Source organism: Sapientia aquatica, assembly GCF_004358105.1.
Taxonomy (GTDB): Bacteria; Pseudomonadota; Gammaproteobacteria; order Burkholderiales; family Burkholderiaceae_D; genus Solimicrobium; species Solimicrobium aquaticum.
Genome location: NZ_SMYL01000010.1, coordinates 57,672 through 115,342, shown reverse-complemented (window position 1 = coordinate 115,342; position 57,671 = coordinate 57,672). Strand labels below are relative to the sequence as shown.

Below are 57,671 nucleotides of genomic sequence, written 5' to 3'. Positions count from 1 at the left end.
TCAAATTAAGTGGTACTGGCGTCGCGTCGGCAGTTCAGCACAACTTCAATAGCGCTGTTGGTGGAATGGCGGAAATCGAATACCTCATCAGCCCAGAAGTCGGCATCAAATTCCGTGGGATTAAAGAAAAATTTAAACCTAACGGTTACGACGTTACCTTCAACGGCAATCAAGCGGCCATTTTGGTTTCGCTGTATTACTTCTAAGACCTTGGGCGACGATACAACGTCGTCCTAGTCATCGTTATTTTTCGTCACGATCAACGCCGCGTGCTGTTAAGAACTGCTGTCAAGCGTACCCAATTGGCACATACCTTGGAGCTGGATAGCCGCGGCAGTTAGCAATCGGGCGGGCAAAACAGCTCTCCCTTTTAATTAGCGCAAATACATCACAACGCGCTCAGAGCAAAATTCGACATCACTGTGTTCTGACAACAGCGCTCCATCGCCTACAAAAAATCAGCTAAGATATTTCGCACTATCGGTCCAACCCAGAGCAATCGTCCCGAGCCAACTATGTGCGTCAACTATTTGCCACCTAATCATCAGCAACTTGCCACTCAATTCGGCGCACCCTTGCCAGAATCGGCGCAATGGAAAACGGAGACATGGCAAGACTACGTGGCGCCGATTATTGTGGGTGACGACAACACACGCCAAGCGCTGCTGGGTGCGTACAGCATGATTCCTAAGTCGCACATTGCGTCGGGTGTTAAGCGTTACAGCACCATGAATGCGCGGGCTGAAACGATTGCCACGCTGCGGAGTTTTGCCCAGCCTTGGCGCGATGGACAACTTTGTCTGGTTCCCATGACGGCCTACTTTGAACCCAACTACGAAAGCGGCAAAGCAGAGCGCTGGCAGATCGGCTTAGCGAGCGCAGCGCCCTTTGCGGTGGCGGGTCTATATCGCACTTGGGTTGAGGGCGACGGAAGCACTTCGTTTTCATTCACCCAAGTCACCATCAACGCCGATCAGCATCCCTTGATGAAGCGCTTCCATAAGCCGGAAGATGAAAAACGTGCGCTGGTCATCTTGCCCGCCGAATCCTACGACGACTGGCTCAACTGTCGCGATCCGATACAAGCGCGCACCTTTTTGACTAATTTTCCGGCTGATCTGATGTGCGCAAAACCAGCGCCGAAGAAGCTCAGCACATCCAGCATTCCCATCGAACCGGTAAATCGAGAACTATTTTAATGAGCGCGATTAATTGCTATTGTCGAGTTTTTAAATTACTGTCGCGTAGTTCATGCCGCCTTAAATCGTTCCCCTATTTCATCCACGAAAGCACACAATGCGCCACTTTATTCAGCTTGGAATAGTAGGTTTTGCTTGGGTAGTAGGATGCTCCCACGTTTATTCCAGCGACATATTAGCGACTAATTCTGCTGCACCATACGAATCGGTAGCGGACGCAAAAACCGACAGCATCCGAGAAATTTCACAAGTTATCGAGGATTTCCGCAGTGCGATTATCAGCAAGGATAAAGACAAATTTGTGCGCCTATTTTATGGCACAGAAATTCCTTGGATCGGTGTTTCCGGCGATGCGACTTACCAAGCCCAGCACGCCAAAAACCCAAGCGCCACCAAAGCGGGCGGTACTAACGCATTCAGCTATTCCAAATGGATCGATGGAATGATCAACGCTTCCAATCTGAGTTTTGAGGGAAAATTTTGGAACATCACCATTGATACCGACAGCGACGTTGCCACCGTCACGTTCGACTATAGTTTTCACATCAACGGGCATAAAGAAAACTGGGGCAAAGAAGCGTGGCAACTCGTTAATACTGGAAAAGGGTGGAAGATTAATTCGGTGATTTACTCAGTCAACTGGGAGCTTGAGGTGGTGAAGTAATTGTCTACTGAGCCGATTACTGCCAAGTTTGCCGCACTAGGGGCTATGGATTGTGCACCTTTGAGAAGACTAACGGAGCTCCATTTTGGATGGGTGCGGTGTAGCGACTAATTTTGTTTTGTCCGGCAAATTGCGCATGCGACCTATTTTGAAAATAGTGGTTGGTGCTGCAGCTAGCCCAGTTTATCGAAAACTGTTGTTTATAATCAATACTCCGAAGAAAAGTGGGGCAAAACAGTGCTCAACAACAATAGTTTTGGCCGCAATGGAGTAATCTTATTTTTATTTTCTGTGACGTTCAAAAGACAGTTTCACAATCATCTCTGAATCCAAATCCGGGAACAGACTCATTAAGTAGTTTGTAATATTGCTTTTGGGAAATAGTATCTTTGCATTACAATGGCGCTTTATCTGAAATAATTTGCTTTTGTAAAATAGTTTCTAGCAAGGCAGCGCGTATAAATTTTTATATTTTGCCAATGAAACCATTATTTAGACCTGAGATTACCCATGATGATTGACGAACTTGTCTTCGCAAGCGACGACACCACCTCGAATTCAGTTCCAAAGCAGCAATGGAACATTTTGATTATTGACGACGATATGGATGTTCATACCAATACATCCTTCGCACTCAAAAACGTCCGCATTCACGACCGCAGCTTAAATTTAATCCACGCTTTTTCCAGTATTGACGGCATCGCCTTCCTCAACGACCGAACCGATATTCACCTGATTTTGCTTGATATGGTGATGGAAACCCACGATGCCGGCTTAAAAGTAGCGCGCTGGCTGGACGAAAACTCTGACCGCGCATTAAAACCAATCGTCATCCTACGCACAGGCCATCCCGGGCTATTGACCACCAACGACATTTTGGCCAGCACCCATTTTGACGGCATGATCGAAAAGTCACGCGTGACCTATCGTGATCTGATCGATTTACTCAGCCGAATGTTGCCGGAGAAATCGTCATAAGGTCGAGTTCTCAACTCACCCATACTAATTTTTCGCAATTAATTAGCACAAAATTCTAAAAGTCAGCGATGCAACACGCCAAAAATTGCATCGCGCTGTGGCTAGACGCAGCGACTGTTCCTAGTCAAATTCCTCCCTCCCCTCCCCTTGCTGCACCGCACGTGGTTTAACAAATCAATTGAAAATCGTCAAAATCCATCTAAGCTGGATTGACGAGATTTGGCTTGGTAGTTGAGCGTTTCATGACAAAACGCAATTCACTGCTCGGCCAACTGATTAGGGCAAAATTACCTAGCAAGTTTATGACGATCGATTCCACTTCCAGCGCTAACGCCGCCACCACCAATCCCAGCAGTGAACAACGATTAATCGCTGAGTTGCAGGAAAAATTAGCCAAATTCGAAAGAGAACAACAGCTCTTCCGCAACGCATTGAATAGTCTGCCGCAAGCACAAGTGCTGCTCAATTCGGCGGGCCAAGTGGTATTAGCCAATCGCGCAGCTTGCGCGCTACTCAAAGTCGCACCTGAAACAGTCATCAAAAGCCCCATCGCGAATTTTTTTGCAGAAGAACACGGCTTGTTTCAGCACCAATTAACCGAAGTACTGGCCAACGCCACGCCGCGCACATTCACCGCCAAAGCGCGCATCAACCAGCAAACTGTGTTGTTATTACTTGAGTGCCAACGCGTCGATACGGACGGTCAATTTCCGCACATTCAAGCCAGAATCACTGACATTACCGATCGTCACACCGCCATCATTAATCGTATCGATAGTCATTTTTTTAGCGATATTGTGGCCAATAATTTGCCCAGTATGTTGGCCTATTGGAGCGCCGATTTACGCTGCATTTACGCCAACAATCAGTACTCGACCTGGTTTAATCGCAGTCCAGAAGAAATGCGTAATCTGCATATAAAAGAGTTGCTGGGCGACGAGCTATTCCTAAAAAATTCGGATTACATCAACGCCGTTTTGCGCGGCACCGATCAGCAATTTGAGCGTACCTTAATCAAAGCGGACGGCAGCACCGGACACACCTTGGCGCAATACATCGCGCACAAAGTCGATGATGTGGTGGTGGGCTTTGTGGCGCTGGTGACCGACATTAGTTTGATCAAGCGCGCCCAATTGGCCTTAATAAGCAGCGAAGCCAAAAACCGCGCTATTTTGAAAGCGGTTCCCGATATTATTTTGACGCTCAATTGCGAAATGCTGATTTTAGAAGCGCACATTGGGGCGAACGATTTTTTTGGCCTCACCAAAACCGATATTGTCGGGCATAACGCACGCAATATTCTTCCGCCGGACATCGCGCAACTCTATTTCAACGCGCTCGATTCGGTGGTCAAAACAAATTCTGTACAAGTATTCCAATACAGCGTTCCGTATGCAGGCTTTGGTGATCGGCATTATGAAGCTAGAGCAGCGCTCTGCACCTACGATTCGGTCATCATTATGCTGCGCGATATTACCGAGTCCGAGCGCGAACGGCGCAGCCGCGAGCTCAAAATCTCGCAACGCTTGCAATCGAACGAAAATGATTTACGCGATATTCAGATCAGTTTAAAAATGGTCAGCGACGTGACCAAACTCGGCACGTGGATACGCGATATCAAAACCAATCAGATCTGGGGATCAACCCAATTTAGAAAGCTATTCGGTTTCAGTACCGATCAACCGATCCAAATGGAAACCATCATCGAGCGCGTGCATCCGGCTGATCGGCTGCAGGTCTTTGAGATGGCTAATTCCTACCAAATCGATCGGCAAGAGCGTTTTAAATCCGAGTTCCGCGTGCTAGGCCCCAATCTCAATCGTTGGATCGCTGTGGTGTGGCAGGTTGAAGTAGATGAGCAGCAGCAGCCGTTCATGAGCCGCGGCATCGCCATCGATATTTCAGAACGCAAAGAGATCGAACTAGAGCTACAACAAAAGCAAATGGAAGTCATGCAGTTATCGCGCGTGGCAGCAATGGGCGAATTATCCGCCGCGATTGCGCACGAAATTAATCAACCATTGACCGCGATTTTGAGCAACGCCCAAGCCGCACTGCGCTATTTGGCCCGACCTAATTGTGATGTGGCCAAAGTCAGCGAAATCTTGGACGACGTAGTCTCTGAGGATAAACGTGCGGGCGAGATCATCCGCCGCTTGCGCCGTTTATTTGAAAAGCAGCCAGGCGACCTGCAGCGCGTCGATATCAATCAAGTGGTATACCAGGTCGTGCGCCTAGTTCGTAACGACGTCATCAATCAAGGCGCGACACTGCTGTTTGAGCTACAAGAAAATATCCCGCCGGTGCTGGCTGACCCGCTGCAAATTGAGCAGGTCTTAATCAACCTAATCCACAACGCCTGCGACGCGATCGCGGCAATCGAGCTGCAGAGCCGAATTATCGAAATCAAGACTTATGTAAATCAGCACGACCAAATCGAAGTCAGCGTCAGCGACCACGGCGCGGGCGTGCCCGATGCGCTACAACAAAAAGTCTTCGACGCTTTTTACAGCACCAAAGACCACGGATTAGGCTTAGGGCTATCGATTTGTAAAAGTATTATTGAAGCCAACCACGGCCAACTTTGGTACCAAACTAAACCCGATGTTGACCGACAAGGGGCTAGTTTCCGCTTTGCGCTACCAGCAATTACGGTACCGTTATGACCGAGCGAGCAACGGTTTTTTTGGTCGATGATCAAGCTAGCGTGACTAAAGCGATGACGCGCTTATTTAATTATTAGCAGACTAACTGCAAACGCAAAAAAATGCGTGAGTTAGAACACGATTATCGAATCCAGAATAAGCCGCTGGGTGGCTTATAGTGATGTCAGTAGGTGAGCACGTGTAGATTTTGAATCGCAGAAAAATTAACCGCTTCGGTGCCAGCGCGGCATTTCGCTCATCGCACATGATGCCAACCGCAACAAAAAAGGCTGATGCAATATCAGCCTTTTTTTCCCCAACTTAGTTTGCTCGATTACGCAGCAACGAGCTTTGCGGAACTTTGTTCCGCTGGTGTTAATCGAGTGAGGTGATCAACCTGCGCATAATACTCCCGCATCGCCTTCTCTTTAACATGTCCAAAGCCGCGCACCTGCTCTGGTAAGTTAGCCAGCTTGAGCGCCACATCGTAGTTTTGCGCATCCAAATTAGCGACTAATTGCGCGATCATTTGTTGGTAATCGGCAGCCAATTTACGTTCAGCTTTGCGTTCATCGGTGTAGCCAAATAAATCCAACGCCGTTCCGCGTATGGATTTAAATTTAGCCAGCACTTTAAACGCTTGCCACACCCACGAACCGTACTGCGCTTTAACCAAATGACCGGCGTTGTCTTTCTTAGAAAACAGCGGCGGGGCTAAATTAAATTTGACGCTGAAGTCGCCTTCAAACTGGGCTTTTAGTTTGTCCGCGAACTCGCCGTTGGTGTACAAACGCGCCACTTCGTATTCGTCTTTATAGGCCATTAATTTATAGGCGTATTTGGCTACGGCGGTAGCGAGTTTGTTGCCCTTGCCTAGCTTTTCTTCGGCTTGTTTGACTTGATTGACCAAGGCTTCATAACGTGCGGCGTAGGCGCTGTTTTGGTAATCGGTCAGCAGAGCAACGCGGCGTTGGATTAATTTATCCAAGCTCTCGGGCATTTGCAGCACGATAGGTTTGCTTGGCATGGCAACTTTTTCTACTGCCGCTAGATCGACCGCAGCGCGGCGACCCCACAAGAAACTCTTTTTATTCGATTCCACTGCGACACCGTTGAGTTCAATCGCACGCAATAGAGCCGCTTCGGACAACGGAATCGCACCTTTTTGGTAGGCGAAACCGAGCATGAATAAGTTGGTAGCAATCGAGTCGCCCATCAACGCGGTAGCCAATTTGGTTGCGTCGATAAAATCGACATTGCCATCGACCGATTCTTTAATCAGCGCTTGCACTGATTGCTGCGGGAACTGCCAATCAGGTTGCTGTGCAAAAGTGCCGATTGGTGTTTGGTCAATGTTGACCACGGCGCGCGTGCGACCAGGACGCATTTTGGAAATCGCATCAAACGCGCCGGTGGTCAAAATATCGCAACCTAACACCAAATCCGCTTCACCGGTCGCAATACGTTGTGCCCGCAGTTTGCCAGGATGCGAAGTAATGCGAATGTGCGAAGTTACCGAGCCATTTTTTTGCGACATACCGGTCATGTCCAACACCGACACGCCTTTGCTTTCCAAATGTGCGGCCATACCGATTAAGGCGCCAATCGTAATGACGCCGGTGCCGCCGATACCGTTTAACAAAATGTTATAAGCCGATTCGCAGGCAGGCAAAACTGGTTCGGGCAAAGCGGGGAAATCGTCTTGCTTGGCGGTCCCGGCTTTGGATTTTTTCAGCTTGCCGCCTTCAACGGTGACAAAACTTGGGCAAAAGCCTTTGACGCAAGAATAATCTTTGTTGCAGGTGGATTGATCGATCACCCGTTTGCGACCCAACTCGGTTTCTAGTGGCAGAATCGACACGCAATTCGATTGCACGCCGCAATCGCCGCAACCTTCGCACACCGCATCGTTGATGAACATGCGCTGATCTGGATCGGCGAATTGGCCTTTTTTGCGGCGACGACGTTTTTCTGCGGCGCAGGTTTGATCGTAAATAATGACCGACGCGCCGACGAATTCGCGCAACTCGCGTTGTACCGCATCCATGTCTTTGCGGTCGTGCAGCGTGACGATTTCTGGCAAGCCTTCGCGTTCGTCGTAACGGCTTAAATCTTCGGTCACTAGCGCAATGCGCTTAACGCCTTCGGCCGCCATTTGCTGCGCCATCATCTGCACACTAATCGTGCCATCGACTGGTTGTCCACCGGTCATGGCTACCGCGTCGTTGTACAAAATCTTATAAGTAATGTTGACCTTGGCCGCCACCGCAGCGCGGATCGCTAAATAGCCGGAATGAAAATAAGTACCATCCCCCAAGTTGGCAAACACGTGCGGCAATTTAGAAAACGGCGCTTGCCCAATCCACGGCGCACCTTCGCCGCCCATGTGGGTGGTGGTTTTATTGTGCTCAGGATAAATCGCGGTCGCCATCACGTGGCAGCCGATGCCGGCTAAGGCCAAGCTGCCCTCCGGCACTTTGGTGGACGTGTTATGCGGACAGCCAGAACAATAAAACGCTGGGCGGGCCGGCGTGTCCACGGTTTTTTTCAAAACGACGTCTTTAGCTTCCAAAAATGCCAAGCGCGCTTTGATCAAATCGCTGGTATGGAAGCGCGCAATCCGCGCTGAAATCACACGCGCAATTTGCGCGACCGAAAAATCGGCCTTAGAGGTCAACAACCAATCGCCGCGTGGATGCACCCACTCGCCTTTTTCGTCGAACTTACCGATCACGCGCGGACGCACATCATCGCGCCAGTTGTAGAGTTGTTCTTTGAGCTGGTATTCAACGATTTGACGTTTTTCTTCCACCACCAAAATCTCATCCAAGCCACGCGCGAATTCGCGCACGCCGTCTGGCTCCAGCGGCCAAGGCATGGAAACTTTGTATAAGCGAATGCCAATCTCGGCGGCGAATTTTTCATCAATACCGAGTTCTTCCATTGCTTCCAACACGTCCAGATACGATTTACCCGAAGCGATGATGCCGAGCTTGGCATGTGGGCTGTCAATGGTGGTGTGATTGAGTTTATTGGCGCGCGCATAAGCTAGCGCAGCATAGATTTTGTAGTCTTGCATCAGCGCTTCTTGCTTACGCGCTTCGATGCCTAAAGTCTCCGTCGTTAACCGCGCATTTAAGCCACCTGCTGGCATGACGAAATCTTCTGGGATAGTGATCTTGAGGCGGAAGGGATCAGCATCAATCGAGGCGCTCGATTCGACCGTATCGGCCAAGGCTTTAAAGCCCACCACGCAACCCGAGAAGCGCGACATGGCCCAAGCGTGCAAACCTAAATCCAAATATTCCTGCACATTGCACGGATACAGCATCGGGATCATCGCGGCGGAAAACATATGGTCAGACTGATGCGGCAAGGTCGATGAATACGCTCCGTGATCGTCACCAGCGACCAAAATCACGCCGCCGTTTTTGGACGTACCCGCATGATTCATGTGCTTAAACACGTCGCCGCAACGATCCACGCCTGGGCCTTTACCGTACCACAGCGCAAACACGCCATCGTAGTTAGACGGGCCAATCAAATCGACTTGCTGGGTGCCCCATACCGCGGTCGCGGCTAAATCCTCGTTGACGCCGGGGACGAACTTTACATGTTGCGATTCGAGGTATTTTTTGGTCTTCCACAGCGTTTGATCGAGGCCGCCCAGCGGAGAACCGCGATAGCCAGAAATAAATCCAGCGGTGTTTAAACCGGCCGCTAAATCGCGTTGGCGTTGCATCAAAGGCAGGCGCACCAGAGCTTGGACGCCGGACAAATAAATCATGCCATTGGTGGCGGTGTATTTGTCGTCTAGGGAAACAGGTGCGAGCGCGGAACCAGCAGATTCCACAAGGACTGAAGTTGACATAAGTTTTCCAAATTGATTGTTTAGAGTGACAAATAAGACGCTGAAAAGTCGGGTAAGACAATTGCTAACTATTTGACGAAAGCCGAGGTATCGGCAGGTGCGACATTTTACAACAACCCCATCGATCTGCTACCAAAAAAACGTGGACATCTGCTGTGGGATTGAAGTGTAGGTAGAAATCAGTTTAGGCGGAAATAGGTGATTTGGATATGGGTATCATTTAAAGTGATGCCCTAAAAGTTTCTAGGTTTTTTGGACTGCTGGACTAGACTACTTAGCATGGCTGGTGCGGGTGATTTTCTGCTTTTAATTATTTTTTAGCTATTTTTTGTCGCGTAAATTGTCTTTTAAGATATTAAATGTTCCAGAACTGTACGGATGGCAGGTTAGAATGTGCAACCGTTTTTGGTCGCATTGCGAGGCTGTCCACCATGGCGAATTTATTTAAACAGATCGAAACTAATTCGCCAACCGCGCCAGAGTGCTGGGTGCAGCAGTTTCCCAACATGCAGAGGTGGTTTAGTCCGGCACAACCGCCTTCGCACCAATGGCAACCCAAATAAATCGTTTTAATGCAAATCACCTGATCGTTGTCCCCAATCGGCAAACCTTATGCATGTAAGCAGAATAAGAAAAATGTTTTTTGACTTAGCAGATTCCTTATATTTAGCGCGGCTGGGCAAGCTAGCATTACTCATGTTCGCTTTGCTGGCTTATCCGTCGATAAACTGCCACGCTGAGGCGATATCGGTGGACTACCGTTGCGCGCCGACACAAGAAGCCCTAGGTACCATTCCACCCAAGGAGGGCTGGAAAGTAGCAAACGACAACACTGTGGATCTTAAGCCCGGAGGCACAACTTGCTGGGCGCGGATTAAAGCGTTGGCAGGACAAGTTCCAGCGACCGGGCAGGCGCTGTCGTTTTTTACCAATCGCGTGCGCGTTGACCTAATTGATGCGCAAGGAATCGTGTTGGGTTCGGTAGATCGATATGGTCAACAAGTCAACGCCATCGAGACCATCAAGCGCGCCTTGTTTACCCGAGCAATCCCAACGGGCGATGCGCTGTATGCCAAACTCACCATGGATCGCTACGATGACTACCAACGGTCAGTGCCGATTGAAATTGTCGATCTCACGATGACCTTGGCGCAGGATCAACGGCATGAAGACTTTCAGTACGCAAGCTTCGCAGCATTACTGCTTATTGCTTTCATCGCCATCATGTTTGCGCTTGCACTGCGCAGTCTTAATTACGCTTTGTTTTCGCTTTATGCCCTGAGCTTTGCCGCTGGCAACGCTTTTTATCTGCTGCTACCCCAGCACTTTCTTCATTCTCCTTGGTTGGCGTGGATTTGGTTTAGTGCGATGTATTCACTATCGAACGGGTTAAATTTAATCGTACTCATGCGCTTGGGCCGCTTTTCTACCCACTCGTTGCAAATCGGTCGGGTTTTGCAATTTTGCGTGGTTGGTTTTTTCCTGTTGTTTCCGCTCTGGTATTTCGACGCGCAGCCAGCCGATCACACCAATAGTTTGCTCAATTTAATTTCTATCCCGTTGATCTACATAGCGTGCTGGCGCGGCTGGCGCAAAGGCAATTCGAATTGCTTGATTTTATTAATCAGCAATATCCCGAGCACGCTGCTATGGATTCCCGACTTTGCCTACGATCTCACTGGCGTTGGAATTCCTTGGACGATTTCAAGTAATAACGACTGGTTCAGCCTTGCTTCGGATTTGCTGCTGCCGTTGATGTTTTTAGGAATTTTGGCCGGACGTTCTTTGACTTTACGCCAAGAAAAGCATTACCTCAAAATGCACGATGTCGTCACCGGTTTGCCTAATCGTGAATCCTTGCAGCAGATAAAAATCAACCAGCACTCCATCGGCTTCGATCTGGTTGTGCTGGCGGTCAACGTCAAACGCTTTCGCGAGATCAACGAAGCACTTGGTATTAAGATTGGCGACCAATTATTGGCTGAAGTTGGACGACGCTTATCGTCGGTCGGCGCCGAGCACATCGCCCGCTTGCATACAGATCAATTTTGTTTGCTGACGACCGATAGTCAATTAGCCAACGTACTGGAGAAGTTACACCAAGTATTTAGTTATCCCGCGCAGGTAAATGGTCAAATCGTTGACTTGGCGCTGGCTATCGGGGCCGCGCGGGAGCGTGAATTGTCGGACACATCGTCCGAAAATTTATCCGTGACCAACTTACTTCGTAACGCCGAAATTGCCTTAGACGTGGCCCGCACCTATCGACTGGATTGGGTTGAATACGACAAAGTGTTGGAAGTCGGCAGACAAGGTGATTTGGGATTGATGTCGGGGATTAGCCAAGCGATTAGCAACAATGAGTTCCGACTCTATCTGCAACCCAAAATCCGTATGGCTGATGGAGGAATGGTGAGTGCCGAAGCACTGATTCGATGGGAACACCCGACCCGCGGCTTGATCGCGCCGGAACACTTTATTCCCTTCGCCGAAAAAACCGGTTGCATTCGCATGATTACTAAATGGGTACTGAGCGAAGCAATGGACATCGTGGCACTGCTCCGCGCCAACGGCACACCAATTCAGTTGGGTGTCAATTTGTCGGCCTTTGATTTGGACGACACTGCGCTACTCAAGTTACTCGAGCAATTATTGATCGAACATCGCGCCAATCCCGCTGATATCCGTTTCGAGATCACCGAACACAGCGCGATGAACAACCCCATCGCCGCGTTGGAAGTGATGCACGGTTTATGCAATTTAGGTTTTTCGATTTCGATTGATGATTTTGGCACTGGCTATTCGTCGCTGGCCTATCTGCAAAAAATGCCCGTCTCGGAACTCAAAATCGATCGCTCATTTGTGAAAAAATTCAGCAGCGAAGATACCGGATTTGTCTTACTCAAATCGATTATCAGTTTGGGCCATCAGCTCGGTCTATCCATCGTTGCAGAAGGCGTGGAAAATGCCGATGAGTGGGACATGCTGGTCGATTTAGACTGCGACTTCGTGCAGGGATTTTATATTTCTGAGGCGATGGAGCTGGATCAATTTGAAGCGTGGTGGAAGAACCAAAGCACTTCCAGCCACCAATCACGCAACGGCTAAGCTAGCCTCTTATTTACTGGCTTTACTGGCGTGCAGCACGTTTTGTGCAATAAAATTCCGATACCAAACCCCGCTGGATTTCAAGGTGCGCTGCTGGCTGGCGTAATCGACGTACACCAAACCAAAACGCTTGGCATAGCCTGAGTTCCACTCAAAATTATCCATCAAGCTCCAATAAAAATAACCTTGCACATTCACGCCTTGGCGCATCGCGCTGGCTAATGCATCCAGATGCATTTCAATGAAATCAGTTCTAACTTGATCGTGTACTTTGCCGTGCTCCAATTGATCGGCCACAGCCATGCCGTTTTCGGTAATGTAGATCGGTGGGAGCTTATATTCCTTGTGCAGGCCGACTAATAAATCGGTCAAGCCTTCGGGGTAAATTTCCCAACCCATGTCGTTAAAACCGAGTTTGCCTTCGGGTTTAATTTTTGGTTCATCGCTGCTGCAGAACACGCGGGTGTAATAATTGACGCCCAAAAAATCAATCGGCTGCTGGATGTTTTTTAAGTCATCGGGATAAACGCTGAAGGCCGCCAAATCCATATTATCTAGCGCTAATTGCGGGTAATGCCCTTTGAAAATTGGATCCATAAACCACTGCACTGAACGCGCATATTCCAATTCCGCCATGTGAATATCGGCCGCCGATTGGGTCGCCGGTGTTGCAGTCCATTGGTTTAACACGATGCCTAATTTAGCCGGTGAATTCACGGCGCGCATGGCTTGGATAGCTAAGCCGTGCGACAACAATAAATGATGCGAGACTTGGATGGCAGCTTTTAGATCGGCCATGCCCGGCGCAAACTGGCCGTTACCATGACCCAAATTGGCGGTGCACCAAGGTTCATTGTGAGTCGCAATCGTTGCCGCACGGTGTCCAAAACGACGCGCTACTTCGGCGGCATATTCGGCAAAATGCACAGTCGTTTCGCGGTTAAGCCAACCACCTTTGTCTTGCAATGCTTGCGGCAAATCCCAGTGATACAAGGTAATGTGCGCGGCGATGTTTTTTTCGTAGAGCTTATCGAGTAAGCGCGAATAAAACGCAAAGCCGGCTTCATTCCAAGCGCCCTCACCCAGCGGCTGCACGCGCGGCCATGCGATAGAAAAACGGTAGGAATCGACATTTAACGACGCAATCAAATCAACGTCTTCAGCATAACGATGGTAGTGATCGCACGCCACGTCGCCGGTGCTGCCATCAATGATTTTGCCCTTGGTGTGGGTGAACGTATCCCAAATCGATGCGCCCCGACCGTCTTCATTGGCGGCGCCTTCAATTTGATACGCGCTAGTGGCGACACCCCAGGTAAAAGAGGACGGGAAGAACTGCGTTAATTCTGAATTTTGCATAATTTTAAATACGTTTAAAAACACTACGAATTAGCCGTGCTGAGTCAACCTGCTAACGTGAAATCGATTTCAAATTGGAGCGCAATGACGTGCTCCAAAACTAACTTAGGCCAACGCTTCCGATGCTAAGGATGACGATGCAATCTGATCTTCTTTTTGATGAAATGGCGCAAACCACGTCACCAAAAATGAAGGAATCGTCGCAATCATGACAAAGCCAAAATAATTTACATAGCCCAGTAACTGCTGCAAATGCCCGCTGATGACACCGGTCAACATCATGCACAAACCCATCAAGCCAGTGCCAAATGCATAGTGCGTGGTGGTGTATTTACCAGGCGCTAATTGCTGCATCAAATAAATCATGAAGCCGACCGAACCAAAACCAAAAAAGAATTTTTCTATCGCCACACCACAACTGATGACGACCAAACTACTTGGCTGATAAATGCTCATCAACAGAAACGTCACATTCGGAATATTGACCGCGCAACACAGAATAAATAAGGAAGGCTGCAAACCGCGGCGCGCGACGAATATCCCACCCAATAAGGAACCAACTAACACCGCGATCAGGCCGTAAGTGCCGTAAATAATTCCCAACAATTCGTTCGACAAACCCAAGCCGCCTTGCTTGATTGGATCGACCATAAAAAACGGACCGATTTTCTCGAGAAAGCCTATGCTGAGCCGAAACAAAAACGCGAATGCCACCATCGTCCAGACATCACGTTTTTGAAAAAAAGTGACGAACGAATCCTGCAAAATATGCCAAGCGCCTTGGATCGATTTCGGCGCATTACTCGCATGCTGACCATCCGGCATCACGCGCATGTGCCACACGCCCAAGGCCAAGGTGGCACTCCCTACGATGAAAAAAATCACGCGCCAGGCATCAATCCAGTCCGCGCCAAACACTTTGGCATCGTGATGAAAATAATTGGAATGCAGCCAACCGCTGAGGTACACCAAACCACCAGAAGCGACGATAGGACCAATATTCCAGCTTAAACTTTGAATTCCGCAATACAGCGATTGGGTTTTGTTATCCAGCGACGTGACGTACACGCCATCGGACGCAATATCCTGCGTCGCGCCCACAAACGACAACACCCAAAAGGCCAACATCAATAAGAAAATTCCATTCGGCAGCGCCATCATCAACGCTGCTGCGATGAACCCGCAACCCAAAATCATTTGCGTGCAAATCACAAAAAACTTCTTGGTGCGGTACATCTCCACCAACGAGGCAAACAACGGCTTAATCGTGTAGGCCAAAATCAGATAGCTAGCGTATTCCGCCGCCCGTCCGTTATCCATGCCAAGATTTTTGAACATGATGGCCGATACGCTGGTGAGCGTGACATAGGTCAATGCCATCGTGAAATAGCCACTCGGAACCCACAGCAGCGGTTTGCTAGGTGTTGATGCGTGCATAGTTTTTTGTCTCGTTTTGTAATTTTTATTCAGCGCAATCGGTTCCGTTGACATCACTCGACTCGTGCGCGAATTGCTTATTTCAGCTTGTTTTCGTCGGTTTTATCGCTAAAAAACTTAAAACCGCAATCCATTAGCGATTCTTTATCGTTTGCATACGCCGACAAACGTCCTTCTTGAAAACGTTTTCATATTAAACCGTTGGGGAAATAGAAGTCAATCAAAATTCTAAAATTGCCTTCTATTTCAAAAGTTTAGGAAATTGGGGACTTACACACCGAGGGAACTCATCCGACCGAATCAAACGCTCTAGCAGCGCCGCGTCAAGCAAGTCGCCTTGTCGTCTCGCGCACCACCAACTCAACTGGCGGGACGTGCGCTTCGATTTCTTTGCCTTGGATGATCGCTAATAATGCATTGGTTGCCAGCAAACCAATATCGTACAAAGGTTGATGCACGGTGGTGAGCGGCGGCGCGGTATAGGAGGAACTCGGCAAATCGTCAAAGCCAACCAGCGAAATATCTTCCGGCACGCGTATGCCTTTGCGGTATAAACCAAGCCGCACGCCATACGCGCTCAAATCATTGGCCGCAAAAATTGCGGTGAACTTCTGGCGGGTTTCAAACAATTGATTAACCGCGAGTAAGCCGCTGGCCTCGTGAAAGTCGCCCTCAACGATCAAGCCGCGCTCAAGCTTGATATTGGCTTCTTTGATCGCGCGTTGATAGCCTTTTAAACGATCTGCCGCGTCATTGTTGTTGTCGGGGCCAGCCACGTAGGCGATGCGGCGATGACCTAATTCGATCAAGTGATTGACCGCCAGATAGGCGCCATATTCATTGTCGATTTTGAAGCCGATAGAACTCTCGGTACGAACTGCGCGACCAGTGGCCACAATTGGGCATCGTTGCGAAAACTTAATCACCGTTTCGTCCGAAATACGACCCGATAACAGAATAATTCCATCCACTTTACGCGCCAAAAGAAGTTGCACGCGCTCCGCTTCCTCGTCGGCATTCCAATGTCCACTGACGATGACCGAGGTATAACCGGTGTCTTTTAAACCATCGTCCACCCCGCGCAGGGTTTCATCGAAAAACGGGCTGGAAATATCCTGCACCACAATGCCGATGGTCATTGAGTTGCCGCTTTTGAGATTCTTGGCCATCTGATTCGGCGTGAAATTCATCGCCTCAATCGCCGCCAACACCGCCTTACGCTTGACTTCCGACACTCTGGCAGTGCCATTCAAAATCCGCGACACCGTACTAGGCGACACACCGGCAACCCGCGCCACGTCGAGCAAGGTAGAGGGAGTATTTGAGAAAGAATCGTCGGCCAACGTCGCTCCGGGGAAAAATTAAGTGAATGCGCTTTATGAAAAGCTTTTCATCAAGGATTAAAAGTGCTGCCAATATAGCGATATTGCTGGGGGGATGCAAGATTTAGCGGCTAGGCACCCATGTTAGCCATATCGAAGATGGTCGAAGCTATTTCATAACAAAAACACCATCTCGTCCCAACTGCAACCCACTTAACTCATAACAGGACTCGCTTCCGGCTCTACTCTTCGCGCAAATTCTATTGCCGGAATTCAACAACATGCTATTATTTTTGCAAATGATTAGCGTCCTAAAAGTCAGTACAAACTCGTGTGCGCCGTCCATACCAACATGACTTACGGTGGATGCCGATTAAACATCAGACGCCGTTTGTTCCGTTTTGAAATGGCGCCCCATAGGCGGTAAGCACTGGCTTACTTTGGCACCACGCACAGCGGCAATTAATTCTCTCGATAAATCTGGAGCTACCACATGGCTGACGCACCATCCAACACATTTACGCTACAAGGCTCCTGCCACTGCGGCGCAGTGCGTCTGACCTTGCCATCCATGCCGGAAACCGCGATCAGTTGTAATTGCTCATTGTGTCGTCGCGTTGGCGGCGTGTGGGCTTACTATCCGTTTGGCACGGTGACTATTGAAGGACATCCAGAGAACACGACCGACTATGTTTGGGGTGATAAAACGCTGCGCACGATACGCTGCAAACACTGCGGCAGCGTCACGCACTGGGAACCTACTAGTGGCGAACTGGGCGCGAGACATGGCGTGAATCTGAATAATTTTGACCCGAGCCTTTCCGCATCGGTGCTAGTTCGTCACTTTGATGGTGCGGATACGTGGTCGTTTATTGATTAACCCAACGTGCGCGCTAACGAGCCAACTTGCCAGCGCCTTACTTACTAAATTGGAATACGCCATGAAGTTAAAAACAATAAAAAATGCCTGCGCAATATTTATCGGACTCACTTTGCTGCACAACCTCGCCAACGCGCAGGAAAAGCCACAACCCGATTGGCACACCACGGTAGTTGAATTTGCCAAAGCAAATTTCAAACATCCCGCTTGGGGCTTTTCACACAGCGTGCGCGACTACCATTTGGCAAAATCCTTGGCTGCCAAAGATAACGTAAAACTCGATGACGATGTGCTGTTTGCCGCCGCCTATTTGCATGATATAGCCGCCTTTGCGCCGTGGGAAAAAGAAGGTGTAGATCATGCCGATCAAGCAGCGAGCATTGTTGACACGGTGTTGAACGGCAGCGGTTTTCCCGTTGAAAAAATAGATGCAGTTCGCACGGCGATTCGCACCCATATGTTTGATCGCGATCCAATCGGCGCAGAAAGCATTTACCTGCACGACGCCGATGCTCTCGATTGGCTAGGCGCGATCGGCATCGCCCGTATCCTTGCACTAATTGATCCTAATGGCGGACAACCTGACAGCCATGAAATAGTAGCGATGTTGGATGAGTACACCACCAAAGTGCCAAAGTGCTTGATGGGGCCGCCTCAGAAAACGGAAAACAAAGCACGCTAAGCCCTGACGAACTATTTCCAGCGGCCACTTCTTTGGCTCAGTAAGAGCTAAGTCTGCCTGGGTAACTTCTCCAACGTGCAAATCCCTGCACTCTTCTGGAGAAGCATCATGTACCGCTACACAAAACTTTCCCTGCTGGCCATTGCCATTGCCGCGACAGGGGCCGTGGCCTACGCCGCCAAAGGAGGCATGGAAAACGACGCCTTGGCAATCAGCAAAGCCAAGATCCCGCTCACTCAGGCCGTGACCGTCGCCGAACAACACGCGAACGGCAAGGCATCACGCGCCGAATACGAGAACTCGAAGCAAGGCTGGGTCTACGACGTTGAAGTCGTCAGCGGGGCCAAGGTCTTCGATGTCCGGGTCGATGCTGACAAAGGCACGGTCATCTCGTCCGCCGAGGACAAAGCGGATCACGATGACGACCACGAGAAGCAAGACTGACACCTCGCCAGCATGGCCGGGTCGCCCCCTGTGCTGCGATCCGGCCAGGAGACCGCATGGAATCAATCAACCACACACTGTTTCTCTGGCTCAACGCGCCGGAGCATCCCAGCGTTTTGGCTCTGACGCTGGCGACCTTCTTTGCTGAACAGCTCATCTGGGTAGTACCGCTTCTGATCGGTATCGGATGGCTTCGTGGTAGCGAAGGCAATCGCAAGGCCATGCTCGTTGCAACCGCATCGGGGTTACTGGGCCTTCTGATTAACCAAGCTATCGGTCTGGCCTGGATGCATCCCCGACCGTTCATGACGGGTCTAGGGCATACCCTTATCCCTCACGTTGCCGATTCCTCATTCCCAAGCGATCACCTGACGCTGTGGTGGGCCGTTGCGTTCAGCCTCCTGTTACAACGACAACCTCGCAGAATAAGCATCGGCCTGGCCTTGTTGGGTGCCCCCATCGCATGGGCGCGCATCTACCTTGGTGTGCATTTCCCGTTTGACATGTTCGGGGCGATCTCGGTCGCCTTACTCAGTGCTTGGCTGACCTTGCGTGCAGCCCACTGGTATCTGGGGCTAAGTTTCCGTCTCGCCACCGCAATTCATCACCGGCTTTTTGGCAACTTGATCAGGCTCGGATGGGTGCGCGAGTAAGCCTATGGATTGGCTAAGTCTGGCCAGACAAACTGACGCCAAGAATTTCACCTCGGAAGGAGAACACGATGAACAAATTACCCACGAGCACCACCACTGGCTGGCTCAACAAAGTCCCGGAGGTCGCTCTTTCCTTCTGGATCATCAAAATCATGTCCACGACAGTTGGGGAAACTGTTGCCGACTATCTGGCAGTCGAGGCGGGCTTGGGGCAAGGCCTGACGCGAAGCGTCATGGCAGCTCTGTTGGCAACCGCCTTGTTTATGCAGTTGCGTACCCGCCGCTACACCCCTTGGATTTACTGGCTGACGGTGGTACTCGTCAGCGTGGTCGGCACCCAGATCACCGATCTGCTGACCGATGGCCTCGGCGTCAGCCTGTACATCAGCACCTCGGCGTTCGCCGTGGCGCTTGCCGCGATCTTCTTCGTTTGGCATCGGGTCGAGCGCACCCTGTCAATCCACGACATCGTGACGCGCAGCCGAGAGCTGTTCTATTGGGCCGCCATCCTCTGCACGTTTGCGCTAGGCACGGCTGCTGGGGATTTGGCGACAGAGGCATTGGGTTTGGGCTTTACCTGGGGCGCGGTGGCGTTCGGTGCACTGATCGGCATCACCTATGCGGCCTGGCGCATGGGCGGCAACGCCGTACTGACCTTTTGGATTGCCTATATCCTGACCCGCCCCTTCGGCGCTGCGCTCGGTGACTTGCTGACGCAGGCCAAGACCTATGGCGGCCTCGGCATGGGTGCTATGTGGACGAGTGCCCTGTTCCTCTCGGTGATCGTCATCCTGGTGGCAGTCGCACAAATTGGCATGAACGGAAGCCGCTCCACCCAACTCGCCAAATAAACCACTTCCCACGAAACAAGGAGAAAAACATGACCAATCAGCACCCAATCGTTCGCCCTATCGTCGCCGTTTCAGCAGCAGTAATCCTGACTCTGGCAGCCGGTTGCTCCAAGCCAGCCGATCAAATCAGCACGGGCGCAGCATCGACGACACCCGGCCAGGCTGTTTCGGCACCGCAGGGCAAGGCCGCCTCTAAACTGGGCGAACTCTCGGCCTTCCGCAGCATTGCCGCCGATGTGGCCACTATCGTGGATAAGGGCGACTTGCCCGCTGCCAAAGCCCGTATCAAGGACTTGGAGGTCGCATGGGACTCAGCCGAGGCCGGTTTGAAACCACGGGCAGCCGATGATTGGCATGTGCTCGATAAAGCCATAGACAAGTCGCTTTCGGCATTACGGGCTGACGCGCCGAATCAGGCTGATTGCAAGGCAGCAATGGCTGCGCTATTGAAAACCCTCGATGCACTACACGGTTAACTATAACGATGTCATCATTTGTCAAATTCAAGTGCAGCCTTGAATAATTGACTATTGGGAGGGGGAATGCGGGTATTGCTGGTTGAAGACGATCCCATGATCGGTGACGCGATCCACGGTGCATTGAAGGACGCTTCCTACGCCGCTGATTGGGTCAAGGACGGCCAGACGGCACTCACGACGTTGGGCTGTCAGCACTATGACTTGGTGTTGCTCGATCTGGGCCTTCCCGGCAAGGACGGGCTAGAGGTACTGGCCAGCCTCCGCGCTAAAGACAACCCTGTCCCCCTGCTCATCATCACAGCGCGTGACGGCTTGGATGATCGCCTGCGCGGCCTAGACGGCGGTGCAGACGACTATGTATCCAAGCCCTTTCAGATGGCGGAGCTATTGGCTCGTATGCGCGCCGTTTTGCGGCGCAAGGGCGGGACGGCAGCGCCGGTACTCGGCAACGGCGTGGTGTCACTCGATCCAGCCACCAAAGAGGCCAGCGTCAATGGCGGCTCCCCGTTGCTATTGTCCAACCGGGAGTTCTCTCTGCTGCAAGCCTTGCTGGTACGGCCCGGAGCCATTCTTTCGCGCAGCGAGCTGGAGGATCGTATCTACGGCTGGGGTGAAGAGGTCGAAAGCAATGCCGTCGAATATCTGATCCATGCCTTGCGCCGCAAGCTGGGCAGTGAGGTCATCAAAAACGTCAGGGGGATCGGATGGATGGTTTCAAAAGGCGCTTGAACGAGTCGGTTCAGCTCAAGCTGTCCGTCACCCTGTCGCTGGCCATTCTCGTGGTGGCCATCGTGGCGGGAGTCTTCTCGTTCATGTCCGCCTTCGATGAAGCCCAAGAGCTACAGGACGATGTTTTGCGGCAGGTGGCCCAGCTCATGGATCGTCAGCACCTGTCACCGGACGCACCAACCACCGATGCCCGCCTCAAGGACCCCGATGAGGAATCGCGCGTGATCGTCCAGCGCTTGGGTGAGGTCAGCCATTCTGCGGCTGGAGTGGATGCAGGAGGAGCACTCCCGCTTCCAACCACACTGACCGACGGACTACATACGCTGGAGCTTGGCGGAGAAACCTTCCGCGTTCTGGTCAAGACTACGGCGGCTGGTGAACGCATCGCGGTGGCCCAAGAATCCGGTTTCCGCAATGAAATCGCCCGCGACGGGGCACTACGCACGGTGATGCCCTTTCTGATTCTCGTGCCGGTGCTGCTGTTGATCGTCGCTGACTTGGTGCGCAAAATGTTCCGGCCCATTGCCGCGCTCTCCAAGGAAATTGACCAACGAGCCGAGCAGGAGCTACATCCTATTGACGACCACCACCTTCCGGTCGAAATTCGCCCCTTCGCTGTAGCGATCAATCGCCTGCTTGTTCGTGTAAGTCAGTCGATGGAATCTCAGCGCCGCTTTGTGGCGGATGCTGCGCATGAGCTGCGTTCGCCGTTGACGGCCTTATCGCTACAAGCGGAGCGGCTGGCAGACGCAGAAATGTCTGGCTTGGCACACGAACGGCTGACCGTGCTGCGCCAAGGGATCGAGCGTGGCCGCAGCCTGCTGGATCAACTTCTGACTTTGGCTAGGGCGCAGTCGGCGATCGACTTTCCGCAGTCGCCAGTATCGGTTCAGAGCGTCTATCGCCGTGTGCTGGAAGACCTTATGCCGCTAGCCGAGGCCAAGCACATTGACATCGGTGTCGAAGGTATTCAGGACGCTGAGCTGTGGGTGAGCGAGTTGGACATGATCGCGGTGGTCAAGAATCTGGTCGATAACGCCATCCGCTACACGCCGGAGGGCGGCCAGGTTGATCTTTCTGTGGAGGTGTCAGGCGAGAGAGCGGAGCTGCGCATCAAGGACAACGGGCCAGGCATTCCATTGGCTGAGCGGGATAGAGTTTTTGATCCCTTCTACCGCACGTTGGGAAGTGAGCAGATTGGATCTGGCTTGGGGCTTTCCATCGTCCAAACGATTGCTTCCCGCATCGGTGCCGAAATTCACCTCGACTTCGCAGACGAAGCTCTGCAAACCGGCTTAGTCGCTACGGTTATCGTTCCCATGAAGCAGCGACATTGAACAAAGGGGAGGAGGAATGAGTTCTTCAGCAGGGTGGTTTTATTGGGCTTTGCTGTCAGCAGCCTTTGCGGCACTGACGGCCATTTTTGCCAAGGTCGGCATTCAGGGGGTTGATTCTGATCTGGCCACCTTGATCCGAACGGCAATCATCATCGTCGTTCTGTCGGCGTTTGTCGCCTACACAGGAAAATGGGCCAACCCCTTGGAGTTGTCGCCCAAGACATGGCTTTTCCTCGGGCTGTCCGGCTTGGCTACGGGCGCGTCGTGGGTGTGCTACTTCCGTGCACTCAAGATCGGCAATGCATCCAAGGTCGCGCCGGTAGACAAACTCAGTCTCGTACTGGTGGCGGTATTCGCGTTCACATTTTTGGGCGAACGTCCGTCGCTCCGCGAGTGGTCAGGTATCGCGATGGTCGCTGGCGGCGTTCTCTTGCTCGCGTTGAAACGTTAATTTGTCAGATTGAGCTATACCCTAACCTGATGTCAGATGCTGTATATAAAATATGTCAGAATAGAGTCTTATTTTATATTTATTTACACATTCAGACAAAGGTAATAGATTTCATCCTGACACTTTTACCTTTGGAGGCATCTTGCAAGGTCAACGCATCGGCTATGTCCGCGTCAGCAGCTTCGACCAGAACCCTGACCGGCAACTGGAGCAAATCGACGTTGGCAAGGTATTTACCGACAAGGCTTCCGGCAAGGACACACAACGTCCCGAACTTGAAAGGCTGCTGGCCTTCGTCCGCGAGGGCGATACCGTGGTGGTGCACAGCATGGACAGGCTGGCACGCAACCTTGATGACCTGCGCCGCATCGTTCAGGGGCTGACACAACGGGGCGTGCGCATCGAGTTCGTCAAAGAAGGTCTGACGTTCACCGGCGAGGACTCGCCGATGGCCAATTTGATGCTGTCGGTCATGGGAGCCTTTGCTGAGTTCGAGCGCGCCCTGATCCGCGAACGCCAGCGCGAGGGAATCGTGCTTGCCAAGCAGCGCGGTGCCTACCGGGGACGAAAGAAATCGCTGAACAGCGAACAAATTGCCGAGTTGAAACGGCGAGTTGCGGCAGGCGACCAAAAAACCTTGGTGGCCCGTGACTTCGGCATCAGCCGTGAAACCTTGTATCAGTACCTGCGGGGAGACTGACCATGCCGCGCCGTTCAATCCTGTCCGCCACCGAGCGCGACAGCCTCCTGGCATTGCCAGATGCCAAAGACGAACTGATCCGGCAGTACACGTTCAACGAAACCGACCTGTCTATCATTCGCCAGCATCGCGGGCCAGCGAACCGCTTGGGCTTTGCCATCCAGCTTTGCTACCTGCGATTCCCTGGCGTCATTCTGGGTGTCGATGAACTGCCGTTTCCGCCTTTGCTGCGCATGGTGGCTGCACAGCTCAAGGTTCCGGTGGAAAGTTGGGATGAGTACGGTCAGCGTGAGCAGACACGGCGCGAGCACCTAGTCGAACTGCAAGCGGTGTTTGGGTTCAAGCCCTTCACCATGAGCCACTATCGGCAAGTCGTGCATACATTGACAGAGCTGGCCTTGCAGACCGACAAAGGCATTGTGCTGGCCAGCACCCTTGTCGAAAACCTGCGGCGGCAGACCATCATCCTGCCCGCCATGAATGCCATCGAGCGCGCGAGCGCCGAGGCCATCACCCGTGCCAACCGGCGTATTTACGAGGCGTTGACCGATTCTTTGTTATCGCCGCACCGTCAGCGCCTGGACGAACTTCTCAAGCGCAAGGACGGCAGCAAAGTGACGTGGCTGGCATGGCTGCGCCAGTCGCCCGTCAAGCCGAATTCTCGGCACATGCTCGAACACATCGAGCGCCTCAAAGCCTGGCAGGCGCTTGACCTGCCCGCAGGCATCGAGCGACAAGTTCACCAGAACCGCCTGCTCAAGATCGCCCGTGAGGGTGGCCAGATGACGCCCGCTGACCTGGCCAAGTTTGAGGTGCAACGACGCTATGCCACTCTGATAGCGTTGGCCATTGAAGGCATGGCTACCGTCACCGACGAAATCATCGACTTGCACGACAGCATCATTGGCAAGCTGTTCAACGCCGCTAAGAACAAGCATCAGCAGCAGTTTCAGGCTTCCGGTAAGGCGATCAATGACAAGGTGCGGATGTATGGCCGCATCGGCCAAGCTTTGCTGGAAGCCAAACAGAGCGGCGGCGATCCGTTCGCCGCCATTGAGGCAGTAATGCCGTGGGATACCTTCGCCGCCAGCGTCACCGAGGCGCAAAAGCTCGCGCAACCGGAGGGCTTCGACTTTCTGCATCGCATCGGTGAAAGCTATGCCACGTTGCGCCGGTACGCGCCGCAGTTCCTGGATGTACTCAAGCTACGGGCGGCTCCAGCCGCCAAGGGCGTGCTCGATGCCATCGAGGTACTGCGCGACATGAACACCGACAACGCCCGCAAGGTGCCCGCCAACGCGCCGACCGCATTCATCAAGCCACGCTGGACCAAACTGGTGCTCACGGACGAAGGCATTGACCGGCGCTACTACGAGCTGTGCGCGCTATCGGAGCTGAAGAACGCGCTGCGCGCGGGTGATGTCTGGGTGCAGGGATCACGTCAGTTCAAGGACTTCGACAAGTACCTGGTGCCGGTCGAGAAATTTACCTCTTTGAAGCTGGCCAGCGCATTGCCGCTTGCCGTGGCCACGGATTGCGATCAGTATTTGCTCGACCGGCTAGCATTGCTGGGACAGCAACTCGCCACCGTTAACCGAATGGCGGCGGCCAATGATCTGCCGGATGCCATCATTACCGAGTCCGGCCTGAAGATCACGCCGCTAGATGCGGCGGTGCCGGAGACCGCGCAAGCCCTGATCGACCAGTCGGCGATGCTGCTGCCGCACGTCAAAATCACCGAACTCTTGATGGAAGTTGATGAGTGGACGGGTTTCACCCGGCACTTCACACATCTGAAAACCGGTGACACCGCCAAGGACAAGACGTTGCTGCTGACGACGATCCTGGCCGATGGCATCAATCTTGGGCTCACCAAGATGGCCGAGTCCTGCCCTGGCACGACCTACGCGAAGCTGTCGTGGCTGCAAGCGTGGCACATCCGGGATGAAACGTACTCAACGGCCTTGGCCGAGCTGATCAATGCGCAGTTCCGGCAACCCTTCGCCGCGAACTGGGGTGATGGCACCACGTCCTCATCCGATGGCCAGAACTTCAGAACCGGCAGCAAGGCCGAGAGCACGGGACACATCAACCCGAAATATGGCAGCAGTCCGGGACGGACTTTCTACACTCATATCTCCGACCAGTACGCGCCATTCAGCGCCAAGGTGGTCAACGTAGGCGTGCGCGATTCGACCTACGTGCTCGATGGTCTGCTGTACCACGAGTCCGACTTGCGGATCGAGGAGCACTACACCGATACAGCGGGCTTCACCGATCACGTGTTTGGCTTGATGCATTTGCTGGGATTTCGCTTCGCGCCACGTATCCGAGACCTGGGCGACACCAAGTTGTTCATCCCCAAGGGCGATGCCGTCTATGACGCGCTCAAGCCGATGATTAGCAGCGACAGGCTGAACATCAAGCAAATACGCGCCCATTGGGATGAAATATTGCGGCTCGCCACCTCGATCAAGCAGGGTACGGTGACGGCCTCGCTGATGTTGCGCAAGCTCGGTAGCTATCCGCGTCAGAACGGACTGGCCGTTGCACTGCGCGAGTTGGGGCGCATTGAGCGCACGCTGTTCATACTGGATTGGCTGCAAAGCGTGGAGCTGCGTCGCCGCGTCAATGCTGGACTGAATAAGGGCGAAGCGCGCAACGCGTTGGCCAGGGCTGTCTTTTTCTACCGATTGGGTGAAATCCGCGACCGCAGCTTTGAGCAACAACGCTATCGAGCCAGCGGCCTCAATCTGGTGACGGCGGCCATCGTGTTGTGGAATACGGTCTATTTGGAGCGTGCCACCAGTGCTTTGCGTAGCCACAGCCAGACCGTCGATGACACGCTGTTGCAGTACCTATCGCCGTTGGGCTGGGAACACATCAATCTGACCGGCGATTACCTTTGGCGCAGCAGCACCAAGGTCGGTGTAGGGAAGTTCAGGGCGTTGCGACCGCTGCAACCAGCTTAACGTGCTTTATTTTCCGTTTTCTGAGACGACCCCTTGATGTCTCGCTCTGGCAAATTAATGGCTAAGCAGCGCACCGCCGAGTCGGTTCACTATTTACAGCGGCTGAAATCCGAAACAGAAAATCTGCTGACCTTGTAGGAGTCGTGGAAACGCACTAACCGCCTTTATCGCCTATGCGCCGCAAAACAGCGTCGCATCCGTAATTGCTTAGTGATTTGCTTAGTGATTTGCTTAGTGTTTTGTTTCTACCGACTAAAGATATTTATCCGGCTTGAGCAGTGCCACCTTTTTGCAACCAGGCACTGTTGTCGGGCTTATTGCTGTGCTAGTCTCGTTTTATTCCCTTCAATCAACATTAATTCTGCGCCATGACTACTTCAAAAAATCTGCTACGCACCCTTTTATTGATGTTGATTTTGTCGGTCGCCCCACACGCGCCCGCAGGCACTTTAGCCCAAGAACACTGGATTGATGCGTGGGCGGCGGCTCCTGATTCGGGCGGTCCGCCACTTGATCATCAGACCGTGCGTCAGATCGTTCGACTTAGCGCGAGCGGATCCAAGGTTCGCATTCGGCTATCTAACTTGTTCGGCACTGCACCGGTCACCATTGGCCCTGTGCATGTCGCCAAGCGTTTAAGCGGCTCGGCCATCAAGCCAGACACCGATCGCGCAGTGAGCTTTGGCGGTAAATCCACGATTCGCATCGCACCGGGTGCTAACGTGCTTAGTGACCCAATCGAACTTGCGGTAACCGCGTTGGAGGATCTTGCGGTGAGTATGTATCTTCCGACTCGTACTGGACCATCAACAGTGCATGCACTCGGCGTACAAACAGCCTACATCACACTCGCAGGCGACCAGACCGCAAGTGCCACTCTTCCCGAAGGTGAAGTTGCTAGCGCGCGTTTTTTCCTCACCGACGTAGAGGTCGAATCAACTTCGAGCAAGCAGCTTTTGGTAGCGTTTGGCGACTCAATTACCGATGGTTACGGTTCTACACCAAACGTCAACGCCCGCTGGCCGGATTTCTTGGTGCAGCGTTTGCAGTCTGATCCCGCCTATTCGTCCATTGCGGTGGCCAACTCCGGTATTAGCGGCAATCGCATTCTCAACGATGGTGCAGGGCCAAGCGCGCTCAAGCGCTTTGATCGCGATGTGCTAACAAAACCGGGCGTCAAATGGGTGGTTCTGCTTGAGGGCATCAACGATATCGGCGAAACCAACGAATCGCCTAATCCCAAAGATCATGTCTCGGCCCAGCAAATCATTGACGGCATGAAGCAACTAATTACTCGCGCTCATGCAAAAGGCATCAAAGTGCTGGGAGCCACGCTAACCCCATTTGGCGGCGTTGACTGGCCCTACCATTCAGCGTCGGGCGAAATTGCACGCCGCGCCGTCAATAATTGGATACGCAATTCTGGCGCTTTTGATGGAATCGTGGATTTCGACCAATTGACGCGCGACCCAGAATTCCCCGATCGCTTCCTGCCCGCCTACGACAGCGGTGATCATCTTCATCCTAGCGATGCGGGTTACAAAGCGATGGCGAGCGCGATCGATCTGCATTTTTTTGATCATCGTGACTAATGGAATTTTTTGACATACGGATTTAAGACAAAAAGGTAACCCATACAGTCACGTCTCCAAAAATAAAACATCATTAGTAGAAAGGGATACTTAACATGGCCGAACTCGAAGTCGCCAATCATGCTAAACAAGCGCTTAAAATCGTGACCGATCAACAGCACCCTTTTTGGCACAAGCTGCGTGAATTGCTGTTTGAAGTCTCTATCATTATTTTTGCCGTCAGCATTAGCATTTGGATGCACGGCATCGGCGAGCGCCATCACGAACAAGAGCAGGTCAAGACTTTTCTACTTGGTCTCAAACGCGATCTGCAGGGCGACCTCAATACCATCAATAACGTGGTCAAATTTCACAAAGAGATGGACGCCAGCTTTATCTACTTACGCAGTCTCAATCCTGCCGATCCAATTGATGCGGAAAAATTCGATGCTGCCTACGTCAAAATACTCTCTAGTACGATGTTCAGACCAGAAGTTAGTCGTTATGAAGGCTTTAAATCAAGCGGGAAGTTGATCAATATCGATAACGACGACTTGGTTGAAAAAATTCTTTCGTACTACCACACCAGTTGGCCGATTCCGCAAGAACAATATTGGCTATCGCGCCGCAATAAAATGATTAGCTATATCGAGAGCATCGAAGAAAAAGGAGAAGATCGCGCCGAGCAATACAAGCTAATCACCTCAGCCAAAGGAAAATACCTCCTAAAATCCATGCCCACGAATAACGAACTCTATGGCGTCTATAGCGACTTTGCCGGCATGGGGAAAGAGATCATCCAACAGATTGACCAGATGTATCCAGAAGCGGCCAAATGAATGTGGAAGGTGAACTCATGATTTGACCGCTGCTGTTAATTACTCCTATTTGTTAACCAAAAACTGCAATCGAAAATCCCATGAAATCAGTCCTTATCTTTTGCTCAATCGCCTTCGCCCTGTTTAATTCAACGCTGAGCTATTGCGCTGACGAAGTCACTCAGCCAAGTAACGAAATCAAGGTTATCAACACCACACCAGCATTTTGGCAGTTTTGGGATGCGGCCCAAGGCAAAAGCGATCAAGAACGAGCACAGTTATTTTTTAAACTGGTGGTCAATGCCTATCCAGAGCTCTACGGCGCGGGAGTCATCGGCAACAATACGCTCAGCGGCAAACAGGACGACAAGGCAGAGAACGATTCGGTGATGAAGTATTTGACGAATGTGCAGTCCTATATCCCACGGATGAAAATCATCTCTAACGATATTGCTCGCGATTTCGACACCTACGCCAAAGACTTCACGCTCACTTTTCCCAAATACGCTCCCCATACCAACATCTATTTCATGGTGTCGCTGTTTGGTTTCGACGGCGGAACACGCACCATCAATAATAAAACCGCCTTGTTATTCGGCATCGACGGAATCGCACGCTATCACCCCGAAGGTGAAAGTCTGAAAGTATTTTTTGACCATGAGTTATTTCATCAGTACCACGATCAAATCGCGCCAGATCTGACCGATGACGACGCGCCGATCTGGGCGCAATTGTGGGAAGAAGGTCTCGCCACCTATATCAGCCAACAAATGAATGCGGGCAGCACCGAAGCGCAGGTATTAATGTCACCAACGATGTCCGCTGCCACCAAGCCAATTCTGAAAAAAATCGCGCAAGAATTAGTGGACAACGCCGACTCCAAAGACAAAAACGAATACGCCGCGTTCTTCTACGGCAGCAATGGTCGAGCCGATTTGCCGCCGCGCTGTGGCTACTATGTGGGATACAAAATCGCACAGCAAATTGGGCAAAAATACACGGTGCAACAGCTCGCAGAGCTTCGCGGGTCAGAATTAAGAACTGCCGTGTTAGACGTGCTTAAACAATTGGCTGCTGGCTCTTAATGAGAACTATATTGAAGTCCACCTCGCCTTTGGATTCAACATGATGCGATGCTGAATCTTCTTATGCCGCGACACGAATCAACCAACGGGCGATATCAACCATGAAGGCAAACGAGCCAATGGAACACACTGGAAATCTCGACCAAAAGTTCAGCAGTTTTTCGGAGCATTGGAGACCGAAAGTTATTGCCGCCTTAAATGGTCAAGAAGTGAAATTAGTCAAAGTTCAGGGTGAGTTCCCTTGGCACATTCACGAAAACTGCGAAGAAATGTTCTTCGTTTGGAAAGTACGATTTCGAGTCGAATTCCGTGATCATATTGTCGAAATGGGGCCGGGTGAATTCGTGGTCGTTCCACGTGGTGTAGAGCATAGAACCGCGGCGGATAACGAGGCTGAGGTTCTCATCTTTGAACCGGCCGATGTAGTAAATACTGGCAATGTCGTGGTCGAACATTTTACGACTCCCAACGGCGTCAAAATTTGATGCTGATTTCATCAAGCCATCCGGCCAAATCTAACACCGAAGAAAGTCAACAATCATGATGCGTTTCCAATTCTACGAGCGCGCTGCAATCGGTAACATCGTTGGGTCCTTATCTATTGCTGCGCTGGTGAGCTTGCCGCCGAACGGTGCTTTAGCGCAAACACCGTCTACTGACAACACGCTCTTGCGCATGATTGAAACCGCCAAATCGGGTGGCCTACAGTCTGGGGAGATCGTTCTCGCTGACCGAAGCGGCATCAGCGCCGACCAAGCTTTCGGCTTGGCAGACAAAGAAACGGGACGTATCAACCAGCGCGGGGCGAACTGGCTATGGGCATCCGTAACCAAGCAAATTACCGCCGTGCTGATTTTGCAGTTGGTCGAAGAAGGCAAGTTATCGCTTGAAGGAACAATAAGCGCTTATTTGCCTGAATTTACTGGCGCTTATGCTAAACAAATCACCGTCAAACAACTACTTCAGCACGTATCAGGACTGCCTAATCCGAGCGAAACAAAAGAAAACCTCGACGGCGTTCCTGAGTTCTATACTCAAACAAAACTCAACCACAGCAACTTTACACAGGCTATTGGATTTTGTAGCGGTGCACCGAAATCAAAGCCGGATGAAAAATTTGAGTACAACAACTGCGATTATCTAGTGCTCGGTGCAATCCTAGAAAAATTAACCGGTAAAACATTCGATAAGTTGGTCTCAGAACGCATCGCGACTCCCTTGGAATTGCAATCACTAGCTAGTTCGAGCGACAGGATAGACAATCGCGCGATTGGCTATACGACTGACGGTAAACGATATCCAGCAATTAACGTCACCACCTTTGGTGCGTCGGGCGCATTGGCTGGCAGCGCGAGTGACTTGGCTAAATTCGATCTTGGTTTGCTCAACGGTAAATTGGTCAATAGTGAAAGTCTGGCGACGATGTGGAAAGGCGAACCAACGCTGGGCTATGAAGCGCTCGGTGTCTGGTCGTTCCCCGCCCGACTTGCTGGCTGCAAAGAGCCCGTAAAACTGATCGAGCGTCGTGGTGACGTTGCTGGCATCCAAGTGCGCAACGTGATTGCCCCAGATCAAGGCCGTGTCCTCGTTATATTTAGCAACGACGATACGATTGATTTCGGCGAAGTATGGCAAGGCAAGGGACTTTCGTTTGAACTGCTGTCGATCGCGTTTTGTTCTGATAATCGCCGATGATACGCATTCGCGAAAAAGTGCCTCATTTGGATTCATTTTCGAAGAAGTGATCATGGCCGACTTGGCAGTGCGTCCAAAATAATCCCAAAGCGAATTTAAAAAAACGCTGCTGGCACAGTAAGCAGGTAGCTCAGAGCTGGGCCGAGCAACGCGACATAAAAAACCACCTGATAGAAATTGTCAGGTGGTTGGAAAGAAGCGGAATTAAGTTGACCTGCTGTTAAAACTTAAAACGCACCCCTGTAGCAATTTCTACCTCGCGCGCCACTCCCAGTGCAGGGTTGCCAGAAAGGTTTGTGCCGTTGTGCGCAGCATCGCCCATCGAAATGCCACCGTCTACTTTGGCGTAATCGCTGGCGATGTAGAGATCGGTTTGATTATCCCAGTGATAAACGATTGCGCCGTAAACGGCTTTTTTATGGCCCGACGCTAAGTTGCTGCGAACCGCATTCAACATGCTTTGGTTGGGCGCTATGGCCACAAACGGGTTCATGATGGTGCTGCCTTTACCACCCGAACCAAAGCCCGCGTTGTTGATATTCATTTCGTTAAAACCCAAGGAGAACGAAGTTTGCCCTACGTTGACACTGCTCGAAATCGTGGACGCTTTATCGGTACGATTACCCGCGCTGTTATGCGGGCCTTGCTCAGCGGTGTAGGTAATATAGCCTGCATTGAGTCGCAAAAGTGGGCCAAAAACGATATTGCCGCCGATTAGGTTTGCGGTTTGTTTGAGGTCATCGATAGTGGCGCTGTTATAGGAATAGTTGGCGTTCAACTTGGTATCGCCGCCGAGGCTTAATCCGTTATAGGCCAGCGATGCTTCGTTGGTTGCGCCATTGCTAGAATCACCAGGAACCGGTCCACCTTGGCCAGCTGACGCATAGCCGGGCGCAATAGCGCCATATAAACCGCTCGGCCCCAAACCGCCGCTGCCGCCTGATCCCTGAAATCCAAACGAATGCGCTAATCCGATCAACCAGTGGTCGCCAAATTTTTTCTTCCACACCACCGCACTATCAAGCGCCGCGGAAGGTCCGCCGCCGGAATAATAAACAAGTTGTTTGAAATTATTCACGTTGGTGTAACCACCTTCGCGCAGCACGACTTCGGCAGTGCCGTATGGATCGCCCCAGGTTTGGGTGACATCGCGGGTTAACGTATTTTGGCGTCCAAAAGTGATTCTGCCTAAATCCGGACTGTAGAAGCCAGCCCACGCGTCGCGTTTAAACAAGGTGTTGGACGTATCTAGCGAACCGGTTGGCAACTCGAATTCGCTCTCCAATTGGGCGATGGCTTTTAAGCTGCTCACCGCGCCGACACTGCCAAGATCATGCTCAAAACTAAAGCCCAGTCGATTACCGCTGAACCACGACGTTTGAAAGCCAAAGGTCGTGGCACGCGCGCTGGCGGGCTGTCCGTCTGCGGAGATGCTCACTAGACTTCCCGTTTTACCATAGGGAATACTGGCGACTTTTTGTTGCGTCACATGACTCAACGTTGGCTCGACTAATCCATAAATTTTTAGCCGAGTTTTGTTGTTATCAAAAAGCGTTAAGCCGTCAGGATATTGGTTAATGATCGCGGTGCCATCCTGATCAAGGCGCAAAGATTCGGGCACCGCTGCCACCGGCGTCGGGCCAACCGACGCTACGCCGGAAGCTGCACTTGCGCTCGGAGCAGAGTTAGATGTAGTTGGCTTTAAATTCTCAAGCAGCTTTTGCAGTTCCTGAATTTTTTGATTTTGGCGTTCAACTTGCGCTTTCAAGTCCGCTAAATCATCGGCTTGAACAAGATTGGAATTGACTATAAAAAGGCCAGCGATCGCTGCCCTGAGGATGTAATTGGGTCGCTTGTTTGATAGCGACATAAACGTCGATGTACACATGATGTGTTACTCCCTAAATAAAATTGCTGATAGCCCATGCGTTGCATCGGACTATCGATAAAGCGTATTTGCAGCGAAATAACTGCTGCTAGTTCAGTCCCCTCCTCTGGTTGGACGTCTTAGACGTCGAGTTAAATAAACCTGTATTGCCGTCTGGCTTATTGAAAAGTGTTGAGCGAATTTATCGACGTTGGGGTGGTTCTCAATTCAGAGCTAACAAGGGCCAATAACCCGTTGATGTTGGCTTAGTCACCGGTATTGAAAATATTGACCATGCTGGCTAACTGGCCAGATTGCGCTAACATGCGCTGCGCGGCGGCGGCTGCATGCTCGACTACGTCAGAGTCCTGCTGAAGGTTATTGTCCATCTCGATGATGGCGTGATTGACTTGCTCAATACCAGTCCGTTGCCCCTTGCTGGCAAGGTTGATTTCACCGATAACTTGTTTGACGTTATTGATCGACATCGCGATATGGTCCATGGCGCCGCCAGCCTCGTCGGCTAGATGGGTACCAGCTTTCACTTTATTGGCCGAGTCGTTAATTAATTCGCGTATCTCAGTGGATGCGCTGGCTGCACGTTGGGCAAGATTTCTCACTTCGGTCGCAACCACGGCAAAGCCGCGCCCTTGATCGCCTGCGCGCGCGGCTTCCACGGCGGCGTTCAAGGCCAAGATATTGGTTTGAAAAGCGATGTCATTAATAACGTCAATGATGTCCACGACTTTTTTGGATGACGCATTAATGGAATGCATTGTTTCCACTACCTTAGCAACGACCGCACCGCCTTTAATTGCCACCTCAGCAGCTTCGCCAGCAATCGAATCAGCATGGTGTGTGTTATCCGCATTGAGTTTAACTGTTGACGTCAGTTGCTCTAACGCGATCACCGTTTCCACAATCGACCTTGCTTGTTGTTCGGTACGGTTCAATAAATTAGTGTTACCGGACGAAATTTCATCCGCCGCTAGACTGATCGCATCGGTGCCCGTTTTTACCTTGCTAACGATGTCGCGCAGGGCGTCGTTCATCGTTCCCAAAGAGCGCATTAAGCCGCCGATCTCATCCTGCGCGTGGTGGTTTATCGTGGTGGTTAGATCGCCTCCAGCGACTTTTTCTGCTACCAATACCGCCGTTTTTAACGGCGCGGTGATACTAATCGCGATGCGGTAAGAAATGAGAATGCCTAGCACTAACAGCAAAACGCTCAAAGCGATGGCTAACTGTGAATGGCGTTCACCAGAGCGCCGTATTGCCAAACATGTGTCGTCAATTGTTTTTCTTTGCATCGCCAGCAATTCGGCGACTTTCGCTTCAAAATGTTGAGCGGCAGGTAAAAATTTTTTTTCAAATTCGATGACGGCAAGTTCATCTTTACCGGATTTACGTAACTTAAATACCTCATCTCTAACAGCAATATAGGTCGCACGTGCTTGTTGAATCTCGCCAAATAATTTCTTTTCTTCGTCGCTGCTCAATAACGATTCGATCTTTTTCGTCGTCTCATTGGCTTTTTTTACACCCGCTGCAATGACCTCGGCAAAGCTGGTCGCCAGAGTTGAATCCGTGCTGCGGGCGATCAATGAGGTGCGCGCAATGGAGACTTTGAGCAAGGCATTCCAGTCAACGACTAAACGCTCTTTCGCCAAAGGCCGATCCATCAATTCTTGCATCGCTTGGGCGTTATTTCTTGCATTAATCAATGCGTAAGCAATCGCCACAATAGCGAGCAACAATAAAACCCCAAATCCTAAAGTGAGCCTGGTAGCGATGCGGAATTTATTCATAACGATGCTGCCAATTACAAGAAGTTGAGCTGCGAAAAAATACTCGTTCACATAGCGGAGCGACACACTAAAAATTAAAAATCACTATTAATGCACTCGTATTGTTCTATCTCGTTACGCTCAACATTTTTAAACTGCACCACACAACGACGCGCCTAAATCCCATTGGCAATACCAATCTTTTTCGGGAACGCTTAGGTTTTAATCTAGATAATCTTTCTCTATATTCAAGGATTTTTAGCATGCAATTTTTGGGAATGATTCAATTAATCGACGTTGTGCAAACTCATAGCAAGCTAACTGAAAACTGCTTGAACTCGCAGCGATGAAATGATTAAACGCGGTTGTTTAATTTATTGTGAAGTGGGTTGTTGGCGGGAGAATGGTGAATGAATGGCGCGGGAGATTTTGCAAACGGATCGCAGAATTCTGAGCGTAACGTTCCCCGATTTGGCTGGAAAGAAATTGACACTGCCAACATAGTTAGGTGGAAGGAAGGCGCACCGGCAGATATAAAAAATGGACTTAAAGGTGGAAACCTTTAAGTCCATTTAGGTAACTCGGATAGGATAATTTTTAATCACACACTTACACCAATGCCGTGTTTGCACAAGGCGGCAAGCAAGTGCGACAACGTTTAAAAAAGGTAGCTAGTTAAACGTACATCTAGATAGTGTCAATTACTGAATCACAGCATCGACACAATCCAATATGTCAACTCTCAAACACATACTCTCCCGGCGCATCACCGAGCGGCGGATATCCTTTTCCTTCTGCGCCCATCAAAGGCGGCTTCACTTGTACGCTGGCTTGCGCCGTTAGCCAATTCGAAAACACCGGCCACCATGAACCGTCTTGTTGCGGCGTGATGGCAACCCATTGCTCAGGGTCGATGTAATTGCCGGCGCTGTTTGGCGTATCGACGCGGAAGTGGCGTTTAGGATGACCGGGTTCGCTAACGATGCCGGCATTGTGCCCGCCGCTGGTTAGGACAAAGGTTACTTCAGCCGAGGTCGCTAATTTTATTTTATATACCGAATGCCACGGCGCTACATGATCCTTTTCGGTCGCAACGACGAAGAATGGAACGTGAATGTCGCCCAAGGTAATTTTTTTGCCTGCAATTTGATAACGGCCTTCAAACAAATCGTTGTTTAAAAATAGACGGTGCAAATATTCGCTATGCATACGATAGGGCATGCGGGTGGCATCGGCGTTCCACGCCATGAGGTCGTTCATCACGCTGCGCTCGCCCAATAAATATTGCTGCACGATGGGCGACCAGATTAAGTCGTTAGAGCGCAATAATTGGAAGGCACCAGCCATTTGTTTGGTATCCAAATAGCCTTTGTCCCACATCATGTCATCCAGATAGCTGAGTTGGCTGTTGTCGATGAAGAGCATTAATTCACCGGCTTCGGTGAAGTCAGTCTGCGCGGCTAACAGCGTGACGGATTTGATTGCAGGGTTATTTTCTGAAGCTAAATACGCAGCGGCAATAGAGAGTAAGGTCCCGCCTAGACAATAACCAGCAGTGTGTATTTGTTTGTTGGGGACGATGTTTTGAATGGCGTTGATGGCCTCAAGAATTCCTAAGTTAAGATAATCATCCATTCCTAAATCGCGGTCTTGTTCGTTCGGGTTGTGCCACGAAATCATGAAGACCGTATGACCTTGATCGACTAGATAGCGAACTAAGGAATTCTCTGGCGACAGATCAAGGATATAAAACTTCATAATCCAAGCCGGCACGATCAGGATGGGTTCGGCGTTAACTTTTTTGGTGGTCGGCGCGTATTGGATCAATTCGATTAGACGATTACGAAAGACGACTTGGCCCTTGCTCACCGCAACTTGTTTGCCGGGTTGAAAATTCTCCACCCCTAAAGGTGGTTTGCCGCTATTGTTGCGTTCCAAATCCTCGCGCCAGTTTTGCATGCCGCGCAGCAGATTTAAGCCGTGCTGTTTAATCGTGGCATCCATTACTACGGGATTAGTCGCGGCGAAATTCACTGGCGACATCGTGTCGAGCAATTGACGCGCAACGAACTCGACCACGTTCTCGCTGTGCGGCGAAACACCGCCCACGCCAGTAGTGGCGTTATGCCACCATTGTTGCTGCAACAGGAAAGCTTGCGAATACAAATTAAACGGCCATTTTTTCCACGCGTCTTCGCGAAAGCGATTATCTTGTGGCAGCGGTTCGATACAACTGATCTCGTTATCGTTGGAAGCGGCGTAAGGAATATAGTTGGCAAAGCGCGCCGATTTACGTACGGCCTTTTCTGCTAGGCGACTTAATTTGGCAGGCGAGAAGGCTAAATGGGTTGCCCAATCGGCGTAGGCCAAGGCTAGACTGGCAGGCGAAATTCCCGCGGTAAGGCGCGCTAAATTGGCATGCAATAGGCGATCAAAATTGCTGGGCGGTTCAACTTCTACCGTCACTTCTTTGTTTAATTTCGGCGCAAATAATTGCTGGCCTTGTTGCGCTGAATTCAGCCATTGCTGCCATGGTTGCACCCACATCGACGCCGCTTGGCTCCAATCAAATGATTGGCTTGGCGGGGTTGGCGGGGTTGACTGCGTAGTTAATGCTAGCTCGTTGGTCATCGTAATCTCGGCTGTCTATAAGGATAAAAATAAGCGCAAGGTATGCTGCGCGATCATTAAATCTTCATTGGTAGGAATCACCCAAGTTGCCACCGTGGCTTCCATGCTGGACAAACATGCTGGCTCATTCCCATCGGCGGCTAGGTTAGTTTCTGCGTCGATTTCGATACCAAGCCAAGCCGACAGCGCGGCGACCTTTTGACGAATCGGCGCAGCGTGCTCGCCTATTCCGGCGGTAAATATCAGCGCATCAACGCCACCTAAGGCAGCTACCAAAGAACCTAATTCGCGGGCGATGCGATAGACAAATAAATCAATCGCTTCCTTTGCGTGCGGATCGGCGCTGGCTAATAAGGTCTTCATGTCGTCGCTCACGCCCGATACGCCCAACATGCCGCAATCGTTATACAACAGATGCGAAATTTGATCGGCAGTCATATTCTTTGCTTGCATCAAATACAGCACTACACCCGGGTCGATGTTGCCGCAGCGGCGACTCATCGGTAAGCCATCCAACGCGGTAAAGCCCATGGTTGAAGCGACGCTTTTGCCCTGCTCAATGGCGCACATGCTGGCTCCTGCGCCCAAATGCGCGACGATCACTTTTCCGTTAGCGATTTTTCCATCCATTACTGTTGGCAATACGCTGGCGATATATTCATAGGACAAACCATGAAAGCCGTAACGTCGCACGCCTTCACTGGTGAGTTCACGCGGGATGGCGTAGTTTGTAACCAACTTGCTGTTGGTGTGGTGGAAGGCGGTATCAAAACAAGCGATTTGCACCAAGTTTGGATACAGTTTGCGTAACGCCACCATAGCGGCGATGTGGTGCGGTTGATGCAAAGGTGCAAGCGGAATCAAACGTCGCAATTGAGTAATTACCGCATCGTCAATGACCACTGGCGCGGTATATAAATCGCCGCCATGCACGACGCGGTGGCCGGCAACAACAATGGTGTTTTCCGAAAAATGTTGGCTAATCCATTGCAGCAGCAAATCCAGGGCTTGGTCGTGATCAATGCCATCGGCCAAGTGTTGATCGACTAAAGTCTGGTGTTTGCCATCGACTGCATGAAAATGAATTGCATGTCCGATGCCCGCCATTTGTCCGTCACAGATCAAATTCAATACGGGTTGGGAAGCAGTTGCTTCGGCGGTAAACAGCGTGAATTTAATACTGGAAGAACCGGCGTTAAGGACCAGAATAATGCCCGATTTTTTCACCAACTCAGACAAAGCATTCATCACAATTCCTTAGTCGGTGCGATGACCTTTTTCGCCTGTGTGGAATTGCGCGCCAAGAGCAAGGCTATCGCGCACGAACCTAAACGCGCCATGGTTTTGTCGGCTCTGCTAGTCAAAATAATCGGTACCCGCGCGCCCAACACTATGCCAGCGATTTCGGCATCAGCTAAGTATTCCAATTGCTTAGCCAGCATATTGCCAGCCTCAATATCGGGAACTAAAAAAATGTCGGCAAAGCCAGCGACTGGCGACACGATGCCTTTGGTTTTTGCAGCTTCAACCGATACCGCATTATCAAAAGCTAGCGGGCCGTCAAGAATCCCACCGGTAATTTGTCCACGCTCCGCCATTTTGCACAGGGCAGCAGCGTGCAGGGTAGAAATCATAGTGGAGTTGACCGTTTCGACCGCCGCCAACAGAGCCACGCGCGGCTCTGCGATACCTAGCGCGTGAGTGAGGTCAATTGCGTTTTGCACGATGTCGCGCTTGTCTTCCAAATTGGGAGCGATGTTGAGCGCGGCATCAGTAATGAATAAAGGGCGAGGATAATGCGGCGCATCTATCGCAAAAACATGGCTCATGCGGCGGCTGGTGCGTAATCCCAGCGCAGGATCAACCACAGCGTGCATTAACTCGTCGGTGTGTAAGGAACCTTTCATCAGCGCTTCAACTTTGCCGGAACGTGCCAAGGCAACCGCCACAACGGCCGACTGCTCGCTATGCTCAGTGGGGATGAGTTGATAAGGACTTAAATCGAGCTGCGCTTGCTCGGCAGCCAAACGAATTTTTGCTTCTGGTCCGATCAGAATCGGAATAATCAAACCTTGTTTAGCCGCTTCGACTGCACCGATTAACGATACGGTATCGACCGGATGCACCACGGCGGTAGTGATCGGTTGCATGCCTTGGGTTAAGCCAATTAACTGCGCGTAGCGACGTCCTTTGACGTGCAATTCTGCTTCGGGCAACACGACGCGCGCGCGGGAGATTTTTTCCGTCGGTGCGATCACTTCAGCGCGCCCAGAAATGACTGCGACGCCGAGCTGGTTGGTTATGGAACATTCTAAGATAACGTGATGCTTGGTCTCGCTTTTCTCGACCACCTTCACCACCGCGGTAACGGTATCGCCTAAACCCACGGGCGCTAAAAATTTGAGCGATTGATTTAAATAGATCGTACCAGGTCCGGGTAACTCTGTTCCTAACAAAGTGGAAATCAAGGCTCCGCCCCACATGCCATGCGCGATCACTTTATGGAACATATCGCTTTTGGCGAATTCTTCATCGACGTGCGCCGGATTGACGTCACCCGAGACGATAGCAAATAACTCGATATCTTGATGAGTCAACGTGCGGGTTAGTCTTGCGGTTGCACCCAGTCCGATTTCATCAAACGTGACATTTTCAATTCGTTCCATAGACAACCTTCCAGCGCAAAAAAGTAGACAAAGAGTGGTGTTACCAAAACTCTACTGTGGATGAATTACTTGGATTTTTCATTGACGTGCATCAAGCTCACGAGATGATGCACGTCGTTTTATGTCAGCAGTGTGACAAGGCGGCAGGTTGTGCTGCAAGCGGCACTAATTTTAGCGATTAACTGTATGCATGCTGGCTTCGGGATAACGCAATCCGGTCGCAGCACCCAAAGGAAAAACTGCATCAATCTCAGCCAAATCGGCGGCGCTTAATTTGACCTGCGTAGCTTGCACATTCTGCTCCAAATAGCTGCGTCGTTTGGTGCCTGGAATAGGCACAATGTCATTACCTTGTGCCAATACCCACGCTAGCGCTAATTGTCCCGGAGTGCAGCCTTTACGCTGCGCTAATTGCGTAACTTTATCGACTAATAAACGATTCTTGGCAAAATTTTCACCCTGAAAACGCGGTGAATTACGGCGATAATCGTCCGCCGCAAAGTCCTCTGGCGTGTTGATTTCACCCGTCAAAAATCCGCGTCCCAACGGGCTGTATGCCACGAAGCCAATGCCCAATTTGCGACAGGTCGCTAACACATCAATTTCAGGATCGCGTGACCAGAGCGAATACTCGCTTTGAATCGCGGTAATCGGATGCACTTTGTGCGCGCGTTCTATCGTCGCGGAAGACGCTTCGGACAACCCGATATAGCGAATTTTGCCCGCCTTCACCAATTCAGCCAACGCGCCCACGCTTTCTTCTATCGGCGTATTAGGGTCGATACGATGCTGATAATACAAATCGATAGTCTCTACCCCTAAGCGCTGTAAGCTGCCTTCTACGGACTTACGGATGTAGTCCGGAGTGCCATTGACACCGCGTGAGATCGGGCTGGATGGATCGCGCACAATGCCGAATTTGGTGGCAATAAATACTTGCTCGCGCTTGCCCTTAATTGCTTTGCCAACCAGTTCTTCGTTGGTGTGCGGGCCGTACATATCGGCGGTATCCAACATGGTCACGCCCAATTCCAATGCACGGTGTATCGTCGCCATAGATTCCACATCATCTCGATTGGAATAAAAATCACTCATGCCCATGCAGCCTAAACCGATCTCAGAAACAATCGGGCCGCCGTGGCCTAATTGGCGTGTCGCTAGTTTTGTAGTGCTCATGATGTTTTACCTTTTAGAGAAGAAACAGCGCATAGCATAGGGCAAAACAGACATTGCTGTCTGGCGCGTCTATGGCTAACAACCGTATCGCGTTAAAGGTAAAAATGAGGCGAAGGTAATTTCGTAAATAGCGTAAGCCTGCGCTGGCTAACGCACAGAGATTAGGTTAGACCGCATTTATTGGCGGCCCCTCCAGCACGGATGAGGTGTCCAATGGCGCACCCAATTGGGAAGCAATGCTGCAGGCATGGGACGCGCAATGCCGTAACCTTGAGCTAGGTCACAACCAAGATCGAGCAGCACTTCGCCAATCTCGATAGTCTCGACTCCTTCAGCGATCACCTTACGATGAAAGGCTTGCGCCAACGCGATAACGCCTTGCACGATGGCGAGATCGTCGCGATCTAACAGAATATCGCGCACAAAACTTTGATCGATCTTGAGTGTTTCGGCAGGCAAGCGGCGCAGATAGGTAAGCGAAGAATAGCCTGTGCCAAAATCATCGACCGAAAAGCACACTCCCAACTGTTGGCAGGCACGGATGACCGACACAATTCGATTCAAATCCTGTAGCGCGCTGTTTTCTAAAATTTCTAATTCAAGTGACTGCGGTTGGACTGCCGGATACTTCGCTAATAACTCACTCAAGCGATTAACAAAGTCGGACATCTGCAATAAATTGGCGCTGACATTAACGCTGACCGAAATAGTCAAACCGGCTTGCTGCCACGCATTGAGTTGGCTAAGTCCTTGCTCAATGACCCAATACCCAATTTTGCATTCCAATGCATGATGCTCAATAATCGGCAAAAATTCGCCGGGAGCCACCACCCCACGCTCGGGATGCAACCAGCGCAATAAGGCTTCAGCACCAAATACCAAGCCGCTGCGCATGTTGACTTTGGGTTGGTAATACAAAGCCAGTTCACCGGCCACAAAAGCATGTTCAATTTGACCTAATTGCAAAGTGCGTTGAGTCATTTCTTGCTCAAGCGCTAAATCGAATAAATGAATTCGGTTGCGCCCCGCTTGCTTGGCTTCGTACAGAGCGCGGTCAGCATGACGGATTAATTGTTCCGGATCGGCTTGGTCTTGCGGGTACATTGTCACGCCGATGCTGGCGGAGACTTGCAATACAATGCCATCGACTTCAACCGGTTGCGAGCAGGCTAATAAAATCCGTTCGGCCAATTGCACACATTCCACTGGCGTACCAACATTGATCAACACCGCGACAAATTCATCGCCGCCGATACGTGACAAGGTATCGACTGAGCGCATCGCTTCGCGCATGCGATTTGAGACCGCGATCAATAATTTATCGCCCGTGTCGTGACCGTATTTGTCGTTGATTTCTTTAAAGTGATCGAGATCCAAATACAACACCGCCAACGATTGCGCGTGCCGAATCGCTAAGCCCATCGCTTGGGATAACCGATCAGCCAACAAAATCCGATTGGGCAAATCCGTCAACGCATCAAAATGGGCTAAGTGCTCGATCTCTTCTTGTTTGGCGCGCAAGGGCGTGATGTCAGCGATTAAGGCCACGTATTTTTCAACGCGATCAATGGCGTTCTTAATCGAATTAATGGTCAACAAGCTGGCATAGGCGCTGCCGTCTTTGCGCCGACTCCAAACTTCGCCCTGAAAGGTTCCTGTGTCGTTGAGGGCTTGACGAACTCGGGCGATGAATTCGGGATCATGCCGACTTGAACGAAATAGTTCGGGCGTTTTGCCAATCACGTCGGCGCGGTCATAGCCGGAAATGTGTAAAAACGACGGGTTGACTTCAACAATAACGCCATCGGCATCGGCAATCACGATGCCTTCATTGGTGTTTGAAAACACGCTAGCGGTGAGCTGCAATTGCTTTTCTATCTGTTTTTTTAGGCTGATATCGCGGGCAATTTTGGACGCGCCAACCACGCGGCCAGTTTTATCAAGAATCGGCGAAATACTGACCGAAACATCAATTAATCGTCCGTCTTTGCGCACCCGCACAGTTTCAAAATGGTCGATTCGCTCGCCTCTGGCCAACTTCGCCAGAATTTGAGTTTCTTCGTCTTTTCTGTCGTCGGGAAGTAGTACGTATATTGTCCAACCAATCATTTCCTCGGCACTGTAGCCAAACATACGTTCAGCGCCCTGATTCCAACTTTGAATAACGCCGCTGAGTGTTTTGCCGACAATGGCGTCGTCCGATGAATTAATAATCGCGGCGAACTGGCGTTCGGTGATTTGAAGTTTTACCCGATCTGAAATATCGCGCGCGATTTTGGACACGCCGACAATTTTGCCGCGTGTATCTTTGATCGGACTAATAGTTACCGAGACAGGAATCCGACTGCCATCTTTGCGTAAGCGTATGGTGTCAAAATGATCGACCTTCTCGCCCGCGCTGATCAAATCGAGGATGAACGATTCTTCACTCAAACGCTCTGGCGGCATGAGCAACAAAATGGAGTTGCCCAGCATTTCGTCGGCAGTGTAGCCAAATAGCGCTTCGGCACCTTTGTTCCAGCTCGTCACAGTCCCGGTCAACGTCTTACTAATAATGGCGTCGTCCGAGCTATCTACGCTGGTGTACAAATGATCGGTGATTTCTTCCATAGACAGTAAGGAGCGCGTTTGCGTGTGAAACCCTTTTGTCGCAACCATATCAACCTCATCTCATGATGAATTGGCGCTCATTAGTTTCACAACAGTTTCAAATTTTCACTTTTAGTGTTGATGCTTGCGATGAAGACTGAGCAAATTTTTAGTCTAGGCCAGCAATTTAAATGTGCAAGCTTTGCTGGTACATTTTGTAAAAAACGTCGATACTGCACCAGCACCTTGCCGTTTTGCCTAATCACGTAGTTCGCTTTTTATCATTCTGATGCTTGCTTATGCCGATTAATTATCTCGCCTTATTAACTTCACCACGTCGCACACCACGCGCCAATTTACATCTTGGTATGACGTTAGCATTTGTGGCGGGGGCGTTAAACGCCGGTGGCTTTTTGGCGATCGGGCAATACACCTCGCACATGTCGGGCATTGTGTCGTCTGCGGCAGACAATATTGTGTTGGGGCATTTTGCGCTAGCGTTTTCTTCGTTTTTGGCCTTGTGTGCGTTTTTGTGTGGCTCCGCTAGCACCGCGATTTTTGTGAACTATGCGCGGCGCAATGGCTTTACTTATATCTACACACCGACGTTGATTTTTGAAGCGGTGTTGTTGCTGTTCTTTGGTTTGGTTGGCAAAAAATTGCAGCAACATGAGTTAATTCAATTGTCTTTGATCGCGATTTTGCTGTGCTATGTCATGGGATTGCAAAACGCCTTAATCACCAAAATTTCAAACGCCGAAATCCGCACCACGCACGTCACCGGCATGGTGACCGACATCGGCATTGAATTAGGCAAATTATTGTATTGGAACCGCAGCGCCAGTCAGCTCGATCAAGCGGAAGTGAGCGCCAATCGGAATAAGCTCAAAATCTATGGCCTGTTGGTGATTTCTTTCTTTAGTGGTGGCTTAGTCGGTGCTTTAGGATTCAAGCATCTTGGCTTTATCGCCACGGTCCCGTTAGCGATTGCGCTAATTACTCTTTCGATTGCGCCAGCCTTTACCGAGCACGAATAATGTGTGCTGCTAGCACGCCACACAACCCAAATTTTGTTTGGTTATTGGGGCAATCGTCAGCGTGATATTTTCCCTTCAAGCAACCCCGCCGCTGTTCGTTAGATAGTCATTTTATTACCTTGCGGCACCATACAATTCCGCGTAATGTTGCACGCTTGCATAATTTAACAACTATAGGACAACCATGCGTCGCACCTTTATTTCTTCCACCATAGCAACTGTTTTTAGTCTGGCAAGCATCTCCTTCGCTCCGGCATTCGCTGCCGCACCAGAAGCGACTGCCGCGGTTCCACACGCTAACGTCACGACCCAATTGCCGCGTACCGTGCGCCCGACGCATTACACTATTTCGGTTATCCCAGACGCTAAGGCAGCGACTTTTTCTGGCAAGGTTCAGATTACTGTTGAGGTGGTAAAGCCAACTTCTAGCATCACTTTGAACGCCGCTGATTTGGTCTTTCAACGCGCAACATTGAACGCGGCTGGCAACAGCGTTGAAGCGGCAAAGATCGATGTTAATAACGAAGAACAAACCGCGACATTCCATTTCGCTAAACCGATTAGCAAAGGTAGCTACACCTTAGCCATCGATTACACCGGCATAATCGGCATCCAAGCCAACGGATTATTTTTAGTCGATTATCCAACCGCCAACGGCCAAAAACGTGCGATCTACACGCAGTTTGAAAACTCCGATGCGCGCCGCTTTATTCCTTCATGGGATGAGCCCAATTACAAAGCTACTTTTGATCTAGAGGTTACTGTACCGACCGACCAAATGGCGGTCAGCAATATGCCGATTACCAAGAAAACGGATTTAGGTAATGGCTTAAGCGTAGTCAATTTTGGCACTTCGCCAAAAATGTCGACCTATTTATTATTCTTCGGTGCGGGCGATTTTGAACGCGCCACCGTTGACGCCGATGGCACTGAAGTTGGTGTGATTACGCAACGTGGCTTGGTATCGCAAGCGGCTTTCCCGTTAGCCGAATCAAAGAAAATTCTACGAGAGTACAACGATTATTTTGGCGTGCGTTTCCCGCTGCCTAAGTTAGACAATATCGCCTCACCAGGCAGCAGCCAGTTCTTTGGCGCGATGGAAAACTGGGGAGCGATTTTCACTTTTGAACGCGACATTTTGCTCGATCCAGCCGTCGCAACTCAAGGCGATAAAGAGACTTCATTCATCGTCGCAGCGCACGAAATGGCCCACCAATGGTTCGGCGATTTAGTCACCATGCAATGGTGGGACGATCTGTGGCTCAACGAAGGTTTTGCCTCATGGATGGAAAACCGCGCCACCAACCGTTTGCATCCAGAATGGAATAGCGAATTGAGCGTGGTTGGCGTGCATCAATACGCGATGGAGCGCGATTCGGTCGCCAGCACTCACCCCGTGGTGCAGCACATCGAAACGGTCGAACAAGCTAGCCAAGCATTCGATGAAATTACCTACGGCAAAGGCGAATCCGTCATCCACATGTTGGAGAACTATGTCGGTGAAGTCGGCTGGCGCGATGGCGTGCGTTTGTACATGAAAGAACACGCTTACACCAACACCACCTCGAACGATTTCTGGAAAGCGATTGAGCAAGCCACTGGCAAGCCTATCCGCACGATTGCACACGACTTCACCTTGCAACCGGGTGTGCCAATGATTAATGTTGTGTCGTCGAGCTGCAAAGCAGGCAAAACAACGGTGGCATTGACCCAATCGGAATTCAAGCGCGATGCATCGACCAAGAAAGCATTAACTTGGCACGTACCAGTTACCGCACAACTCATCGGCACCAACACAGTTGCGACAACGTTGGTCACCGGCGGTAAAGGTTCGATCACTTTAGAAGGTTGCGGCCCAGTGGTGGTCAACGCCGGACAAGCTGGTTACTACCGCACGGTCTATCCACAAAAAATGTTTAAGGACGATTTGCTAGCCAACTTCACTAAGTTGGCTCCTATCGACCAATTAGGCTTGTTGTCCGATTCCTGGTCATTGGGCTTGTCTGGCCAAACGTCAATGTCCGATGTGTTGGCCTTGACCACCGAAGCCGCGAAGAGCAGCAACCCGCAAATCATGGCAAAAGTCACCAGTATTTTTGGTGGCATGCATCGCTTGTATAACGGCGACCCAGTGGGTCAAGCGCGTTTGGATAAAGTCGCTATTGCTGCCTTGTCACCGATGTTGGCTCAGATCGGCTGGACCGCAAAACCAGATGAGTTGTCGACAGCGACCAAATTGCGCGATCAGTTAATCGGCACCTTAGGCGAAGTCAACGATCCAGCAACCATTGACCAAGCACGACGCTACTTCGCCGCATCCGTCACGTCACCCGATGCAACGCCAGCGGCCTTGCGTAAAGTAGTTTCCTATGTCGTTGCCATCAATGCCGATAGCGCTACTTGGGATCAAATCCACACTTCGGCACAAAACGAAAAATCACCGCTGATCAAAGATCAGTTGTATGAATTGTTGGCGTCGGCTAAGGATAAAACGCTGGCGCAACGTGCGTTGGATTTAGCTTCCACCGATGAGCCGGGCGCCACCAACAGCGCTGGCATGATCGGCAGCGTTGCAAGTCGTCATCCTGATTTGGCTTTTGATTTCACGATTGCGCATTTAAAGCAATTGGAGAAATTCATCGATGGCAGCTCACGCAGTCGCTACATTCCGCGTATCGCAGGCAATTCGTCAGACGCCGCGATGATCGGTAAATTGGAAGCCTATACCAAGGCCAACATCTCACCAAAAGCACGTCGTGACTCAGAAACAGCGATTGCTAACATCAAGTTCAACGTCCAAGTACGCGCCAAACGTGTACCCGAGATCACAGCTTGGTTAGATAACGCCTTGGCGGGGTTTTCTGCTGCGAAGTAATGAGATTTTTGCGCTGAGCTGAAACAGCTAACTCAGCTACCCAAAGTAGATCCATCAAAACGGCTTACCTTCATCGGTAGGCCGTTTTTTTATCGAGCAGTGCAACTATTGACGACCAGATCACGGATAAATCCCTACCAACCCGCCACAAGGTCTATCATCTCGCTACGCGACTACCTCAACACTGATGCCATCACCGTTGGTAGCTCGTTCGTTTGAGGGGATCTACGATGAGTAAGAGTCAAGACAGTAAAAAGGCAGTAAAAAAGGAACCGGCTAAAACCATGAAGGAAAAAAAGGCCGATAAGAAATTGAAACAAGAAGAAAAGAAACGTCAACAATAAGCTTTGCGACCCAACGCCAGTTCGGATTCAACGTTGGGTTAGTTCAACTTCAGCATGCTCCAATTACCATGCTCAAGATTGTCGGTAAATCGTCGTCCATCAATGGGCGTAAAGTCCTGGGGACTTGTTCTGAAATCGGTCTGACCTACGGACTCGAACAAATAATCGCCCCAATTTAACCTCCATCCACGACGACGTAGCGCGACCTCAGATCGCGAGGGATTCTTACCTCACGTTCGTAATGGCCTTCCCTAATCACTTTAAGCGGCTTGGCATCCAAACCGTTGGCAATAGCTGCTACCAACGCGCCCTCAATCAGACTTCACAGGTGCACTCCACCGCGTTCCATTCACGCATTTCCAACAATTGATTCTGGCAGTCAGCTAGCAGCATTTCATTGCGGTACAGGGTTAATGTTACGAGCTAATGAAATGAATGTTAAACAGCCGTTTATTTGCAACATTAATCGTTAATTCTTAACCAAATACAACATTTTACTTGTTAAATATTTATTTAAATACATTTAAACAGCTAAAAATAAATGTTTAACAGTAATTTTTCGTTTACTATGCTACATTTCGTTACACGAAAAAATGGTGCGTTAATTGCGCCCATTTATAGCAAATTTGACAGTTATTTTTAGTAGGTTTTGGTCATATGAATTACTTCAACAACTCCTTCCGATTTACTTGGAAGCAATTTAGCGCTGATCTTTTATGGGCGTTTGATCTCTTGCGCTCAGGCCGCAAAGATGCGTCGGTAAAACGGGCCGTGCGCTTTGTGCTGCGCGGGTTGACTAGCGTGCGCTCAACCGCGTTATGGTTGAATTTTTTGCGCGAAAGTAATTTGTTGGCGACATCAGTCAGCGAAGCGACGTTTGTGGACCGAATCCATCGGCCATTTTTTGACAAGCGCTGCGGCACTGATACCCGCACTGACTATTTATGCAGCCATTTTTCGATTCTCGCCCAACTACTGGACGAGGAACAATTGCATAAAGTGATCAGCGGCGTGGGCATTACCTTGTCCACCTTGTTTGGCAAATCGGGCGAAATCGTTGAACTCAATTTGGTGCGCTTGCCGAGTTATGACCGCGAAGGCGGCGCGTCGATTGAATTGTGCGTTAATGGCCGCGCCCTGCTGTTAATGACTTTCACGCTGGTCTACCAGCACCAGCATTACGCCATCAAAATCGGCGGCATCCAAGCCAAAGAATATCCCGATGCGGATTCGCGCAGCTTAATGCGCGACACCACGCACGCGTTGTACGGCATTCAACCGCGCATTTTGATGATTGAAACACTGCGTCATTTAGCGAAGCAATTAGGTTGCGAGTCGATTGAATGCATACATGAGCAAAATCATATCTATCGCGCGCTGCGCTATCGCAATAAAAAAACCATTCATGCGCAATACAATGTGCTGTGGGAAATCGTTGGCGGCGCGCTCAATGCACAAGGCAACTTCAGCATTCCAAGCAGCGTGCCAGAAAAGCCGATCGAATCCAGACCATCTAAAAAGCGCAACGAATACCGCCACCGCGCCTTGTTAATCGAAGCCATTCGCACGCAAATGAACTTGGCGATTCAACCAGCCTTGGTCTTTCCGCAGGTGGACACCTACGTGCATGCCAATCCGAACAATCCCCTGTTTTCGCCCGTTGTCGCGAGCTTAGAAACAACCTGATTGTCCTTTGCCGGACATAAAAAAAGACTATCCGCGGATAGTCTTTTTTTTGCTCCAATACCGTGTTATTTCGCACCCTTCTCCGCCTGCGCTTTCAGCACCAAGGCATCCATCACCTGAAACGTGCCCTTAATCAATTCATTGTCTTTTAAACTTGGATTCGATTTGTTGAGCTGCGACAGGCTAGTTAAATAATGCCCATCAACAATCAAGGTAGGCGTGCTATCGACCTGATAATTACCCGCAATCCGAGCCAAGCTTTGCAATTTGCTGAGCACCGAAAACGAGTTATACGCGGCTAAGAATTTATCCTTATCGAGTCCGTTCTTTAAGGCCCAATTAAGATTATCGTCGTCGTTTAAGAGTTGATGATGTTCGACATGCCAAGTGTGCAGCACTTTGCTGTGCAGACTATCTTCCAACTGCATGGCATCCAAGGCTAAAAACAAATGGGCTTCGGCATCTTTGGGGCCATTATGCGGCACATGAATCCGCTTAAATTGGACATTGTCGCCTTGCTTTTTCACCCATTCCAACAACGCCGGTTCGATCATATTGCACGCTGGGCAGTGGTACATAAAAAACTCGATGACTTCGATCTTCTTGCCGGTGGACGACACGCTTTGCGGAGTGGCAATGCTCACATACTCCGCGCCATTAACTGGATTGGTGGGCGAAGCAAAAGCCAGATTGATGCTGAGTCCAACGGCGAGCGCGAAGTGTATAAAACGCATTGCAATTCCTTTAAGTGGCAATCAAATCCAAGACCCAAAATGGGTAAAAACTAGAGCAGAATAATTTCACATTATTTTCTTTAGTGCAAGATAGTTTGATTGACTTGCGCTTTGGAAATGTTATCTAATCGTAGGATTCAACAATCCGTCGCACGGCCTTACCCACATAACTAGTCGCCCTGCCAAAACGCCCAACCAAACATTGCGGCATACTAGTCGGCTAACTCATCCCATAAGGATATTCAACATGAAAATCGATTTCGTCTCCGATATAGCTTGCCCGTGGTGCGCGGTTGGACTTAACTCGCTAGAAATGGCATTAAAGAACATCGGCACCGACATTCCAACCGAGTTGCAATTCCACCCGTATGAACTCAATCCCACGATGGCCCCCGAGGGGGCAGACAGTGCGGAGTACCTACGCGCCAAATACGGCATGAGCGCCGAACAGCTAGCACAAGGTCGTGCCAATTTGCACGCACGCGGCGCAGCGGTTGGCTTTAACTTTGGTGAACGCACGCGCGTCTGGAACACCTTTGACGCGCATCGCTTGTTGTATTGGGCCGGTCTGCAATCGGCCGAGCAACAGCGTCAACTCAAACATGCTTTTCTGAAGGCGTACCACGGCGAAGGCCGTAATCCAGCCGATCAAAGCTTGATGCTCGACTTAGCCGTCGCCGCAGGCTTGGAGCGCGACCAAGCACAAGACGTCATCAGCAGCCAACGTTACGCCGATGAAGTGCGGGCCGAAGAACAATTTTGGCAGCAGGCGGGCATTCAATCGGTGCCATCTATCATCATCAACAACAAACATTTAATCACCGGCGGCCAAACGCCCGACGTGTTTGAACAAGTGTTACGTGACATCGCCGCACAAGCAACAGAGAAATCCACTCAGCAAGCAAGCTAATTCAAGCAATCGAGACACCCTTTTAAAACGACATTCATCCGAGGACAACAACATGAATAAAAGAGAAGTTGGAGCGCGTTTTTTATTATCAACATTATTGTTAGGTGGCGCGCTAACAAGCCATGTCGCGCAAGCGCAAGAGATTCCCGCGCCCATCAACAAGCCTTATCTGGCGCCCATCGATATCCAAGTCAACGCAACCAATTTGCGTCAAAAAATATTCGATATCCATGAACACATTCCGGTCAAAGCCGGCGCATTAACTTTGCTCTATCCGCAGTGGCTGCCCGGTGAACATGGGCCAAACGGCCCGTTAGTGCAACTCGCCAGTCTGCACATTTCGGCCAATCACAAGCCGATTGAATGGCAACGCGATGAAGTCAATATGTTTGCATTCCATCTCAACGTGCCCGCCAATACCGATTCGATTGATCTCGATTTCCAATTCCTCTCACCGGCTCAAGGCAATCTAGGTGCAATCGTGGTCACGCCAGAAATGTTGGCCGTGCATTGGGAAAAAATGCTGCTCTATCCGGCTGGATACTATTCCAGTGCCATCACATTTAAGCCTACGCTCACAATCCCTAAAGACTGGAAGTTTGCCTCGGCATTAGAAGTGGCATCCGCAACTGACAACACCATCCAATTCAAGCCCATCAACATGGTCGATTTTGTGGATTCGCCACTGTATGCCGGCAAATATTTAAATCGCTACGATCTGGATCCGGGCGCCAAAGTCGCGGTGCATTTCGACGTGTTTAGTGACGCGCCAGAAAACGGCATTGCCAAGCCAGAGCAAATTGAGATGCATCGCTCGCTCTTGCAACAAGCGTATAAATTATTTGGCTCGCACCATTTTGATCACTACGATTTCTTGGTCGCTGCAAGTGACAATTTTGGCTTCGATGGCTTAGAGCATCATCAATCGGGCGAAAACTTGGTCAAGCCAAGTTACTTCCAAGAGTGGAATAAAAATTTGCCGTTACGCGGCTACTTGATTCCCCATGAATTTACTCATTCATGGGATGGCAAATTCCGTCGCCCAGCTGGGCAATTAACGCCCAACTACAATCTACCGATGAAAAATTCACTGCTCTGGGTGTATGAAGGCCAGACCGAATACTGGGGCTTTATTCTCGCCGCCCGTTCCGGTTTGCTGACCCAAGAACAAGTGCGTGATTCCATCGCCATGGTCGCCGCCGATCTCGATGCCAACACCTCGCGCACATGGCGTCCCTTGCAAGACACCACGAACGATCCGATCATCAACAATCGTCGTCCCTTAGGCTGGCGCCATTGGCAGCGCGCCGAAGATTATTACGATGAAGGTCAACTGATTTGGCTCGATGTCGATACCAAAATCCGCGAATTGTCAGGAGAAAAACGCTCATTGAATGATTTTGCCAAAGCATTTTTTGGCGTAAAAGATGGCAGCCACGTCGCGCTTCCGTATGACTTTAACGAAGTTGCCAGCACACTCAACGCCATCCAAGCTTACGATTGGGATAAATTCTTGCACGAGCGGCTAAACAGTCACGGCCCTGGCGCTCCCTTGGATGGATTAGCCCGCTCCGGGTGGAAATTGACTTTTACCGACACGCCAACCGCCTATTACAAAGCAAACGAAGCTGAAAACAATGTTGCCGACTTCTGGTACTCGCTTGGCTTCCACATCCACGACGGCAAAATCGGCGAAATCGCGTGGAATAGCCCCGCATTCAAATTAGGCTTGAGCGCCAACACAACCGTATTAGCCGTGAATGGACATCAATATAAAGACGAGCTACTGAAAAAAGCGATTAGCGAAGCTAAAACCAGCAAAGCACCGATTGAACTGTTAATCAAAACTGACGATGTGTACGAAACCGTTAAATTTGATTATCACGAAGGCTTAAAGTATCCGCGTCTGGAGCGGATTGAAGGAACACCGGATCGACTCACATCGATTTTGACGGCGTTGTAATTCATTGTTTCGTGCATCGGTTAGTTGCGTTATTGGCGGACAAAAACGGCCGCCCAGCTCAACCTACTGCTCATAAAAAAATTGCGTCTTAGCTGAAACAAATCAGCTAAGACGCAAACCGAGAACATAGTCTCCCCACATCAACTTCTCAAACTAATGATCCCTTCCAACTAGCCATATCAACATACTCGGCTAGCTCAGGAATTAGATCAATTCACGCTTTTTCAAATCTTCCAACGTTGCATCGAGGCAGAAACGAATCAACCCTACCATTTCATCAATTTGCTCAACCGTGGTCACCAACGGCGGCGCGATAATCATGCGATCACCCACCGCACGCATAATCATCCCGTTACCAAACATGTGACCGCGGCAAATCATGCCGACTTCTAAACTGGAATCAAACGCTTCGCATTCGTGCAAGGTCGGGCCTTTTTTCTTGACCAAATTTAAACCAGCCACAAAGCCGCAGGTTTCGGCAATACTGACCAGAGGATGATCATTTAACTCACCAAATTTCTTCGCTAAGTACGGGCCGGTTTCGTTATGAACTTTTTCAATCAGTTTTTCTTCCTGAATGATGCGTATATTTTCTAACGCCGCTGCAGCCGCGACCGGATGGCCGGAATAGGTAAAGCCGTGATTAAAGTCACCGCCATGCTCAATCAACACATCGGCCACGCGATCACCAACCAGCACACCACCCATCGGGATATAGCCGGACGTCACGCCTTTGGCGAAGGTAATCAAATCCGGTTTAATCCCGAAATAATCCGAGCCGAACCACGTGCCCAAGCGACCAAAGCCGCAAATGACTTCGTCAGCCACCAACAAAATGCCGTACTTATCGCAGATACGTTGGATTTCTGGCCAGTAGGTCGATGGTGGAATAATCACGCCGCCTGCGCCTTGCACTGGTTCCGCGATAAAGGCGGCAACACGTTCCGCACCGACTTCAAGAATTTTTTGCTCTAACCAACCTGCGGCAACTAAACCGAATTCCTCAGGCGTTTTACCTTTGCCACCTTCAACATAATACGGTTGGCCAATGTGAACGATGTTTGGAATGGTTACGCCGATTTGCTGATCGTGCATACCGGACATGCCGCCCAAGGATGCGCCGGCAATGGTGCTGCCGTGATAAGCGTTTTCACGACTGATGATGATATTGCGCTCTTTGGCGCCTTTCAAATCCCAGTAACGGCGAATCAAGCGCAAGTTGGTGTCGTTACCTTCAGAACCCGACCCAGCAAAAAACACATGATTGAAATGCGCTGGCGAAATCTCTACCAACTTAGCCGCCAGTTGCACGGCTGGCACATTGGTCGTTTGGAAAAAACTGTTGTAGTAAGGAAGTTCTTGCATCTGCGCGTGCACCGCATCGGCAATCGTGGTGCGACCATAACCGACATTCATGCACCACAAGCCCGACATCCCATCGAGCAAACGTTTGCCTTCCGAATCCCAAATATAAATCCCCTGCCCCTTCACAATCACCCGTGCGCCAACTTGTCCGAGCGACTTGGTGTCAGTGAATGCGTGCATATAATGCTTAGCGTCGAGCGCTTGGATCGCTTTGGTATCGACTTTTTTGTGCGCATCTGCTGGACGTGCTGCGGGAGCAACGATGGCGACTGGATCAGTTTTGTTGGAGTACATGATCACCCTTTCAATAGCTACGTTTAGTATCGCGTCGTCACTTTAAACCGAGCTTGGCATACAAGGAGGAGCGAAGTGAGAGCGCAACTAAGTGCGCTAAACACTTGGAGAAATTTCTTCTGCTGTGTTTAGCGCTTCATGGATTGCTTGACTTACGTGATGAGCTTAAACGTGCAACAGCAGATGTTCACGTTCCCACGGGCTGATGACTTGCATAAATTCAGCGTGTTCCAACTCTTTAATGGCGGAATAAACGTCGATAAAACGGTCGCCCAAAACATAGCGCAGACGGGTTTCTTTACGCAGACCTTCTAAGGCTTCGGACAAGCTTTGTGGCAATTGATAATCCAAATCGTAAGCACTATCAATCGTCATTGGCGTTGGTTCGAGTTTTTCGATCATCCCCAAGTAACCGCAAGCCAATGTTACCGCTAACGCTAAGTAAGGATTTGCATCAGCGCCCACCACACGGTTTTCAATACGACGATCTTGCGGGCCGGATTCAGGCACGCGGAAACCAACCGTACGATTATCTTTACCCCATTGAATATTAATTGGAGCGGCAGTATGACGCACGATACGACGATACGAGTTCACATAGGGCGCAACAATTGCCATCGCGGCAGGCATGTACCGCTGCAAACCACCAACGTAATGCATAAACGCATCGGCAGCAGTTCCGTCTGGATTACTGAAAATATTTAAGCCCGATTTGGTATCGACCACGCTTTGGTGAATGTGCATCGCCGAACCGGGTTCGCCCGTCATTGGCTTAGCCATGAAGGTGGCATACATGTCGTGCTTCAATGCCGCTTCGCGCAAAGTGCGTTTAAAGAAGAACACTTTGTCCGCCAAACCCATAGGTTCGCCGTGCAAGAAGTTAATCTCCATCTGACCAGCGCCGATTTCGTGAATCAAGGTATCGACGTCTAACTGCATCAAATCGCAGTAGTCGTAGATATCTTCAAACAGGGGATCGAATTCGTTCACCGCATCAATACTGTAAATTTGGCGGCTAGTCTCAGCGCGTCCGCTGCGGCCAACCGGCGGGCGCAATGGCAAATCTGGATCGATGTTTTTGGCGGTTAAATAGAATTCCAATTCTGGCGCCACGATTGGAGTCCAACCTTTTTCGGCGTACAAACTCAACACGCGACGCAATACGGAGCGCGGTGCGAAATCGACTAAAGAACCATCCGAAAAATAACAATCATGAATAACTTGCGCAGTCGGATCAGCCGCCCATGGCACCATCGTGATGGTGTTCGGGTCAGCGCGCAAAATCATATCGCGGTCGGTGGCAGAAATAGCGCGCTCGTAAGCAGCGTTGTCCGTTGGGTAGTTTCCAGTCACTGTCATACCCAGCACAGCTTCTGGCATGCGCATACCGCGATCTTCGGTGAATTTAGTACGAGGCATAATTTTGCCGCGCGCTACACCGGTCAAATCGGGAACCAGGCATTCAATTTCAGTGACTCGTTTTTCATTGAGCCACTGATCCATATCGTTGTATGAAAAATTTTGGCGTAAAGACATGATTTTCTCTCTTATTTCGTTTGTTTTTTGAGCTGAATTTGGCTTACTTTTGTAGGATTTTTAGCAGAGCAAATTCATCTAATTTTCAACATTCTTTGCTAACTACAGTGAGCAGAAAAGCTACGGTTCTGCTGGGGTGAAGTTAATAAAGATTTTAAAGAATTTCATGTTACCTCCTCGTTTTTTTACTGTTTGATACGCTAGATACCGCTGACACACCAATACTTAACCGTTAGGTAGTCATCCATGCCGTAACGGGAACCTTCGCGCCCGAGTCCGGA

General features: G+C 50.5%; 42 protein-coding genes (2 of these 42 cut by a window edge). 27 read left to right on the top strand and 15 right to left on the bottom strand.

Annotated elements, in window-relative coordinates; all coding sequences use genetic code 11:
- From E2I14_RS15925 to E2I14_RS15905, 5 genes are all read left to right on the top strand, one after another.
- Positions 1-206, top strand: the 3' portion of a protein-coding gene (locus E2I14_RS15925) for an outer membrane beta-barrel protein (protein WP_165967870.1). It extends 391 nt beyond the left edge of the window; only the last 206 of its 597 coding nucleotides appear in the window; its start codon lies beyond the left edge, outside the window; the stop codon is at positions 204-206.
- 309 nt (positions 207-515) lie between these two features.
- Entirely contained in the window at positions 516-1,199 is a 684-nt protein-coding gene (locus E2I14_RS15920) for an SOS response-associated peptidase (RefSeq protein ID WP_133330339.1), read from the top strand.
- A 97-nt stretch (positions 1,200-1,296) separates the two neighbouring features.
- Positions 1,297-1,863, top strand: coding sequence for a nuclear transport factor 2 family protein (locus E2I14_RS15915; protein ID WP_133330337.1), 567 nt, complete (start codon positions 1,297-1,299; stop codon positions 1,861-1,863).
- A gap of 510 nt (positions 1,864-2,373) precedes the next feature.
- Positions 2,374-2,841 (top strand): DNA-binding transcriptional response regulator, encoded by a 468-nt coding sequence (locus E2I14_RS15910; RefSeq protein WP_133330335.1) that lies wholly within the window; start codon positions 2,374-2,376, stop codon positions 2,839-2,841.
- 242 nt (positions 2,842-3,083) lie between these two features.
- On the top strand, positions 3,084-5,507 hold the full coding sequence (locus tag E2I14_RS15905; RefSeq protein ID WP_133330333.1) for a PAS domain-containing sensor histidine kinase: 2,424 nt from the start codon (positions 3,084-3,086) through the stop codon (positions 5,505-5,507).
- A gap of 313 nt (positions 5,508-5,820) precedes the next feature.
- On the opposite strand, the gene E2I14_RS15900 is transcribed toward E2I14_RS15905, so the two are convergent.
- Positions 5,821-9,357: an indolepyruvate ferredoxin oxidoreductase family protein gene (locus tag E2I14_RS15900; RefSeq protein WP_133330331.1), complete on the bottom strand. Its 3,537-nt coding sequence runs from the start codon at positions 9,355-9,357 to the stop codon at positions 5,821-5,823.
- A gap of 636 nt (positions 9,358-9,993) precedes the next feature.
- Here E2I14_RS15900 and E2I14_RS15895 point away from each other — a divergent pair.
- Complete coding sequence (locus E2I14_RS15895; protein ID WP_165967869.1) at positions 9,994-12,465, top strand: putative bifunctional diguanylate cyclase/phosphodiesterase; 2,472 nt, start codon at positions 9,994-9,996, stop codon at positions 12,463-12,465.
- A gap of 9 nt (positions 12,466-12,474) precedes the next feature.
- Here the strand turns inward: E2I14_RS15895 and E2I14_RS15890 are convergent, their stop codons facing one another.
- The 3 genes from E2I14_RS15890 to E2I14_RS15880 all read right to left on the bottom strand — a co-directional run bounded on the left by E2I14_RS15890 (position 12,475) and on the right by E2I14_RS15880 (position 16,604).
- Positions 12,475-13,824, bottom strand: a complete 1,350-nt coding sequence (locus E2I14_RS15890) for a GH1 family beta-glucosidase (protein WP_133330327.1) — start codon at positions 13,822-13,824, stop codon at positions 12,475-12,477.
- Positions 13,825-13,929: 105 nt separating this feature from the next.
- A complete protein-coding gene (locus E2I14_RS15885; protein ID WP_133330325.1) occupies positions 13,930-15,261 on the bottom strand; it encodes an MFS transporter in 1,332 nt (443 codons plus the stop codon).
- A 323-nt stretch (positions 15,262-15,584) separates the two neighbouring features.
- Positions 15,585-16,604: a LacI family DNA-binding transcriptional regulator gene (locus tag E2I14_RS15880; RefSeq protein WP_133330323.1), complete on the bottom strand. Its 1,020-nt coding sequence runs from the start codon at positions 16,602-16,604 to the stop codon at positions 15,585-15,587.
- A 472-nt stretch (positions 16,605-17,076) separates the two neighbouring features.
- Here E2I14_RS15880 and E2I14_RS15875 point away from each other — a divergent pair, with 472 nt between their 5' ends.
- The 16 genes from E2I14_RS15875 to E2I14_RS15800 all read left to right on the top strand — a co-directional run bounded on the left by E2I14_RS15875 (position 17,077) and on the right by E2I14_RS15800 (position 31,930).
- Positions 17,077-17,463, top strand: coding sequence for a GFA family protein (locus E2I14_RS15875; protein WP_133330321.1), 387 nt, complete (start codon positions 17,077-17,079; stop codon positions 17,461-17,463).
- Positions 17,464-17,524: 61 nt separating this feature from the next.
- The gene (locus E2I14_RS15870; RefSeq protein WP_133330319.1) at positions 17,525-18,145 is read left to right on the top strand and encodes an HD domain-containing protein; all 621 of its coding nucleotides are present in this window, start codon (positions 17,525-17,527) and stop codon (positions 18,143-18,145) included.
- Positions 18,146-18,253: 108 nt separating this feature from the next.
- Positions 18,254-18,589 carry a PepSY domain-containing protein gene (locus E2I14_RS15865; RefSeq protein ID WP_133330317.1) on the top strand — a complete coding sequence of 112 codons (336 nt, stop codon included), beginning with the start codon at positions 18,254-18,256 and terminating at the stop codon, positions 18,587-18,589.
- Positions 18,590-18,645: 56 nt separating this feature from the next.
- Entirely contained in the window at positions 18,646-19,242 is a 597-nt protein-coding gene (locus E2I14_RS15860; RefSeq protein ID WP_133330315.1) for an undecaprenyl-diphosphatase, read from the top strand.
- A 68-nt stretch (positions 19,243-19,310) separates the two neighbouring features.
- The gene (locus tag E2I14_RS15855) at positions 19,311-20,093 is read left to right on the top strand and encodes a COG4705 family protein (protein WP_133330313.1); all 783 of its coding nucleotides are present in this window, start codon (positions 19,311-19,313) and stop codon (positions 20,091-20,093) included.
- 29 nt (positions 20,094-20,122) lie between these two features.
- Positions 20,123-20,569 (top strand): hypothetical protein, encoded by a 447-nt coding sequence (locus E2I14_RS15850; RefSeq protein WP_133330311.1) that lies wholly within the window; start codon positions 20,123-20,125, stop codon positions 20,567-20,569.
- A 66-nt stretch (positions 20,570-20,635) separates the two neighbouring features.
- Positions 20,636-21,301 carry a response regulator transcription factor gene (locus E2I14_RS15845; protein ID WP_133330309.1) on the top strand — a complete coding sequence of 222 codons (666 nt, stop codon included), beginning with the start codon at positions 20,636-20,638 and terminating at the stop codon, positions 21,299-21,301.
- Entirely contained in the window at positions 21,277-22,638 is a 1,362-nt protein-coding gene (locus E2I14_RS15840; RefSeq protein WP_133330307.1) for an ATP-binding protein, read from the top strand. Before E2I14_RS15845 ends, E2I14_RS15840 begins: the two co-directional genes overlap by 25 nt.
- Positions 22,639-22,654: 16 nt before the next feature.
- A complete protein-coding gene (locus E2I14_RS15835) occupies positions 22,655-23,089 on the top strand; it encodes an EamA family transporter (RefSeq protein WP_133330305.1) in 435 nt (144 codons plus the stop codon).
- Positions 23,090-23,231: 142 nt separating this feature from the next.
- Entirely contained in the window at positions 23,232-23,789 is a 558-nt protein-coding gene (locus tag E2I14_RS15830) for a recombinase family protein (RefSeq protein WP_133330303.1), read from the top strand.
- A gap of 2 nt (positions 23,790-23,791) precedes the next feature.
- Entirely contained in the window at positions 23,792-26,761 is a 2,970-nt protein-coding gene (locus tag E2I14_RS15825) for a Tn3 family transposase (protein ID WP_133330301.1), read from the top strand.
- 368 nt (positions 26,762-27,129) lie between these two features.
- Positions 27,130-28,353 (top strand): SGNH/GDSL hydrolase family protein, encoded by a 1,224-nt coding sequence (locus tag E2I14_RS15820; protein ID WP_133330299.1) that lies wholly within the window; start codon positions 27,130-27,132, stop codon positions 28,351-28,353.
- Between the two features lie 95 nt (positions 28,354-28,448).
- A complete protein-coding gene (locus tag E2I14_RS15815; protein WP_133330297.1) occupies positions 28,449-29,171 on the top strand; it encodes a DUF6090 family protein in 723 nt (240 codons plus the stop codon).
- 80 nt (positions 29,172-29,251) lie between these two features.
- Entirely contained in the window at positions 29,252-30,235 is a 984-nt protein-coding gene (locus tag E2I14_RS15810) for a DUF5700 domain-containing putative Zn-dependent protease (protein WP_133330295.1), read from the top strand.
- Positions 30,236-30,354: 119 nt separating this feature from the next.
- Positions 30,355-30,720, top strand: coding sequence for a cupin domain-containing protein (locus tag E2I14_RS15805; protein ID WP_133330381.1), 366 nt, complete (start codon positions 30,355-30,357; stop codon positions 30,718-30,720).
- 55 nt (positions 30,721-30,775) lie between these two features.
- Positions 30,776-31,930 carry a serine hydrolase domain-containing protein gene (locus E2I14_RS15800; protein ID WP_133330293.1) on the top strand — a complete coding sequence of 385 codons (1,155 nt, stop codon included), beginning with the start codon at positions 30,776-30,778 and terminating at the stop codon, positions 31,928-31,930.
- Between the two features lie 220 nt (positions 31,931-32,150).
- On the opposite strand, the gene E2I14_RS15795 is transcribed toward E2I14_RS15800, so the two are convergent.
- The 7 genes from E2I14_RS15795 to E2I14_RS15765 form a co-directional block, all read right to left on the bottom strand.
- Positions 32,151-33,818 carry a porin gene (locus tag E2I14_RS15795; RefSeq protein WP_133330291.1) on the bottom strand — a complete coding sequence of 556 codons (1,668 nt, stop codon included), beginning with the start codon at positions 33,816-33,818 and terminating at the stop codon, positions 32,151-32,153.
- Between the two features lie 245 nt (positions 33,819-34,063).
- Entirely contained in the window at positions 34,064-35,605 is a 1,542-nt protein-coding gene (locus tag E2I14_RS15790) for a methyl-accepting chemotaxis protein (protein WP_133330289.1), read from the bottom strand.
- 714 nt (positions 35,606-36,319) lie between these two features.
- Positions 36,320-38,131 carry a PHA/PHB synthase family protein gene (locus E2I14_RS15785; protein WP_133330379.1) on the bottom strand — a complete coding sequence of 604 codons (1,812 nt, stop codon included), beginning with the start codon at positions 38,129-38,131 and terminating at the stop codon, positions 36,320-36,322.
- A gap of 99 nt (positions 38,132-38,230) precedes the next feature.
- Positions 38,231-39,463 carry an acetate/propionate family kinase gene (locus E2I14_RS15780; protein WP_133330287.1) on the bottom strand — a complete coding sequence of 411 codons (1,233 nt, stop codon included), beginning with the start codon at positions 39,461-39,463 and terminating at the stop codon, positions 38,231-38,233.
- The gene (locus E2I14_RS15775) at positions 39,463-40,881 is read right to left on the bottom strand and encodes a bifunctional enoyl-CoA hydratase/phosphate acetyltransferase (protein WP_133330285.1); all 1,419 of its coding nucleotides are present in this window, start codon (positions 40,879-40,881) and stop codon (positions 39,463-39,465) included. Before E2I14_RS15775 ends, E2I14_RS15780 begins: the two co-directional genes overlap by 1 nt.
- A 171-nt stretch (positions 40,882-41,052) precedes the next feature.
- The gene (locus E2I14_RS15770) at positions 41,053-42,057 is read right to left on the bottom strand and encodes an aldo/keto reductase (RefSeq protein WP_133330283.1); all 1,005 of its coding nucleotides are present in this window, start codon (positions 42,055-42,057) and stop codon (positions 41,053-41,055) included.
- Between the two features lie 177 nt (positions 42,058-42,234).
- On the bottom strand, positions 42,235-44,715 hold the full coding sequence (locus E2I14_RS15765; RefSeq protein WP_133330281.1) for a sensor domain-containing protein: 2,481 nt from the start codon (positions 44,713-44,715) through the stop codon (positions 42,235-42,237).
- A 230-nt stretch (positions 44,716-44,945) separates the two neighbouring features.
- Between E2I14_RS15765 and E2I14_RS15760 the strand changes: the two genes are divergently transcribed.
- From E2I14_RS15760 to E2I14_RS15745, 3 genes are all read left to right on the top strand, one after another.
- Positions 44,946-45,683, top strand: a complete 738-nt coding sequence (locus tag E2I14_RS15760; protein ID WP_133330279.1) for a YoaK family protein — start codon at positions 44,946-44,948, stop codon at positions 45,681-45,683.
- Between the two features lie 184 nt (positions 45,684-45,867).
- Complete coding sequence (locus tag E2I14_RS15755) at positions 45,868-48,558, top strand: M1 family metallopeptidase (protein WP_133330277.1); 2,691 nt, start codon at positions 45,868-45,870, stop codon at positions 48,556-48,558.
- A 1,001-nt stretch (positions 48,559-49,559) separates the two neighbouring features.
- The gene (locus tag E2I14_RS15745) at positions 49,560-50,588 is read left to right on the top strand and encodes a VirK/YbjX family protein (protein ID WP_133330275.1); all 1,029 of its coding nucleotides are present in this window, start codon (positions 49,560-49,562) and stop codon (positions 50,586-50,588) included.
- 65 nt (positions 50,589-50,653) lie between these two features.
- Here E2I14_RS15745 and E2I14_RS15740 read toward each other — a convergent pair whose 3' ends face one another.
- Complete coding sequence (locus E2I14_RS15740; RefSeq protein WP_133330273.1) at positions 50,654-51,322, bottom strand: thiol:disulfide interchange protein DsbA/DsbL; 669 nt, start codon at positions 51,320-51,322, stop codon at positions 50,654-50,656.
- A gap of 247 nt (positions 51,323-51,569) precedes the next feature.
- Between E2I14_RS15740 and E2I14_RS15735 the strand changes: the two genes are divergently transcribed.
- Positions 51,570-52,232 (top strand): DsbA family oxidoreductase, encoded by a 663-nt coding sequence (locus E2I14_RS15735; protein ID WP_133330271.1) that lies wholly within the window; start codon positions 51,570-51,572, stop codon positions 52,230-52,232.
- A 52-nt stretch (positions 52,233-52,284) separates the two neighbouring features.
- Positions 52,285-54,195 (top strand): M61 family metallopeptidase, encoded by a 1,911-nt coding sequence (locus tag E2I14_RS15730; protein WP_133330270.1) that lies wholly within the window; start codon positions 52,285-52,287, stop codon positions 54,193-54,195.
- Between the two features lie 204 nt (positions 54,196-54,399).
- Here the strand turns inward: E2I14_RS15730 and E2I14_RS15725 are convergent, their stop codons facing one another.
- The 3 genes from E2I14_RS15725 to gabD form a co-directional block, all read right to left on the bottom strand.
- Positions 54,400-55,854 (bottom strand): aspartate aminotransferase family protein, encoded by a 1,455-nt coding sequence (locus E2I14_RS15725; protein WP_133330269.1) that lies wholly within the window; start codon positions 55,852-55,854, stop codon positions 54,400-54,402.
- A 165-nt stretch (positions 55,855-56,019) separates the two neighbouring features.
- On the bottom strand, positions 56,020-57,390 hold the full coding sequence (locus tag E2I14_RS15720) for a glutamine synthetase family protein (protein ID WP_133330268.1): 1,371 nt from the start codon (positions 57,388-57,390) through the stop codon (positions 56,020-56,022).
- Positions 57,391-57,590: 200 nt separating this feature from the next.
- A protein-coding gene (gabD, locus tag E2I14_RS15715; RefSeq protein ID WP_133330267.1) for an NADP-dependent succinate-semialdehyde dehydrogenase crosses the window boundary here: on the bottom strand, positions 57,591-57,671 show its 3' end. 1,374 nt of this gene lie beyond the right edge of the window; 81 of the gene's 1,455 nt are visible here — the last part of the coding sequence; its start codon lies off the right edge, out of view; it ends in the stop codon at positions 57,591-57,593.

What these genes read in the sequence shown, in the direction of transcription:
- E2I14_RS15920 (WP_133330339.1), top strand. Translation starts at nt 516, where the DNA reads ATGTGCGTCAACTATTTGCCACCTAATCATCAGCAACTTGCCACTCAA.
- E2I14_RS15915 (WP_133330337.1), top strand. Translation starts at nt 1,297, where the DNA reads ATGCGCCACTTTATTCAGCTTGGAATAGTAGGTTTTGCTTGGGTAGTA.
- E2I14_RS15910 (WP_133330335.1), top strand. Translation starts at nt 2,374, where the DNA reads ATGATGATTGACGAACTTGTCTTCGCAAGCGACGACACCACCTCGAAT.
- E2I14_RS15905 (WP_133330333.1), top strand. Translation starts at nt 3,084, where the DNA reads ATGACAAAACGCAATTCACTGCTCGGCCAACTGATTAGGGCAAAATTA.
- E2I14_RS15900 (WP_133330331.1), bottom strand. Translation starts at nt 9,357, where the DNA reads ATGTCAACTTCAGTCCTTGTGGAATCTGCTGGTTCCGCGCTCGCACCT.
- E2I14_RS15895 (WP_165967869.1), top strand. Translation starts at nt 9,994, where the DNA reads ATGTTTTTTGACTTAGCAGATTCCTTATATTTAGCGCGGCTGGGCAAG.
- E2I14_RS15890 (WP_133330327.1), bottom strand. Translation starts at nt 13,824, where the DNA reads ATGCAAAATTCAGAATTAACGCAGTTCTTCCCGTCCTCTTTTACCTGG.
- E2I14_RS15885 (WP_133330325.1), bottom strand. Translation starts at nt 15,261, where the DNA reads ATGCACGCATCAACACCTAGCAAACCGCTGCTGTGGGTTCCGAGTGGC.
- E2I14_RS15875 (WP_133330321.1), top strand. Translation starts at nt 17,077, where the DNA reads ATGGCTGACGCACCATCCAACACATTTACGCTACAAGGCTCCTGCCAC.
- E2I14_RS15870 (WP_133330319.1), top strand. Translation starts at nt 17,525, where the DNA reads ATGAAGTTAAAAACAATAAAAAATGCCTGCGCAATATTTATCGGACTC.
- E2I14_RS15865 (WP_133330317.1), top strand. Translation starts at nt 18,254, where the DNA reads ATGTACCGCTACACAAAACTTTCCCTGCTGGCCATTGCCATTGCCGCG.
- E2I14_RS15860 (WP_133330315.1), top strand. Translation starts at nt 18,646, where the DNA reads ATGGAATCAATCAACCACACACTGTTTCTCTGGCTCAACGCGCCGGAG.
- E2I14_RS15855 (WP_133330313.1), top strand. Translation starts at nt 19,311, where the DNA reads ATGAACAAATTACCCACGAGCACCACCACTGGCTGGCTCAACAAAGTC.
- E2I14_RS15850 (WP_133330311.1), top strand. Translation starts at nt 20,123, where the DNA reads ATGACCAATCAGCACCCAATCGTTCGCCCTATCGTCGCCGTTTCAGCA.
- E2I14_RS15845 (WP_133330309.1), top strand. Translation starts at nt 20,636, where the DNA reads ATGCGGGTATTGCTGGTTGAAGACGATCCCATGATCGGTGACGCGATC.
- E2I14_RS15840 (WP_133330307.1), top strand. Translation starts at nt 21,277, where the DNA reads ATGGATGGTTTCAAAAGGCGCTTGAACGAGTCGGTTCAGCTCAAGCTG.
- E2I14_RS15835 (WP_133330305.1), top strand. Translation starts at nt 22,655, where the DNA reads ATGAGTTCTTCAGCAGGGTGGTTTTATTGGGCTTTGCTGTCAGCAGCC.
- E2I14_RS15825 (WP_133330301.1), top strand. Translation starts at nt 23,792, where the DNA reads ATGCCGCGCCGTTCAATCCTGTCCGCCACCGAGCGCGACAGCCTCCTG.
- E2I14_RS15820 (WP_133330299.1), top strand. Translation starts at nt 27,130, where the DNA reads ATGACTACTTCAAAAAATCTGCTACGCACCCTTTTATTGATGTTGATT.
- E2I14_RS15815 (WP_133330297.1), top strand. Translation starts at nt 28,449, where the DNA reads ATGGCCGAACTCGAAGTCGCCAATCATGCTAAACAAGCGCTTAAAATC.
- E2I14_RS15810 (WP_133330295.1), top strand. Translation starts at nt 29,252, where the DNA reads ATGAAATCAGTCCTTATCTTTTGCTCAATCGCCTTCGCCCTGTTTAAT.
- E2I14_RS15805 (WP_133330381.1), top strand. Translation starts at nt 30,355, where the DNA reads ATGGAACACACTGGAAATCTCGACCAAAAGTTCAGCAGTTTTTCGGAG.
- E2I14_RS15800 (WP_133330293.1), top strand. Translation starts at nt 30,776, where the DNA reads ATGATGCGTTTCCAATTCTACGAGCGCGCTGCAATCGGTAACATCGTT.
- E2I14_RS15795 (WP_133330291.1), bottom strand. Translation starts at nt 33,818, where the DNA reads ATGTGTACATCGACGTTTATGTCGCTATCAAACAAGCGACCCAATTAC.
- E2I14_RS15790 (WP_133330289.1), bottom strand. Translation starts at nt 35,605, where the DNA reads ATGAATAAATTCCGCATCGCTACCAGGCTCACTTTAGGATTTGGGGTT.
- E2I14_RS15785 (WP_133330379.1), bottom strand. Translation starts at nt 38,131, where the DNA reads ATGTGGGTGCAACCATGGCAGCAATGGCTGAATTCAGCGCAACAAGGC.
- E2I14_RS15780 (WP_133330287.1), bottom strand. Translation starts at nt 39,463, where the DNA reads ATGAATGCTTTGTCTGAGTTGGTGAAAAAATCGGGCATTATTCTGGTC.
- E2I14_RS15775 (WP_133330285.1), bottom strand. Translation starts at nt 40,881, where the DNA reads ATGGAACGAATTGAAAATGTCACGTTTGATGAAATCGGACTGGGTGCA.
- E2I14_RS15770 (WP_133330283.1), bottom strand. Translation starts at nt 42,057, where the DNA reads ATGAGCACTACAAAACTAGCGACACGCCAATTAGGCCACGGCGGCCCG.
- E2I14_RS15765 (WP_133330281.1), bottom strand. Translation starts at nt 44,715, where the DNA reads ATGGTTGCGACAAAAGGGTTTCACACGCAAACGCGCTCCTTACTGTCT.
- E2I14_RS15760 (WP_133330279.1), top strand. Translation starts at nt 44,946, where the DNA reads ATGCCGATTAATTATCTCGCCTTATTAACTTCACCACGTCGCACACCA.
- E2I14_RS15755 (WP_133330277.1), top strand. Translation starts at nt 45,868, where the DNA reads ATGCGTCGCACCTTTATTTCTTCCACCATAGCAACTGTTTTTAGTCTG.
- E2I14_RS15745 (WP_133330275.1), top strand. Translation starts at nt 49,560, where the DNA reads ATGAATTACTTCAACAACTCCTTCCGATTTACTTGGAAGCAATTTAGC.
- E2I14_RS15740 (WP_133330273.1), bottom strand. Translation starts at nt 51,322, where the DNA reads ATGCGTTTTATACACTTCGCGCTCGCCGTTGGACTCAGCATCAATCTG.
- E2I14_RS15735 (WP_133330271.1), top strand. Translation starts at nt 51,570, where the DNA reads ATGAAAATCGATTTCGTCTCCGATATAGCTTGCCCGTGGTGCGCGGTT.
- E2I14_RS15730 (WP_133330270.1), top strand. Translation starts at nt 52,285, where the DNA reads ATGAATAAAAGAGAAGTTGGAGCGCGTTTTTTATTATCAACATTATTG.
- E2I14_RS15725 (WP_133330269.1), bottom strand. Translation starts at nt 55,854, where the DNA reads ATGTACTCCAACAAAACTGATCCAGTCGCCATCGTTGCTCCCGCAGCA.
- E2I14_RS15720 (WP_133330268.1), bottom strand. Translation starts at nt 57,390, where the DNA reads ATGTCTTTACGCCAAAATTTTTCATACAACGATATGGATCAGTGGCTC.